Genomic DNA, 57,671 nt, shown 5'->3' on the forward strand with positions numbered 1-57,671 from the left:
ATCTGCGCGACGCGGAAGCTGCCGCTGCTGCCGCCTTCCAGCGCTTGTCGATCGCCAAGACGCAGATCGAGGAGGAAGCGGGCCGCATCCGCGCCCGCCAAGTGGAACTCGACCGCCGGCTCCAGCAGCTCGACGGCGACATCGACCGCGAGGAGCGGATGGTCCGCGACAATGCGGATATCCTCGAGCGCCTCGCCACCGAAGAAGCCGCCCTCAATACCGAAAACGCCGGTGCCGGTGAGCGCGAGGCCAGCACCCGCGCTGCATTCGAACAGGTGGCGTCGACGCTTGCCGCAAGTGAGGCCAAGCTCGCCGCATTGACCGCCGAACGGGCCGACGCCGCCGCCTCCCGCAACCAGATCGAACGAACGCTGCGCGACACTGCTGAGCGCCGCGACCGTTTCGCCCGCCAGCTCGCCGACGTCGACCGGGAATTGTCCGACATCGCCTCCAAGGTAGCCGGCCTCCCCGATCCCGGCGAAAAGCGGCTTCTGGTCGAGCAGGCCGTGGGGCTGCTCGATGAGGCCGAAGCCGCCGCGATTGCCACCGAACAGGCTGTCGCCGAGGCGCGCGCCGCGGAAAGCGCCGCCCGCCCGCCGGTTCAGGATGCAAAGGCCGAGCTGGCGCGGATCGAAACCGAGGCCCGCACGCTGGCCAAGATCCTGAATGCCGCTAGCGGCGACCTCTTCCCCTCCGTCCTTGAGCAGATCAGCGTCGAACGCGGCTACGAGACGGCGCTGGGAGCGGCGCTTGGCGAGGATCTCGACGTGCCTCTCGACCGCAGCGCGCCGGTGCATTGGGGCCAGAGCGAGGTTAAGCCCGGCGACGCCGCTCTGCCCGAAAGCATCAAGAGCCTTGCCAGTGTAGTGCGCGCGCCGGCGCAACTGGCCCGCCGATTGGCGCAGATCGGCATCGTCGAGGCCGGCGACGGAAAGCGGCTGCAGGCGCTGCTTGCTCCCGGGCAGCGGCTGGTCAGCCGCGAAGGGGCGCTCTGGCGTTGGGACGGGTTCACCGCCAGCGCCGACGCGCCGACCGCGGCCGCACAGCGGCTGGCGCAGAAAAACCGGCTGGCCGAGCTCGACGCCGAGGCGGTCCATGCGACCCGTATCCTGCGTCAGGCAGAAGAGGCTCTTGCCCATGCCGAGCAGGCGCTTGCCAAGGCCACCGAAGCCGAGCGCGACGCCCGTCAAGCAGGGCGCGACGCCCAGCATGGACTGGACGCTGCCCGCAATGCGCTGGCCGAGGCCGAGAAGGCCGGCGGCGAGCTGTCGAGCCGACGCGCAGCACTTGACGAGGCGCGTGCGCGTATCGTCGACAGCCATGAAGAGACGGCGGCGGCTTTCGTCGAGGCGGAGATGCTGCTGCAAAGCGCTCCCGATCTTGGTGATCTGCAGTTGCAGCTCGAACAGTCGGCCGCCAACGTCGCTCGCGACCGCGCCACCCTTGCCGATGCACGCGCCGTCCATGAAGGCTTGAGGCGGGAAGCCGAAGCGCGAATGCGCCGCCTCGATGCCATCGGCGCGGAACGCCGCAGCTGGGTAGCGCGCGCCGAAAACGCCTCGACGCAGATCGCCGCACTCGGCGAACGCAAGGCCGAGGCCGAGGCCGAGCGCGAGAGACTGGCTGATGCGCCCGACGAGATCGACGCCAAACGGCGCGCTCTGCTGTCGCAGCTTGCCGAGGCCGAAAGCCTGCGGCAGGCGGCGGGCGACCGCCTGCAGGAAGCGGAGAACCGGCAGTCCGAGCTGGACAAGGCCGCGACCGCTGCGATCCAGTCGCTGGCCGAAGCGCGCGAAACACGCGTCCGTGCCGAAGAGCGGCTGACCGCTGCCGACGAGCGGCGGCTGGAAGTCGAGGCGCGCATCCAGGAGACGCTGAACACGCCGCCGCATCTAGTCATTCGCCACACCGGCCTGGAGGCAGACAGCCCGATGCCGGAAATGGCCGAGATCGAGCGTCAGCTCGACCGGCTGAAGATCGAGCGCGAAAGGCTGGGCGCCGTCAATCTGCGCGCCGAGGAAGAACAGAAGGAACTGTCCGATCGGCTGGAGACCATCGTTTCCGAACGCGACGACATCATCGAGGCCATCCGCAAGCTGCGGCAGGCGATCCAGAGTCTGAACCGCGAAGGCCGCGAACGGCTGCTGGCTGCCTTCGAGGTGGTCAATGGCCATTTCCAGCGGTTGTTTTCGCATCTGTTCGGTGGCGGCACGGCGGAACTGCAACTGATCGAGTCCGACGATCCGCTCGAGGCCGGCCTCGAAATCCTTGCGCGCCCGCCCGGCAAGAAGCCGCAGACCATGACGCTGCTTTCCGGCGGCGAGCAGGCCTTGACGGCGATGTCGCTGATCTTCGCCGTGTTCCTGACCAATCCCGCGCCGATCTGCGTGCTCGACGAGGTCGACGCGCCGCTCGATGATCACAATGTCGAGCGTTTCTGTAATCTGATGGATGAAATGGCGGCTACCACCGAGACGCGCTTCGTCATCATCACGCACAACCCGATCACCATGGCCCGCATGAACCGGCTGTTCGGGGTGACCATGGCCGAGCAGGGCGTGAGCCAGCTCGTCTCGGTCGACTTGCAGGCTGCCGAGGCCCTGCGCGAGGCGAGCTGACGCGTCGAAGGCAACGCTTGTCGGTAGCGCCTATCGCGACTTTCGGCTATAGCACCGATAGGATCGGCTCCCTTCATTCGGATGTAGTATTTCGATGTTGTGCATGATCCTTTCCGAAATCGACCTCGATTTCGCGATCGTGTGTCTGCATGCGCGTGGAGAATCCTGTTGCCTATACTTGTCACCGGTGCCGCGGGATTCATCGGCAGCCATGTTTGCCACCACCTCTTGAACAGGGGGGAAGCAGTCGTCGGTGTCGATAACATGAACGACTACTACGACCTTGCGCTTAAAAAGGGGCGTCTCGCCCGCCTGCAGCCTCACAAGGATTTTTCATTTCGCCAGATCGACATTGCCGAACAGGGCGCTCTTGCCGGCGCTTTGGGTGGGCAAGGGATAGTAAGGATTGTCCACCTCGCCGCGCAGGCGGGCGTGCGTCATTCACTCGACAATCCGAGGGTCTATGTCCGTTCCAATGTCGTGGGCCACCTCGAAGTCCTCGAATTCTGTCGAGCACAGCCTGGATTCGAGCATTTGGTCTATGCTTCGTCAAGCTCGGTCTATGGCGGCAACCGCAAGGTTCCGTTCAGCGAGACCGATCAGGTCGACAGACCCGTCTCGCTTTACGCTGCTACCAAGAAAACTGATGAGTTGATGAGCCACACCTATGCCCATCTGTTTGGCGTTCCACAGACGGGCTTGCGATTTTTCACCGTCTACGGTCCTTGGGGCCGGCCCGACATGGCCTATTGGATATTCACCAAAGCGATGCTCGAGGGCAAGCCGATCCGGGTGTTCAACAATGGCGAGATGTGGCGGGATTTCACGTATGTAGATGATGTTGTGAGGGCGGTTGTTGCGGTGCTCGACAAGGCGCCCATGGACGAGGTTCCGCCCAGCAGGGTTTATAATGTCGGCAACAACCGGCCGGTGCGGCTCGGCGATTTCATCGACACTCTGGAAAAACTGCTCGGTGTAAAGGCGATCCGCCAAAGCGAGCCGATGCAGAGCAGCGACGTCGAGCGGACCTATGCCGACATGACGGCGCTGGAGCGCGATTTCGGCTTCAAGCCGAGCGTCTCGATCGAAGATGGGCTGAAGAAATTTGTCGACTGGTACCGGTCGGAATGGGCTGCGGAAGCAACGACAAGATGATTGCGGCCTGAGTACCGCTGCTTGTGGGATTCGAGGGCCCTGACTTAACGGCGTTCCTCTTAGTTCGCGGCATCTAAATTTTCCCGGTTTTCGGGAAAGTCGTTGCCTTTTTCAAAACAGGTTTCACTCCGTTCGGGCAAAAGTAAGCTCCAGTCTTGAACCTGGAGCTTACCGATGACGAATGCAGAGCCTATGACTTCCAAGCCTATGCTCGGCGCTTTCGCCGGTCCGCAGCGCGAGGCCGATTTGGACCCGTCCCTGCGAGGGCGGTGCGGTCGCATATGTTCGCTATGCCCGTTGCGGACGCCTCAATGTCCGAGCGACCTCACCGGGTTACTGTTTTCAGGGCAACCGGCGCTGTGATCGGATACAAGAAAGGGCGGCGCACCGAAGCGCGCCGCCCTGGTTCGCGGCTACCTTCTTCAATCAGGCAGCAAGCCAGGCCCGAGTGAAATCCTGCTCGTAGGCTTGATGCATCTGATAGCCCATTACGTGGGGTTTCATGTGGCAGAACAGTTTTCGCCAGTAGGGTTGGATGATAATGCCCGAGTCCTGCAGGATCATCTGCAATTCCTTCATCAGGGCACGACGCTGGTCTGCGTCGGCGATGGCATTGGCCTTCTGGACCTTGGCATCGAAGTCGGGATCGGCGAAGCCGGTCTCATTCCAGGCGGCGCCGCTCTGGTAGGCAATTGCATAGGTCTGGATGCCCAGCGGACGGGCGTTCCAGTTGGTCGTCGCGAACGGATATTTCGTCCAGTCGTTCCAGAACGCCGATTCAGGAATGACGGTGCGTTTAACTTTGAAGCCGGCATTTCGCATTTGCTGGGCAACGACGTCGGAGCTCTCCTTGCGATAATCGGCTTCGACCGAGATCAGATCGAACTCGAAGTCGATCTGGCCGGCCTCCTTGAGCAGTGCCTTGGCTCCGGCGGGGTCATGCTTGATCGGCGGCACGTCGGCATGTTCCGGGTGCATCGGCCCGACATGGTCGTTCTGCGCCACCATGCCCATGCCGTTCACGCCCAGCTGCAACACCGCTTCGTTGTCGACCGCGAGTTGGATGGCATTGCGCACACGCTTGTCGTCATGGGCTTGGCATTGACGTTGCAGCGCGTGACCAGTGTTGCTGCCGTGACGATCTCGGATTTCTTCAGGCCGAACCCGTCAAGTATGCTGACATCATAGGACTGCGTCTGGCCGTTCAGATCGATTTCGCCGGACTCGAAAGCGGAGATGGTGGAAGCCGAATCGGTGCCGTAGTCGATCCAGTCGATGCCATCGAGGAAGACCTCGCCGCCCCACCACGCGCCTTCAGGCCGCCTGCGAACGGAGGCGGCAACGCTGACATCGAGCTTCTTGAGTTCGAATGGACCGGTGCAGACGGGGTTGGCCGAGAGGGCGGCCTTGCCGGGGTCGAACGCGCGGTGAACGATCAGAGCCGGATAGTCGGTCATCGCCGGGATGATCGTGATGTCCGGCCGGGACAGTTTCAAGACCACGGTATGGTCATCGCGGATTTCGACGGCGCCCGCACGTGCCACCTTCGTCTCGGGATCGATCAGCGCGGTCATGCGGCCAGCCATCGAATTGCCGATGGCGTCCTTCTCGCACCAGCGCGAAATATTGAAGGCCACGTCCTCGGCTGTGAAATCGTCGCCGTTCGACCATTTTACATCAGGCCGCACCTTGAGCACGTATTCGCTCGCGTCCCCTCACTACAATCGAATTCGACCTCACTGCGCGCTATGTGGTCGGCATTGTAGAGGAGGGATATGATGTCGCCATACGCTTTGGCGGACAGGCGGACTCTGCTCTGATTGCGCGGCGGCTTGGCGAAGTGCGCAACTACGTCTGTGCCACACCAGACTACCGGGATAACCATGGCCGGCCGACACATCCAGGCGAGCTGGCAAGCCATTCGTGTGTGCTGAGCAATTTCGCCAAGCGTCTCGGCACATGGCCATTCGTCGGTCCGGAGGGCGCATTCGATGCGGCCGTCGGCGGACGCATCTCGACCAACAGCGTGGAGGCTGCCTACCAGATGACGATCGCCGGCTTCGGCGTCGGAAACCTGCCGAGCCTTCTGGTTGACCCTGCGATCAGGGACGGCCGGCTGGAGGTACAACTCGATGAGTTTCGTCCGGGCTCCAGTCCGATCTATGCTCTCTACCAGCACCGCACCTACATCGCCGCCAAGGTTCGCACCTTCGTGGATTTCCTGATCCGCGAATTGTCGGCCGACTTCACCGCGTAGGACGCCGGCGCCGCAATTGCCAACGCAAACGGGGACCCAGCGCGAAAGCCGGATCCCATCTGCTTTTTTCGCGTGACGCAGCAGCGTCATTTCCACCAGGTGGTAGTGTCGTACATCGGTCCCGGTTCCTCGAAGAGCTTTTCGTATTTGCAAAGCGTCGGCGTTTCGCCGAGCGGCACGGAAATGCCATCCCTGAACGCCCATTCGCCGCGCTGTGTCGAGTCGGCGCGAACATAGCTGGACAGCGCAAATGCTCGATCGTGCTGCGACTTGTTGGGTGACGAGCCGTGCACGGTCAGCAGCCCCCACATCGCGAGGTCGCCTGGCTCCAGCACAAGCGGAACGATGGTTGCTGGATCGATGCCTACCTTGCGCAGTTCTTCCTCAGCCGTCAGGCCCTTCATCAGTTCACCCGTCCCCTCGTCCGACAGTCCGAGATAGCCCAGTTTGTGGCTACCCGGCACGACCTGAAGGCAGCCATTGTCGAGCGTCGCCCGATCGACCGCGAGGCCCGTTGTCACAGTGGCATCGGCGACATTGTCGAACGCGCTCTGGTTGCGGAAACGCAGGTCTTGATGAAAGCGATAGCCAGTGACGTTGGCGCCGGGCGGCTTCCAGTGCAGCTGTTGTGCGATCTGCCGGATATCGCGGCCGATCAGGCCCTCCAGCAGCTTCAGATAGTCTGGATTGCGTCGAAATTTTTCAAAATAGCTGTTGATCCATGAAAACCAGTAGGCCTGCAGCACGTAACGCTGGCCAAAATCCGATTCAGGCAGGATTTGGAAACTGAGATTTCCATGCCGGAAAGTGGCGTGATGCTTCAGGCCTTCCGCGGAGACGGCGTCGGTTTCCTTTTTCAGCCGGATCATTTCGTCGCCGTCGACGAATTGTCGAACGACCGCATAGCCTTCTTCGCGATACTGCTCCACTGCTTCGCGGGCTTGTGCATCCGTCAGCATCTTTATGGCACCCTTGGCTGTTGATCGGATTTGATCGTAGCGGAAGGATTCCAGGCGATAAGCTGCGGATTCCGGCATCGACTTTCCCGAATATCGGAAAAATGCCGGGAGACATGGCTGGCCCAGAATGGACCCGACATGTGATGGCTGGGGCGCCAGGATTCGAACCTGGGATTGTCGGTACCAAAAACCGATGCCTTACCACTTGGCTACGCCCCAACAGGAACATGCCCGCTGCGCGCGGCCTTATAGGACGAGCCGGCGGAAAGCTCAATGCCGAGATAGCCAATGCGCGGAACTGATCCACCGGTTCCCGCAGATAGGCGTTCGCATATCATCCCTTGCTGTTGGGCGATGGCGTCTATTCGCCCCAAACCGCCATCTCATTGCCGGCCGGGTCGACGAAATGGAATCGCCTGCCACCAGGGAACGAAAAGATCGGCTTGACGACCGTGCCGCCGGCAGTTTCGACGGCGACCAGGGTTTCTTCCACATCCTCGGAATAGAGCACGGGAAGCGGCTTGGCGGTTGCTTCGCCGGCATCCGCCTGGAAGCCGCCGTCAAGACCTTCCGAAAAGGCCGAGTAGGTCGGCCCGTAATCGGTGAACGACCAGGAAAAGGCGGCGCTGTAGAAAGCCTTCACGCTGTCCAGCGTTCCACCGGTCGCCGCCATTTCCACATAATCAAGTTTTCCGGTCAATCTCATGGTCCTGCCTTTGTTCTCTGTTTGTTCTATTACAAAAGCGACCCAATTGCAAGTCTTTTCGGCGCCGCTTTCCCTTAATCGATTGTAGAAGCCGGCTGGCTTTGCCGACGCCTTGCCTTTCGCACTGCAGCATCATATCGCTCGGTTGGGACACGGCGAAACTTCGGCTTCGCCAATCTTTTCAATCTCCTGCAACCGGAGAGCAAGCATGACCAAATGGGTCTACACCTTTGGCGACGGCGCTGCGGAAGGCCGTGCCGGCGACAGGAACCTTCTGGGCGGCAAGGGTGCCAATCTGGCCGAAATGTGCAGCCTGGGCCTGCCGGTGCCGCCGGGCTTCACTATCACCACGGAGGTCTGCAACGCCTATTACGCCAACGGCCATACCTACCCCGCCTCGCTGGAGGCGGATGTCGCGGTCGCCCTCGATCATATCGGCCGGCTGACCGAGCGCCGTTTCGGCGATCCCTCGAAACTGCTTTTGGTGTCCGTGCGTTCCGGTGCTCGCGCTTCAATGCCCGGCATGATGGACACTGTGCTCAATCTCGGCCTCAACGACGAGACGGTCGAGGCGCTGGCCGCCGATTCAGGCGATGCGCGCTTTGCCTATGACAGCTACCGCCGTTTCATCCAAATGTATTCCGATGTCGTCATGGGCCTCGACCATGAGGTCTTCGAGGAGATCCTCGAAGACCAGAAAGGCGGGCTCGGCCATGAACTCGACACCGAACTGTCCGCCATCGAATGGCAGGGCGTAATCGCCCTCTACAAGGCCAAGGTCGAGGAAGAACTGGGCAAGCCGTTTCCGCAGGACCCGCATGAGCAGCTATGGGGGGCGATCGGCGCAGTATTTTCAAGCTGGATGAACAACCGCGCCATCACCTACCGGCGCCTGCATGACATTCCCGAAAGCTGGGGCACGGCGGTCAACGTCCAGGCCATGGTCTTTGGCAATATGGGCGAGACTTCGGCCACCGGCGTTGCCTTCACCCGCAATCCGTCGACCGGGGAAAAGATGCTCTACGGCGAGTTCCTGGTGAATGCGCAGGGTGAGGATGTCGTCGCCGGCATCCGCACGCCCCAAAACATCACCGAGGCGGCGCGCATTGCAGCGGGCTCCGACAAGCCGTCGCTGCAGAAGCTGATGCCGGAAGCCTTCCAGTCTTTCGTCACCATTTCAGACCGTCTGGAAAAGCACTACCGCGATATGCAGGATCTCGAATTCACCATCGAGCGCGGCAAATTGTGGATGCTGCAGACGAGGTCCGGTAAGCGTACCGCCAAGGCCGCGCTCAGGATCGCCGTCGAGATGGCAAAGGACAAGCTCATTTCGAAGGAGGAAGCGGTCGCCCGCATCGATCCGGCCTCGCTCGACCAGTTGCTGCATCCGACCATCGATCCGAAGGCCGCGCGCGACGTCATCGGCGTCGGCCTGCCGGCCTCTCCGGGGGCTGCCACCGGCGAGATCGTCTTTTCCTCCAACGACGCCGAGGAGCTCAAGACGCAAGGCCGCAAGGCGATCCTCGTGCGCATCGAGACCAGTCCCGAAGACATTCACGGCATGCATGCCGCCGAAGGCATCCTGACGACGCGTGGCGGTATGACCAGCCACGCTGCGGTGGTGGCCCGCGGCATGGGCAAGCCTTGTGTATCGGGCGCGGGCTCGCTGCGCGTCGACTACAGGGCCGGCACGCTGATTGCGATGGGGTCGACATTCCGCAAGGGTGACATCATCACCATCGACGGCGGCAACGGCCAGGTGCTGAAAGGCGCCGTGCCGATGCTGCAGCCGGAGCTCTCGGGTGATTTCGCCGCCATCATGGAATGGGCCGATTCCGTGCGCCGCATGAAGGTGCGCACCAACGCCGAAACGCCGCTCGACGCGCGCATGGCGCGTTCCTTCGGCGCCGAAGGCATCGGGCTTTGCCGCACCGAGCACATGTTCTTCGACGGCGACCGTATCGTCGCCATGCGCGAGATGATCCTGGCCGACACGGAAAAGGGCAGGCGAACGGCGCTCGCAAAACTCTTGCCCATGCAGCGCTCGGATTTCCTCGAACTGTTCGAGATCATGGCTGGCCTGCCGGTGACGATCCGTTTGCTCGATCCGCCGCTGCACGAATTCCTGCCCAAGACCGAGGAAGAGGTGGCCGAAGTCGCCGCCGCTATGAACGTGTCGCCCGACAAGCTCAGGCAGCGCACCGAGGCGCTGCACGAGTTCAACCCGATGCTCGGCCACCGCGGCTGCAGGCTTGCGGTTTCCTATCCCGAAATCGCCGAGATGCAGGCGCGCGCTATTTTCGAGGCGGCGGTCGAAGCCGGCAGGAAGGCCGGCGCGCTGGTGGTTCCTGAAATCATGGTGCCGCTGGTCGGTCTGGTCAAGGAACTCGACTACGTCAAGGCGCGCATCGACGACGTCGCCAGGAGCGTGATGGAGGAGACGGGCGTCAAGATCACCTATCTTACCGGCACGATGATCGAACTGCCGCGCGCCGCGATCCGCGCTCATGTCATCGCTGAGGCGGCCGAGTTCTTCTCTTTCGGCACCAACGATCTGACCCAGACCACCTTCGGCATCTCACGCGACGATGCGGCCTCGTTCTTGGAGACCTATCGTCAGAAAGGCATCATCGAGCAGGACCCGTTCGTGTCGCTCGATATCGAGGGTGTCGGCGAACTGGTGCGGATGGCGGCGGAAAAGGGCAGGGCGACGCGGCCGGAGATCAAGCTCGGTATTTGCGGCGAACATGGCGGCGATCCGGCGTCGATCCATTTCTGCGAGAAGGTCGGCCTCGACTATGTGTCGTGCTCGCCCTACCGCGTGCCGATCGCGAGGCTGGCAGCCGCCCAGGCAGCGGTGCAGGTTGCAAAGATTGCAACGCCGCGCGTCGTTTAGGAGCGCAGCACTTTAATCTTTGCGCATGCCCCCCAGAATCGAATCGAATCGAAGCGCAAGCCGATTCCGATATTTGCTGACGCGCACTTTGGGCAGGGCTTTCGAAGCGCATTTCTCGGCACCCACAGATGCCGCAGCGGTTCGCGCCAGAGCATCCACGCTCGCCAGTAGAGACAGGCTTCATTATCCACCTGTCTCCGTTGGCGACCGCTGCCCTGGCGCGATCTCGTTTCCGCTAGCGCCTTCAGGTCACAAAGAATGCACCTGCCGTAAGCGACAGACCTGGAGAGAGAGTGGCGAACTGTGTTTGAGCCGCGTCGCCGATACCGTCGCTGTCGAAAGAGAGCGCTCCGGTCGAGCTGTTGTAGATGATATGGTCGGAATTATCATGCGCGGCCTTACCGGCAAAGAAAGCGTCGGATGAAAGGCCTCCCAATTTAAGCCCGGCAAAAACGGCATCGTCGAGGTGGATCTTGTCCTGGAGCCTGTTGAAGTCAAGGACCTTGTCGATATTGCCGGCTCCAAGAGCAGTATTGAAAACGAAGGCATCGTTGCCGCCAAAGCCCCGCAACTCATCGGCACCACCGCCGCCCTTGATGACGTTGGCGCCGGCATTGCCGTGGATGGTTTGGGCCAACGCGTTGCCAGTCAGGTTGATTGCCGTTGTGCCGTCGTCGTTCGTGGTGCCAAGGACTTCAATCGACGAGCCGGCCGAGAGCGCATAGCTCACGGAGCTCCATATCCTGTCTTGACCTTGGCCAGAGGACTCGAACACCTTGTCGCCGGCGTTGTCGACGTAGTAGTCGTCATCGCCGCCAAAGCCCCTCAACTCATCGGCACCACCACCGCCCTTGATGACGTTGGCGCCGTCATTGCCGTGGATGGTTTGGGCCAACGCGTTGCCGGTCAGCTTGATTGCCGCGGTGCCGTCGTCGTTCGTGGTGCCAAGAACTTCAATCGACGAGCCGGCCGAGAGCGCGTAGCTCACGGAGGTCCATACCCTGTCTTGACCTTGGCCAGAGGACTCGACCATCTTGTCGCCGGCATTGTCGACATAGTAATCGTCGTCGCCGCCATGGCCGGTCATTGTCTGGGCACCGGCTGCCTTAAGTACATCGGCTCCGCTGGTGCCATAGAGAAGATCCCCGGCTGGGGGCGGCGTGGTCGGAGGTGGGGTGGTCGAAGGCGAGGTGGTCGGAGGAGGGGTGGTCGAAGGCGAGGTGGTCGGAGGAGGGGTGGCCTCAGCGGTGCTGGTGTTGTGCTCGCGGAAGACGGCTTGCAGTTCCGAGGAGCTTTCAAGCGCGGTGTCGCCGTTCTGCGTTCCCCACTTGTAGGTATAGTCGAAGGCGGGTGACGGAACCAGCTCGCCCCAGTGATCGATCATGGTTTCCAGCTGTTCGGCGGAGGGCATGACATGTCTTCCGCCGTCGGAAGTCTCCCAATTGCCGCCGCCAAAGGCCTGATAGACCGGAATGATGCTGCTGGTCGGGATGCCCGATTCGACCGCGGCAGCCACGGCTCTGTCGATCATGTCATAGTCGACCGTGTCCGTTCCCGTGCGCACCGGATAGGGGTCCAATCCGAAATAATCGATACCGGTGTTGGCTGGATTATAGGTATTGGAGAAGTCCGGATTGTCGGGAGATCCCATGTTCATCATGGTGATGAAGGTCTTGGCGCCTGGAAAATTGTCGTGGATCCAGTCGGATTCCGCCTTCAGGTCTTCAGCGGTCGCGTAGGTGCCCCATCTGCCGGTGGGATCCGGCTCGTCAGCAAGGTAGAACCCAAACACCTTCGGATTGCCAAGGAAGGGCGTGACCTTATCGATGAAGGATGAAGTCACCCCGTCGACCTCGCCAAGGTAGACCAGGGCCTTTGTGCCCTCCGGCAATTCGTCGAGCTGGCTGGCGTATTGAACGTCAGCCAGGTTGAATCCGGCGGTTGCGATTTCCGCAGCGGACCCACCCGATGTGTAGTGCAGAGTAGCCATTTATATTCCTTTTTCTTATTTTCTTAGCGCCCCGCGGTGCCCTGCCTACCCGACAGGTATATTAGCTCCAAATCACATACCCGCACCCCTTGATAGAAATTTTGATCGCTGATAGAGCGTCTAATAAGAAATAAATTATTACTTGTAATTCGCACTGTTCTTTAAGCAAAAAATGGATAAACGCGGACAAAATTCCTAGTTTACTATCGTAAAATACTTAGATTTCCGATCTGGAATTTTTAAATTCCCTATGATGGGCTTCGCCGTGTCTAAAAATATGCATTATATACAAAACATGTATTTCACAGAATGTAAATATGGTCGACGTTAAGCTAAGTTCTGGTCTAGTCTATGCTCCCTACTGTCGAACCAAAGTTTGTTGTGGATAGACAGTGGATAAGTGCTCGCTCACAACCCGTAGCCACTATTGGGCGTAGACGCGCCGCGAGTACGCCTCTTCGGATTCTGATGATCGGCCGGCCATGGGCGTCGAAGCCATACCCGCTGATCTCGACATCGAGAAAGGCGTGGATCTCGTCCTCGCCGACGCCGATCAATGCGCCAAGCCTCAGCAGATCGAAATTCGTCCCGGCGCCTAGCGGCGCCGTCGGCGGCTTCGCGGCCGGCGCCGCGCCAAGCAGTCTGACGGCGCGATCCGGATCCTTAGCCGATTATAGCCGGGGCAAGTACTTTTGCCTTTGCCGTGTTGCTGCGCCCGGCAACTTCGGCCAGTTGCCAGGCGACCGGGTCGCCCATCTTGCCAATGAAGTCGAACCGGCCCTGCCTGACCGCTTTAGATGTCGTCCGGGGTCGCTCTGCGCGATTCAGCGGCGCCGCCGACTGATCGACAAGACAGGCCTCAGGTCGTCCCTGCTCAGGCTGGCTCGGCCTCGATCGTCACCTTGTTGGGATAGAACGCTCCATGATTGCGGATTTCGGGCATCTCATCGAAAGGCTGCTCATACGCCCACATCGCGTCCTTGCCTGCTTCTGCCGCAGGCAGCACACTCCAATAGTTCGCATCGCCCTTGTAAGGGCAATGGGTCGACAGTTCCGTCTTGCGAAGCTGGTCGAAATCGATGTCTTCGAACGGGATGTAGAGGACTGAAGGATAGGGCGGTTCGCTCAACACCTTGGCCTTCGTCGATGAAGCAATGACCGCGTCGCCGGCGCGTACGGTCACAGTTCCGACATAGGGCTCGACAGTAATCACTTTATCCGGGTTACGTTGAAAGCCGGGTGACGGGTTGGCGATCTGGTCCATGGCTGTTCTCCTTGCATCGACCCTAAAGGTGTGTCGGGAGCGCGCATTGCGCAAGGCCGCTCGAATGCAGGGCACCCGCTCAGGCCCTGCCATGACCACCGTCGAATCCCTAGCCGTGAGTGGTCAGGCCGCAGTCTGAAACGCGTCCATCAGCCCCGCATAGGCGGCGGCAATACCGGCGACTGGATTGCTGCTTCTCGACGTGGCTTCGACCTTGAGCGCACCGCCGACGGTCGGCAAGGTAAGAAGCAAGAACTGACGATTGCCGCCATCGCCGACGCATGCCGCGGCAACGTGTTGAGCTTCGCCTTCGTTCTGAACGCACATCTTGAACAGCAGCGTACCGCCGACCGCCTCAAGGGCGCCGCCGACAACTTCAACGAATTCGTCTTCGGAAACCGTCTTAGTGTCCGGCACCAAATCGGCCAGGCTTTGGGCGAGCGCATTTTCAAGAGTCTTGTCGTCGAGCTGCGCGTCCATGCGAACCTCTTTCATTCGCCAATCGCACCCCTTGCCCATTAATCAACGTTAACGCCGACGATGGCCGGATTGTGGCGGTTTTCCCTGTCTTTTCGGTCAATGCACCACTTCGGCCCGGTCATGGCTGGACAATCCGTTGGTTCGTCCCACAATGGACCAAAAACAATGGGAGGAACAGAATGCGCGGATTGATGCAGGAATGGCCGCTGCTTTGCCACAAGCTCATCGACAACGCAGCCAGGCAGCACGGCGAACGCGAGATCGTGTCGCGCTCGATCGAGGGCCCGATCGTCCGGACGACTTACGCCGAAATTCATCGCCGCGCCTTGCAGGTCGCTGAACGGCTCGATCGTGACGGTTTCGGGCTTGGCGACCGCATCGCCACATTGGCCTGGAACACGGCGCGCCATATCGAAGCCTGGTACGGCATCATGGGTGTCGGCGCGATTTATCATACGCTCAATCCGCGCCTGTTTCCCGAGCAGATCGTCTGGATCATGAACAATGCCGAAGACAAAGCGATCTTCGTCGACCTGACATTTATGCCGCTGCTTGAGAAGATTGCCGGCGCGGTCAAATCGCTAAAAAAGGTGATCGTGCTGACCGATAAGGCGCACATGCCGCAAACGACGCTGCAGAACGTTGTTACCTACGAGCAATGGCTTGACGAAGGCACCGGCGCCTTCGCCTGGAAGACGTTCGATGAAAACACCGCCGCCGGCATGTGCTACACGTCAGGCACGACCGGCGATCCGAAGGGCGTCCTCTACAGCCATCGCTCGAACGTGTTGCACGCGATGATCGCCGCGATGCCCGATGCCATGGGGCTCTCCTCGCGCGATACCATACTGCCTGTTGTACCGATGTTCCACGCCAACGCCTGGGGTCTTGGCCAGAGCGGCCCGATGATCGGCGCCAAACTGGTCATGCCTGGCAGCAAGATGGATGGCGCCTCGATCTATGAATTGCTCGACACCGAAAAGGTGACGTTCAGTGCCGCCGTGCCGACAGTATGGATGATGCTGCTCCAGCATCTGGAGGAGACCGGCAAGAAACTTCCCTATCTGAAAAAGGTCGTCATCGGTGGCTCGTCCTGCCCGCGCGCGCTCACGGCGAAGTTCCAGGACAATTACGACGTTGAGGTCATCCATGCCTGGGGTATGACCGAGATGTCGCCGCTCGGGACCCTGTGCACCCTTAAGCCGGACTGTGCCGGGCTCGAGGGCGAAGCCCGGCTCAATGTCCAGAGCAAGCAGGGCTATCCGCCGTTCGGTGTCGAAATGAAGGTGACGGGCGACGACAACAAGGAGCAGCCATGGGACGGCAAGACATTTGGGCGCTTGAAGGTCCGCGGCCCGGCAGTCGCTCGCGCCTACTATGGCGGCGTCGGATCCGAACAGTTCGATGAAGAAGGCTGGTTCGATACCGGTGATGTCGCCCATATCGATCCAGGCGGCTATATGCAGATCACCGATCGCGCCAAGGACGTCATCAAATCGGGCGGCGAATGGATTTCGACGATCGAGCTCGAGAATCTCGCGGTTGGTCATCCTGACGTGGCTGAGGCGGCCGCCATCGGCATTCAACATTCGAAATGGGGCGAACGGCCCTTGCTGGTAGTCGTCCGCAAGCCGGGCCGGGAGCCAAGCAAGACGGATATACTCGCTTTCATGGACGGCAAGGTGGCGAAGTGGTGGATGCCGGACGACGTCGCCTTTGTCGGCGAAATTCCCCACACCGCTACCGGCAAGATCCAGAAGACCAGCCTGCGCCAGCAATTCAGGGATTATCGCCTGCCGACGGATTGATGCAGATGACGTCTTTCGCCTTCAAGCCGCCGCCAAGGGGCTCTAAAGACCCGTTCGGATCCGGGCGGTGCGGATAATGGAAATTCCAGTTCGAGAGACGTCGAGGGCGGCCGGCTGGTCGCGGCGGACAGGCGCTTTTTCGGCGGTCCTGCTTCTGACCGTTCTCGTCGGCCATCGATACGGCCTCGTTGAAACGCCGGCTTTTCTTTGGGTGCTCGGCATCGTCGCGCTGCTTTCCGCCTCTGCGCTGCTGTTCGCCGGGTTTGCCTTTTCGAGACTGTGGAATTTCGGCGACCGTGGCGGCCGCGACCTCACCGTCGGCACGTTGCTGGCACTTCTGGTGCTCGTTCCCTACGGCATTGCTGCCTACCGGGCGGCGACTTATCCGCCGCTCAGCGACCTCTCGACCGATCTCGACGATCCACCGATGCTCGACGCCAGCACCCGGACCGGGGGTATGAACGTGCTTTCACCATCAACGCCGGGCGAGCGGCGCCTGCAAACCGAGGCCTATCCGCTTGTAACCGGGCGCAGCTACAATCTGCCTTTCGATCGCGTCCTGGAAGCAGTTGAAACCGTGCTCGATCGGCGGGATTGGCAGCTGGCAGCGCCGTTCCCCGACGCGAACGGACAAGGTGAGCTAACGATCGAGGCTCTGGCCAAGAGCTTCATCATCGGCCTTCCCGCCGACGTCGCCATTCGTGTGATCGATAACGGCGATTCGGTCATTGTCGATATGCGTTCGGCATCGCGTTACGGCCGCTACGACCTTGGCGACAATGCAGATCGCATCGTGGGTTTTCTCGCCGAGCTGGATCAGCAAGTCGCCGGCCAGGTGGGTACGGCCCCGGCCGAATAGCGCCTACACGACGGGGAAAAAAATGCCGTCGATGGCCGGATCTCCGTCGGCGCTCACCAGGCCACGCGCAACCAGATCCTCCAGATGGGCAAGCACTGACAGTCCGGCCGCGCCATGGAGGCGCGGGTCCGTATCGCGATAAATCGCCATGACCATGTCCTTGATCGTCCGATCGCCATTTCTGATCCGTTCGAGGATCGCTTTTTCGCGCATCCTGCGATGCGTCTTCAACTCGCGCATGAAACTGTGCGGCGCAGTCACCGGACCGCCATGGCCAGGCAGCAGCAGGCGATCGTCGCGCTCGATCAGGCGATCCAGAGAGGCCATATAATCGGCCATGGCGCCGTCCGGCGGCGCGACGATGGAGGTCGACCACGCCATGACATGATCGGCCGAAAACAGGACACCGGTCCGTTCCAGCGCAAAGGCTGCATGATTGGCGCAGTGACCCGGTGTCAGCACGGTTCTGATCGCCCAGCCATCGCCGTCGATCACTGTGTTGTCGGCAAGCACGACATCCGGATGAAAGGCGGTGTCGGCGCTGGCATCGAGCGGATTGGCCTCGCCTATGCGCAGCGGCCGGGCCGGGCGATGCGGGCCTTCGGCCAGGACAATCGCGCCGGTGTGCTGCTTGAGCCGCGCCGCCAGCGGAGAATGGTCGCGATGCGTGTGGCTGACGAATATATGGCTGACCGGCTTGTTTGCGATCACTTCGATCAGTGTCTTGAGATGAGCGTCGTCATCCGGCCCCGGATCGATCACCGCCAGCGTGTTTCGCCCCACAATGTAGCTATTGGTGCCGTGAAAGGTGAACGGGCTGGGGTTGTTTGCGGTAATCCGAAGCACGTCGGGCGCAACTGCGATGCTCTGGCCGTGAGACGGGTCGAAGTCTGTGTCGAATTTCAGCGCCATTGCGAATGTCGTTCAGCTCTGTTGGAGGGCGGCAAAACCGATTGCCGCATAACACGGAAGCCAATATAGGAAAACGTGAAGCCGCAATCTGCGGCAATCCGGAAATGGGGAAGACCATGGCAATTGCAACGACGATGCGTCCGCTTGTTTCTCTCGCTTTGCCTGAAAAGGGCGCTGCCCGCCTGGCGACGCAGCTTTTGCTTGCGATCGTCGGAACGCTGCTGCTGACCTTGTCGGCCAAGACGAGGGTTTTGCTCGGACCGGTCGACATCTCGATGCAGACCTTAGCCGTCTTCCTGATCGCCGCGGCTTTCGGCATGCGCCTCGGCGTCGCCACGCTGCTTCTTTACATGGCGGAGGGCGCCATGGGCTTGCCGGTCTTCCAGGGCACGCCGGAAAAGGGCATCGGCATCGCTTACATGCTCGGCTCGACCGGCGGTTATCTTGCCGGCTTCGTGGTCATGGCGGCGATCGTCGGCTGGGCTGCCGATCGCGGTTGGGATCGCCATCCGGTCAAGCTCTTCAACGCGATTCTGGTTGCCGAAATCGTCATGATGGCGATGGGCTTTGCCTGGCTGGCGCTGCTCATCGGCCCGGAAAAGTCATGGCAGTTCGGTGTCGTGCCCTTCATCGTCGGCGACCTGATCAAGGTCGCCCTGGCGGCGAGCCTTGTGCCAGCCGTCTGGTCGCTGCTCAAACGCTCCTGAACGGCGGTCGGTGGATCGGACGCGACACTAATCGCGTCCGCGCAACCACCGGGATTGCGCGACGTGATCCTGTTTCGATCAGTTCTTGCGGAGACTTCTGTCAACGCAGGCCCCAGCGCCAAATTGGTCGGCATCTGCTGTGCAACGTTTTGCTAACGGTACCGTCACACAATGTTCAAATCGACGGCTTAAGGACCAGAACAGCCAGCGATTCATCGCGAGCCAGCGTAGCCAGGCAGCCACACATCGGTGCAATTGCCCGATACCGGCGCTTCGATAGCTAAAAAAGAAAGCGGCTCGATGTTTTTTAGGCACGGCTAAGTTGATGGACAATTAGCAGGAATTTTTTCGACGAACCGCCTCGATTCAGGCGAGATAGTTGCTTGCTGGTATCCACACGCTGTCGTAACCCTTGACCTCGAAAACGCCCAAAAACCGCCGAGAGTGAGTCGCGTGATCAGCCCGGAAAAAACGACTGTTAAGGCGACGGTATCATTGCAACAGCCCGCAACCGGCACCGCAGCGCGCTGGTACGCCGCCAGTGTATTTCCGGGAAAGGAAGACGTCGCCGAACGGCATCTGCGGATGCAGGGTTTTCGCCCGTTCGTGCCTCGCTGCGAGAAGACAACACGTCATGCCCGGCGCATCGAGACGCGCCCGGCGGCATATTTTCCCGGTTACATGTTCATCTCCCTCGATGTCGCGCTGCAGCGTTGGCGGTCGGTCAATGGAACATTCGGTGTGCGCTCGCTCATCATGCAGGGCGAGCGGCCATTGCCTGTCCCATCGGGGTTGGTGGAACGGTTCATAGCCCTGACCGGCAGGGACGGCCTGCTCGATTTCAGGGCAGGCCTCGCTGCGGGCGCGTCGGTTCGAATTCTCTCGGGTCCTTTCGCGGAGATGATCGGTCGCCTTGACCGGCTCGATCCGGCTGGGAGAGCCCGGGTCCTGGTTGCCATCATGAATGGCGAGATCCCTGTTGACTTGGATTCAAGGGAACTTGTCGCGATCGCATAATCGAAATTGCCCCTAGGTCATGCGATGTACACTGTTGCAAAGTCGGCTCTCGGGTTTCACCCGGGAGTGCGGTAGCCATTGTTGGAGCCGCTGCATGTTTGACCGAAACAGGCGAAACGATGGGCAACCGAGGGCTGCTGACCGGCCCGCTTCGGCCTGTCGATCGGACTCGCCGGTGAATTTTGATTGAGATCTTATACGAATTATCGAGCTGAATCTCGCAGAGAGTGCTTGGAATTGAATGCTCCGATCATAAAGCCGCAAACTCAACGGCACCTACTGCACCGGGTTAGATTTCAACTCCTTGGTGGACTAGCTTTTGCAATTCTGGCGCCAGCATTGATTCGCATGGCTGTGGATCCCAAAATAATTTATTATTCCAATCTGCAGATCACGGTTTTCGCAGGCATTGTTGCGCATACTGCTGGTTTCTTTTCGTTTCGCCGGATAGGAAATTTCCCGGGTGTTGCGGCCGCCGGCTATATTTTGCCAACTTTTTCCCTGTGCTACGGGCTCGTGTACCTCGCAATTTTCTTGTTTCGTATCGACTACAGTGCTTTCCAGGCGGCCAGCAGCTTGACACTGTCAATTCTCTGGTATTTCGGCCTGAGCATCTTGAGCAGGCGCTTGGATCCCTACAGCCTCGCCGTGGTTCCAGGGGGAGCTGTAGGTCGTCTTGAAGAGATCGGCGGCGTGCATTGGCATTGGCTTGCCTCGCCCGATACTATCATTGACCGGGTAAATGGTGTCGTTGCCGATCTTCGTTCTGATCTTTCGGATGAGTGGGAGCGGTATATTGCCGATCGCGCGCTTTCGGGAACGCCAGTCTACCATGTCAAGCAGATCAGCGAGTCGCTCACAGGTCGAGTAGAGATTGAGCATCTTTCTGAAAATACCCTAGGATCGTTGAACCCTAACCAGGCTTATTTAAAGATTAAGCAGACAGTTGATTGGATCGCAGCGCTGTTTGTTCTTATAATTTTTTTGCCATTGCTCTTATTTGTAGCGGCGGCGATAAGATTTGACTCGGCTGGACCGGCCTTATTCAGGCAACAAAGAATGGGGTACAGAGGAAAGATCTACGAGGTTTACAAATTTCGGACAATGAAACTCGGCGCCACGGTTGGCGACGAAAAGGACGAGGCCATCACAAAGGCCGGCGATGCGCGCATTACTCGCCTAGGGCAGTTCCTCAGAAAATCCAGGATCGATGAATTGCCGCAGGCCTTCAACATTCTGCGCGGCGAGATGAGCTGGATCGGGCCGCGTCCAGAAGCACTCGTACTCTCGAAATGGTATGAGGCTGAACTGCCATTCTATCGATACCGACATATTGTCCGGCCCGGCATTACCGGATGGGCGCAAGTCAATCAGGGCCATGTTGCAGCAGTGGACGACGTACTGGAAAAACTCCACTACGACTTCTACTACATCAAGAATTTCTCCCCTTGGCTGGACGTCCTGATTGTGTTTCGTACCATCCGAACCATGCTGACAGGCTTTGGCGCGCGTTGACCGGGCGAAGATCGTTTGCCGACATAACCAAGCCACTGCTCTCCGGCTCATAGGGTGGGGATGTCCACCAGGTCATTCATAATGTCTAAGGTTGCGCTGATCAGCGTTGAAAATAGCGTCGTATCGAGCTTGGAGAAAGCACAATGACCAGGAAAACCGCACTCATCACCGGTATCACCGGCCAGGATGGCGCCTATCTGGCGGAACTCCTTTTGGCAAAGGGTTACGATGTCCATGGCATCAAGCGGCGTTCCTCGTCGTTCAACACCGGTCGTATCGACAATCTCTACCAGGACCCGCACGAAAAGGACGTAAGGCTGTCGCTTCACTATGGTGATATGACTGACGCCACCAACCTCATCCGCATCGTCCAGGAAGTGCAGCCAGACGAGATCTACAATCTCGCCGCACAATCGCACGTTCAGGTGAGCTTCGAAACGGCGGAATATACTGCGAATGCCGACGCGATCGGTACATTGCGTCTCCTCGAAGCGATCAGGTTGCTTGGCCTGACAAAAAAGACGCGTTTCTACCAGGCATCGACTTCCGAGCTCTACGGCAAGGTGCAGGAGATTCCGCAGCGGGAGACGACGCCTTTCTATCCCAGGTCACCTTATGCGGCAGCAAAGATATACGCCTACTGGATCACCGTGAACTACCGCGAAGCTTACGATATCCACGCTTCCAACGGCATATTGTTCAATCACGAGAGCCCGATGCGCGGCGAGACGTTCGTTACCCGCAAGATTACGCGCGCGGCTGCCGCGATCCACCTCGGTCTTCAGGACAAGCTCTACCTCGGCAATCTGTCGGCTGAACGGGATTGGGGACATGCCCGCGACTATGTTGAAGGCATGTGGAGAATTCTTCAGCATGACGTGCCCGATGACTACGTTCTTGCGACCGGGGTGAAGAACTCGGTCCGCCGTTTTGTCGAGCTTGCATTCAGCGAGGTCGGGACCGACATTCAATGGGTTGGTTCCGGCATCGATGAAAAAGGCATCGATGCAAAATCCGGCGCTGTTCTGGTCGAGGTGGATCCGCGGTACTTCAGGCCCACCGAGGTAGAGCTTCTGATCGGCGACGCCTCGAAAGCGGAGCGCGTTCTCGGGTGGAAGGCGACAACGTCGCTCGCCATGATGGTCCAGGAAATGATCCAGTCCGATGTCGAAATGGTAAGGCGGGAGTCCGAACATCGGCGCCTTGATGAGGATCGCATTCGCGTGGCGGCACAGTAGGCGGCGGTTGGGCCGGGTCGATATGAAAATCTCGGTCTTGACCGTCTGTTGGAATTCCGCGGCGACAATCAGCCATACGATCGATAGCTTCCTGATCCAGGACCATGGCGACAAGGAATTGGTGATCATCGACGGCAATTCGTCGGACGATACACTGGCAATAGTCCGGTCTTACCCACAGGACCAGATCCGGCTGGTCAGCGAGCCCGACAGCGGAATGTATGATGCGCTCAATAAAGGGCTGCGCCTCTATGCTGGCGACGCGGTAGGCGTGCTGAATTCCGACGATTGTTTTCACGACCCTACGGTGCTGGGACGGATATCCGCAGGGCTCGAGACCGCCGACATCGTGCATGGCGACCTGGATTTTGTCGAAGACCATCTGACCAAGCGGGTCGTGCGCCGTTGGCGTGCTGTATCCCGACCCACCAAGGGCTTTCGGAGCGGATGGATGCCGGCCCATCCAACATTCTACGTCAAGCGAAAGGTGGCGGAGACCGTCGGCCCGTTCGACCTCAGTCTCAAAGTGGCGTCGGATTATGATTGGATGCTGAGAGCAGTTGAACTCCACGGGTTCCGGACCGCTGCGACCAGCCACGTGTTGGTAGACATGATGGTTGGCGGGGCCAGCACACGAAGCCTTGCCTCCCACATCGGGCACAATCTGGAAGCGCTGCGGGCACGTCGCCGCTGGCTTGGGGCAGGCCCTGTCGACTACGCACTTGTTGCGAAGCCAATGCGTAAAATCGGACAGTTCTTGTTAAAACAAGGCGATAATCCAAACATGAAGAAGCCTATCTGATGAACGACCCAAAAAGCATTTTGGAGCCGATCGGAGGTTATGTCCTCGATCTCGTTGCGAAACTGCGAAACCGACAATTTGTCCCGCATTCGCTAATGAAATTGCACAATATGAAAACCTGCAGGGACATGACGGGCGCCACGACGGCAGTGGAAATTGGTTCCTACAAAGGGGTCACGACAAAACGAATGTCTCACCTGTTTGAGAAGGTGATCTCAGTCGAAATTGACGAAGCGCTGTATCATCAGGCCAGCAAGCGCTGCGCAGGGCGGAAAAATGTAGAATTGCTGCTCGGTGACGGGTCCAAGCTGCTGCCCGAAATAGCGGCACGGGTAAGCAAGGCGCTTATCTTTCTGGATGGCCATTTCAGCGGAGGTATTACCGGTCAAGGTGACGAACCCGAACCAGTGTTGAAGGAGCTTGATCTTATCCAAGCGAACCTGGATCACTTCTGCGCGGTCATCGTAGACGACTTTCGCCTGTTTGGCGTCGAGCCGGGATGGCCGCGGAAGGCCGAAGTGATGGAGAAGTTGGAAGAGGTGTTGCCTGCGCCAGAATGGGTTCATGGCGTTCTCAACGATCAGTTCATCGCCGTTCGCAAAAGAACAGCAAAATGAACGGACACCGCGTACGCCACGCTCCTGTTTCAAGCAGGTTGCAGGCGAAAATTGCCCTTATTTTCTTATCTGGCGATTTGGAATGTTCCGAAGCATCCTGACCGTCCTGTCGGGGTCGGTGATTGCGCAGATAATTGCAGTTGCCGTTCTTCCAATCCTGACACGGCTCTATGATGCTGAAGCGTTCGGCCGCTATCAGATCTATGTTTCGATATTGAACATAGCGGTCATGTTCGTGGCATTTCGCTACGAGGTCGCGCTTCTGAGCGCGCGGCCGGGAAGGGTTTATGAAAATCTGCTAAAATTGACATTTCGGCTCTGTATCTGGACCAGCATGGTCGCTCTTCTTGTCGCCGGCGCTGTCGATTGGTTGATGCCGGGTGTCCTGTCATCCCTGCGGGGCATTGTCTTCTTTTTACCCGTTGCGATGGCCGTCGCGGGAATCTACCAGATGCTCACCTTCTTGCCGATCCGCGACCGCAATTATGGCCTGAGCGCACGGTCCAAAATCTTGCAATCGGTAGGGTTCTCCTTTGGAGCACTTGGGTTTGCCTTTCTTCCGGTCATCGGCGTCGGTCTCATTCTGGCTGATGTATTCGGCCGGGCCTTCGGGGCCATCAGCGTGCTCTTCGAGAGTGGCAAACTCTGGCGCACTTTGATCTCTCCTCTCTCTTTTTCGGAGATGAAGTTTACGGCAATTCGTTTCCAGAAATATGGACTTCTCACCTTCCCGGGAACCCTTCTTTCCTCTCTTAGCGCCGCGGTCGCACCATTCGCCTTTCTGGCACTGTTCAATCTGGAGACCGCAGGACAGTACGCCCTCCTCGAACGGTTTATCCTGATGCCGGTGGGCGTCATAGCGGTAGCTGTTTCACAGGTCTTCACCGGCGAATTGTCGACGCTCTACCGCACCGACAAGAAAGGGCTGAATAGAGTGTTTCGACGTTCGCTCTTTCAGCTTCTTGCCATCGGATTGCTGCCGACAATGCTCGGGATGGCGCTTTCGCCGATCCTCGTCCCACTCGTCTTTGGCGCCGATTGGGCTATGGCCGGCAAACTCTGCGTGATTGGATTTCCGATCGCGTATGTGCGCTTTGTCGCCACGGCGTTGACCATGGCCCTTGTCGTCATCGACCGCCAGTCGCTTCAATTCAGCTGGGAAGTGGGACGGTTCCTTTTTACCTTGTGCGTCTTCGGCGGGCTCGGCTGGGTGGGAGTCGATAATCCCAACACTGTCATGGTTTGGTATGCGCTGGCGACCGCCGTCACGTATGCTATTCATCTTCTGTTGGCCGATCGTGCAACGAGACTGGTCAGCTTGCAGGCAACAGAGAGCGGAAAAACGACGTTGTGAAGATCGCCTCGCGTTTATCGGCATTATTTGCAATCAGCATCATGGATCCATTGCCGAACATCGGCTGAGTTCTGGCGTTTTCAATAAGACAGGCGCTCATGGCACATCTCTATGCCTATCCCGATATCGGCCGTTTCGGTCTTGGTCACAGCATGCTCGCCTGGGCGCGCTGTGAGATATGGTGCCGAAAGAACAACGCGCAGATGCTTGGGCCGCGTTGGTTCCGCCCTCGTATCGGTCCCTATTTGCGCCGCGAACGGGACAAGCGCGAGTATTTCAGGCTCTTTAACAATAAGGGCTATGTCGGCGAACCGTGGCGCACCGTACTCCTCGCAACTGCACGAAAGGTTTCGGCGGAGGCCGCCCCATCCATTACACATGACAACGGGAACACGGTCATTGTCTTCAAGAACACCGTGGCATCAAATTTCGAAAAACATTTCCATGAAGTCCGCGGTAACGGTCCGGTGCTGTACGACGCGTTTCGTCGGATCACCCGCAAAAAGTACCTGCCGGAAGACCCGGCCTCTCCGTTCCTCGCTATCCACGTACGTCTTGGTGACTTCTCTCGTTTCGATGTGAACCAGGTGGAGGCGAAGACGCACAACCAGCGGCTTCCGATCGAATGGTATTGCGACAGCCTTGTCGCCCTTCGCGAGGCACTGGGTACCAGCATGCCGGCCCGCGTCTTTTCCGACGGAGATGATGCTGACCTTGTTCCGCTGCTTGGTCTTCCGAACATACGCCGGGCCAACGACGCGGAATCGGTCACGCACATGCTGGAAATGGCCCAGGCAAGCGTGATCATCGGAGCTGGCTCGAACTTCAACCTGTGGGCTGCCTTTTTTGGACAGGTGCCGCGCATCACCTATCCAAACCAGGCGATCGTCGCAGTAAACGACGATCCGGCCCGTGAAACGAGCTTCCGTGGCGAGGGGCCACTTCCTGACGTGTTCATAAAGCAGGTCAGGACACAATTCACAAATCGAGAAAAGCAAGGCGAGCTGACCTAGGCTGGCTGGTGCAACTATGACGAGGTCCGGAATTCGCCCGGCTGGCAGGAAGAGGAGTGCGGTGATTCTCAACAGGTTTATCGGCTGGAACAGGAACGCAGCAGCATGGCTCGAACACCACTTTCCCCAAATTTTCGGTGCGCCGTCATATAAGGCGGAGCTAGAGCGTCGTATCGCTGAAGACGTTGCGCGCCTGAAGCCGTCAGCGATCCTCGAGGTCGGCGGCATTGATCGGCCGCTTCTGGAGCGCGGTGCGGATTTCACCTATATCGGTCTGGACATCGAGGAGAAGCCGGACTGCTATCGCATCTACGATCAGTTTGTCGTCCAGTCGATCGAGCGGCCCGTTGATGTCGAGGCGGACATGCTCATTTCGATCACATTGATGGAGCATGTGCCCGACAACAAGGCGGCGGCGCGCTCCATGTTCCTGGCGCTGCGGCCAGGTGGCGTGATGCACCACTATATTCCGTCGAAATGGCATCCCTATTCGGTGGCACTGCGGATCGTCGGACCGGTCATGCAAAGATGGCTGATTCCATACCTCAGGCCTGCGGCGGTCGGCGTTACCGGCTATCCTGCCTTCTTCGACCACTGCTCCCCTTCGGATATGACAAAGCTCTTTCGCGGTCAGGGATTCGAGCAGGTAGACGCCAAGTCGTTTTACCGCGCCAGCGACTATTTTGCTTTCTTCCTGCCGGCCTATCTTTCCGTCGCGCTGTTCGAAAACCTCTGCGCGGCCCTGAACTGGCGCATCTTCTGTTCCGGGTTCGTCATCAGCGCTACAAAACCCACGCAATAGCAAGAACGGAACCATGCGACTTTTTCAGAATTCTGGGATTGCCCCAAGCTATCGACCCCGACTTGCCGGTCTCGTCGCGGGGATCAGTGGGTTCGAGCAGCAGAAGGAGGTATTTCTGAATGACCGTTACGGCGCGGCGCATATTCTCTCGCCGGTACTCGGTCGACATCCGGAAACCTTTTTTACGAACGGTGACGACGAATCGGTGCAGCGGGCGTGGGCGCGCGAAAACGGGCTTGGCGAGGAAACGCCGCTGGCCGATATCCTCCTTGCCCAGATCGAGCATCACAAGACGGATATCTTCTACAATCTCGACCCGTTTCGTTACGACGCTGCTTTTGTCCGCCGCTTGCCTGGACACGTGAAACGAAAGATTGCCTGGCGCGCCGCACCGGGCAAGATTGACTTTTCCGGTTACGACCTCGTGCTTTGTAATTTTCCGTCCATGAGACAACTTTGGGAAGAGCAGGGCGCCAAGACGGCTCATTTCTTCCCCGCTCACGATCCGGAACTCGATAGCCTGGCTGCGAATCGGAACAGGGACATCGATGTCCTTTTCTTCGGCGGTTACAGTCGCCATCATCAGCGTCGGCGAGAGATATTGGAAGCGGTCGCACGTCTTGCCGGCCGCCACCGCGTTGTTTTCCATTTGGATCTGTCACGCTACACGCCGCTCGCCGAGACGCCGCTTGGTTGGTTCGGTCCTCTGAGGGCGGTTCGCCGCCCGCCTGCGATCCGCAAGGTCAGCGCGCCTCCCGTGTTCGGTCGCGCCATGTACGCGCAGCTTGCAAGAGCCAAGATCGTCGTCAATGCCTCGATCGATATGGCCGGCCCGGATCGTGGAAATATGCGTTGTTTCGAAACCATGGGCTCCGGAGCCCTACTGGTTTCAGACTCGGGCATCTACCCTTCACCGATGCGCGACGGGCAGACCATGGCCGTCTATGAGCAGCCGCAGGACGCATCGGAAACAATCGAACGGCAATTGAATGATGGAAGTTGGGACACGATCGGTTGGGCCGGGCATCGCGCAATTCGCGAAGAGTACAGCAAAAAACGTCAATTTGAGCGGTTTCTTGAACTGGTGTAGTGTGGTGAATGGCCGACACCGCGGGGGATTGTGCTTTATCGTTGCTCGAATAATCGGCAACCCCTATACCACACCCCGTGGGCATATCAGCCTTGGGGCGGATAATTGAAGCAGCTAGAAACGGGAAATATTAGCTATCAGAGATTAATGGCTCTGTTCTGGATAGCGGTCTATGTTCTCTTTTTCATGCACGCCTACATCACTTGGGGTTCTGTAACATTCTACTATTTCGGCCTGTGGTATAACTACGATATCGACAAGGCGCTGCTCGCTTATGGTATCATAGCCCTGTTCGGATGCCTTCTGCCGATATCGATCAATAAATACTCCGAGTTTGCGTGTTGGATAATCTATCTGATCATTTTTATTCCAGCAGTACTTTGTGTTTCACTTCAGGGGTACACTTCATTTAGCGATGTAAAATTGATGCTAGCGTTGGCAGCATCATTTATGGCTATGGTTTACATACCAAAGGTTCTTACATTCAGGCAATATTATGTCATGCGACGCTTTCAGGCCGAGTGGTTCCTGTTTTTCTTTATCGGCATATATTTTGCTGCGATCGCATACTATTTCTATGAGTTCAAAGGAATGCTGACATTCTCCAGTTTTGGAGATGATATTTACACACAGCGCGCAATATTTGCTGCGGCGGCACCGAGCGCTCTTGCCGCGTATCTAACCGGATGGCTGACCAACGCAATGAACCCCTATCTGCTTGCGGTAGGGCTTTTCGATCGCTCCCGGCGATGGGTGTTCCCCATAGCCATAGCGGGTCAAGTCCTTGTTTTCATGGCATTCGCCGGCAAGGCGATGCTGGTAATGCTGTTTGTGGTGGTCGGGTTCTACCTTTTTGCGTTCAAGGACGGTCGGATAGTGGTTTCGCGTCTCGCCTTCGGTGCGGCTATTCTGGCCTTGACCGTTTCCGCAATACTTATCGTCACCGACTACCAACCGACCGGACTGGCTTTTCAAGCGGTAGCTGTCATCTTCCTGCGGACGCTTGCCTTGCAGGGTGCGATGGTGGGCGTTTACGCGGACGTATTTTCCGACAGCCCTCTCACCTATTGGTCGCACGCCAACATCATCAACCTGTTCATCGAATATCCCTACAAGGCGCCTTTGGGTGTTGTCGTCGGCATGCGGGTTGCCGGAGGCGGCGGATTCAACGCGAATTCGAGCTTCTGGGCGAGTGACGGAGTGGCGGCTTTCGGCATGGCGGGCGTCGTTATCGTCGGGGTTGTTTTCGGCGTCCTGCTTAGCTTGGCGAACAAACTTGTCACGCCCGAACGCCTTCCGTTCGCCGCAACGATGTCGATCCCGTTCCTGATGGCGGTTGCGAATGTCCCGCTCCTCACCGGCCTCGTTACCGGCGGCGGGCTCTTTTTGGTCGTGATGATTGCGTACGGCATGCCGAACCCCAAAATACGCAGAGTGCGGCCGTCCAGTCGATCGATTGGATCATTTTCCCCGCGACCAGCTGCTCAACTGAAAGGGCGTATCGCCAAGTAGCAGCTTGTTGCCGAATTTGCGTTGATAGTCGGCGAGCTAACGCAGGCCTTTTGGGTGCCGCGCCAGGATCGAGCTGTCACCGGCTCTCAACCCACTCCCCGTCCTGCCATCGCCACTCGCGGTGCCCGTTCCCTCCAGGAACAAGGTTCTGGATGCGAGCTCCGGGAAAGCCGGGAAATGTCGGCTTGGCCGTCCCTGCCGAAGCGGAGACGGCCCGCGTGGTGGAGTTCTCCGAATGGACATTTGTCAGAGATCCGACAAAATCCCGTGTGTCCATCGTGGTACCTACCCTTTGACCGGCGATCGTCAGACCGTCGACCACCATAGCGCCGGCGCCAAAACAGCGGAAGGCGCTGTGCCCTACGGTTCCGCCATCCGTCAGCACCAGTCGCATGCCCTGGATCGTCATCCGCCCCCCGAACTGGTAGGCTTGGAACGGCGTCCCGCGTGCGGTGCACGTGACATTGCTGAAGTTCCAGTTTCCAGCCGGCGTGGGCGAGGCTGAAATCTCTACTGCGGTAAGGTATCGTGTGGCGAAATCGCAGTCCGAAACGCGGACATCGTTGACATAGAGAACCTCGTTGTTATGCGAATACAACGCCCGAGCCCTCTCACCGGCTTTGACTCGCGCTCCAGTAATTGTCGCACCGCCGACGTTGGCGGCCGATCCCTGCAACCAGATGCCTGCCTTGGACGCGCCGGTGCATTCGACGCCCTCGGCGCGGACATTGGCGCCGGTGCCCCGGATGCCGAGGTAAAGATCGGTGACATTGTCGCTGAACGCCCCACCGGAAATCAAGACGTCTCGGACGCTGTTGATTGATATCCCGGCCTTGGGCAGTGTCGCGTCGGCGGTGCTAGTCTGCCCGCGCACCGTTGCGTTGGTGATAACCAAGCCGGACCCGTTGACCGCATAGATGCCATTGTCGCGTGGTGCGATCAGGACGGGATCCGTGATCCGTATGTTGTGGTTGTTGGCGCCATAGACCATCAGGGCGTAGCAGCCGGTGTCGTTTTGGCCGCCCCTCAGCCCCGCATTATGGACCACGGCGCCGCGGATCTCGCTGTCGCGGACATTGCTGTAGAAAATGACGCCTTGCTTGATGTGCGTCGCTTCGGCGTAGAAGCCGGTCACGATGGCGTCGCGGACGATCGCCCGGTCGGCGTCGGCCGGCTTCGATGACTTACTGTTGATGGCAATGACGGCGGCGTTTACGCTGAGCTTGGCGGGGTCCAGCGAGTTGCCCGGACGCGAGATGCCCCGCAGCCCATTGACGCGTATGTGCTGGATCTCGAGTCTCGAAAGACTTTCATTGTATACGAAGATCCACCATGGCGCCTTGAAGTTCTGGAGTTCGACGGTATCCAACATAAAGGTGTCGATGCCTCTCGTCGCAGTTGCGCTCAGGGCGAACTTCATGAATGCGCCGTTGTTGTAACCCGTCGACAAACCATTGCCGATGACCGTCAGATCGGCGAGGGCGATCTTGGAGACGTCGACAGCACTGAAGACATAGAATATCTGGTCCGATCCGGTTATGTTGATGACCGACCCGTTGCCGTCGATGGTGCAGTTGGCCGGGATCGAAATTCCATAGTGCCCCAAGGCCTTCAGGTCGGTCGAGGACCAATTGTAGACCCCGCGGCGGAACATCAGCGTTCCGCCTCCCATGGACCCGATCCGGGCCAGGGCGCGGACGCAAGCGGCGACATCCGTCCCATCGTCGCCCAGAACGACAAGGCCGCCAGGCGTCCTCGTATTCCTGGGGCGCCCGACGACGGGCGAAGCGGTCGATCCGGCAGCAAAGGTTGTCGCCGCCCCAAGTGCCAAGGTTCCTGCCAGCAGACGGCGGCGCGACAGGGGGAACTTTTCATTGGGAACCCTACGGCGCCAACGCCTCTCTTCAATCGTGCTTCGTTCGTCACCTGTAGTCGTCAAGAGAGTCTCCCATGGCGATCGCGTCGACCGCTCCATCCGACAGGACGACCAGACCGGCGCGCTCCCGGGTGGGCGAACCTTTCCCGGATGTACATCGGCATCGAGAACAGAGATTGCGGCGAGGTGCCGCCATTGCTCGGTATCCGGTTTCGCCAGCGAGTTTTGCGCGGTCGAAATTCACGCGGTTCGAATTCTCGTGATCTGAACTTGACGAGTCCGGAAACGGTAGCGTAGCTGAACGCTCAGAACAACCTCCTGACTGAAGCGCGATCGACGCATTGCTGCAAGGGTGACAGAGGCTGGAGCCGTGCTTCTCACCGACGCTGAAAATTATCCTGGAACGATAGACGGGCGAAGCATGCGGGCCTATGACCGAAGCGCTATCCCACTCGTCAAGCTAAGCCTTGGCGGCGGCCGTCGTGGGCGCATCCGATAAATCTGACGAGAGAGCGCGATCGTTGTGACCAGGAACGCACCGCCTCACGCAGTTGTTGCCGGAGACCACGGGGATGATCCAACATATGGTTTCTCTCGATGACTGATGCGGCCATGACTTGGGAAGACGCCGTCCGCTGGTGCATGAGCGAGCCTTCGATGAAGGAGCTCGCCCGCGCTGCCTATTTCGACGATCCGGCCGTGGCCGCACAACGCTATCACCAAAGCGCGGAGTTCGACGCTGTCCGCAGCATGATCCCGCGCAAGATGGGCCGTGCTCTCGATCTCGGCGCCGGTAACGGCATCCTCTCCTATGCCTTGGCGCGCGAGGGGTGGTCTGTGACCGCTGTCGAGCCCGATCCGAGCGCACTCGTCGGTGCCGCCGCGATCCGGGCACTTGCCGAAAGCACCGGCACCCCCATCGAAGTGGTGGAAGCGTTCGGTGAGGCGATCCCGCTATCGGCGGCAGGCTATGATTTGGTCGTCGCACGGCAGGTGCTTCATCATGCCCATGATCTTCCGGCTTTCTGCCGCGAAATGGCGCGTCTCTCTCGCGATGGAGCGACGATCCTGTCGTTGCGCGACCATGTGGTCTCCGGGCCGCAGCAACTCGAGCCTTTTCTGCGCGCTCACCCGCTTCATCATCTCTACGGTGGAGAGAACGCTTTTACGCTGGCAGCCTACCGCGCTGCGATCCAGGGGGCCGGGCTGACGATCGACCGCGAACTGATCTCGTTCCAGTCCGTCGTGAATTATGACCCAATGACGCCGTCTGAGATTCGCGAGAGGCTCGCCAAAATCTTTGGTCCGTTTTCCCCGATTGTTCGCTTGGCTCTCTCGCCTGTGCCATTTGGTGCCGTCGCCAGTGTCGCCGCATCACTTGACCGCCGGCCCGGGCGCCTGGTCTCTTTCCTTTGCCACAAGAACGGACCTTTGCCACAAACACGGGAAGGACTGACTTCTTGATGCAATCAACCGAGCCTAAGCCTGTCTGGGTGACTGGAGCCGGCGGGTTCATCGGCCTGCACCTCGCTCGTTTCCTCGCTCGAAACGGATGTCATGTCATCGGCTTCGGTCGAAAAGAGGCACCCGGTTTTGCTTTGGCGACCGGCGGCGCGTTTTTTCCCGGAGGAATAGCCGCGGAAACGATGGAGGCGGCTCTGGCGGCGCACGGCCGCCCTTCGGCCGTGTATCATCTGGCCGGTGGCGCAACGGTTGGCCAGTCGATTGCCGATCCCTTGAAGGACTTTGAACAAAGCGTTGTCTCTGCCGCCCGTATCCTCGATTTCCTGCGCCGCCACGCACCCGATGCACCTGTCGTTCTTGCGTCTTCCGCTGCGGTCTATGGCGGCGGGCATGTCCGTTCGATCAGGGTCGACGCCCCGCTCGACCCCTATTCCCCCTATGGCTATCACAAACGCATGGTTGAGGAGCTTGGCCGGTCACATTGCGCCGCGTACGGCCAGCCAATCTCGGTGGCCCGCCTTTTTTCGGTCTACGGCGAAGGGTTGCGCAAGCAACTGTTATGGGATCTCTGCGGCAGGCTCGCGGCGGGCGAAACCGACATTGTGCTTGGCGGCATGGGGACGGAAATGCGGGATTGGCACCATGTCTCGGACGTTGTGCGGTTGATCCATCGCATTTTGCCTGCCGGCGAACCGCGCTTTGCCATCTATAACGGCGGTGCGGGCGCTGCTGCATCCGTCAGCACGATTTCCAGCATGGTTCTGAAGGCCTGGGGAGGCAACCATCGCCTCTCGTTTTCTGGGCAGTCCCGGCGCGGCGATCCCGTTAATCTGATCTCGGATCCGTCCGGCGTTCCGGACGGGCTTCAGTTACAGGTGCCGCTCAGCAGGGGCATTGCCGGCTATGTCGATTGGTATCGCGCTGAAATTCTCGCCGAGCGGGTCGGCCGTCTGCGCCGCGCCGCCCCTTGATTACCGTCGGCTTCACCCTCATCGGCCGCGGATCCTGGTCAGGCGGCGAGTCCTATCTGCGCAACATGTTGAGCGTCATCGCCTCCGAGTTGCGTGGTAAGGTGCAGGCGAAACTGTTTCTCACACCTGAGCAGCATTCAAGCATTGGCGCGTCCTTCGATCACATGTTGGCTACGCCCGCTATCGTCGATGGGCGGGTGATAGGCGCCGGGCTCGGCAAGCGAGGGCTGATCGCCCTTGCTGGCGGAACTGATCGTGCTTTCGCAGACCTTGTCGCTGCGCAAAGTATTGATGTAGTCTTCGAAGTCGCTCAGTGGTTCGGGAGCCGGTTTCCTGTGCCGGTCGTTTCCTGGATTCCGGATTTCCAGCACCGTCGCCTGCCGCACCTTTTTCCGCGTAGTGCCTGGTGGCGCAGGGATCTCGGCTATCGCCTGCAGACATCAGGCAACCGCATCATAATGCTCTCCAGCGGGGACGCGCTCGCGGACTGCGAAACATTCTATCCGGCCTCGCGCAACAAGACTGCCGTCGTGCGCTTCGCTATCGATCTCGATCCAGGCGCCATCCTGGCGCGTGCCGACGAGGCACGCCAGGCGCATGGGCTGCCCGAGCGTTTTTTCTTTCTCCCCAATCAGTTCTGGGTCCACAAGAACCACAGGCTGGTCATAGAGGCATTGAGGCACATAAATCAGATCGGAGCGCTGGCTTCCTTGCCGCCGGTAATCCTCTCCGGTCGCACCACGGATCCGCGCGATCCGACATTTTTCAAGCGTCTGATGGACCTTGCTGAAACTGATGGACTTGGAAGCCATTTTCGACACCTCGGATTGATTCCCTACGAGGATGTCGTCGCCCTGATCGGTGCCGCGGACTATCTCCTGAACCCTTCCCACTTCGAGGGGTGGTCAACCACGGTCGAGGAGGCGAAGTCGCTGGGCACGCCGATGTTGCTCTCCGACATTCCGCTGCATCGCGAGCAGGCGCCGGAATCACTCTTCTTTGCACCCGATAGTGCGGAAGCGCTGGCGCAGCGTCTCCTTGAAGCCGGGCAGCGCCCCCGCCTTGCCCGCGACAGTGTCGCCGTGCTGCAAAGTCGCCAACAGATACGCCGCCGAGACTACGCGGCAGCGCTCCTTGCTTTGTTTGAAAATGTCAGAGGTGTCACCCAATGACCGAGCGGATCGTCAGTTTTGTCATGAGCGGCGGCGTTGGCTCCCGGCTGTGGCCGCTGTCGCGTGAGGACAATCCCAAGCAGTTCCATGATTTTTCGGGCGATGGCTCGATGCTGGCCAAGACGCTGCGCCGGATTACGGCGCGGCCGGATGGCGAAACGCCGGTTTTCCTGATCGCTTCGGAACGGCACGCCGACCGCGTCCACGCCGATCTCGCCGGCCTCGACCTTTCCGGCGGCGGCCCTTTATTCGAGCCGACCGGCCGCAACACCGCTGCCGCCGTTGCCTTGGCGACCCTGCGCACCCTGACCGAATATGGCGACAGCCTGGTGCTGGTGGTGCCGTCCGATCATGAGATCGCGACCGCGCAGCAGTTTTGGCAGAGCGTGGAAAGGGGTACTGCGGCGGCGCGTGCTGGCCGGTTGGTGGTGTTCGGCATCAAGCCTAGCCAGCCAGAGATCGGCTACGGCTATATTGAGGTCGCCGGCGAGAAGGATGGCATCTGCGATGTCTCGCGTTTCGTTGAAAAACCGGACCTCGCGACCGCGCAGAATTACCTGGCGGCGGGCAATTTCTACTGGAACACCGGCATCTTCCTGTTTCGCGCCGGCGCCATGCGCGACGCCTTCATGGCTTTCGAGCCCGAGATATGGAACGCCGTTGAAATTGCCTACCAGGCCGCGACATCGGATCTTTCCGGCCTCTATATGCCTCTCGAGCTTTACGCCGCCATTCCCTCGACGTCGATCGACTATGCGATCATGGAGCGCGCCAGCGGGATCGCCATGGTGCCGGCCGGGTTCCGCTGGAACGATCTCGGTTCCTGGCAGTCGCTGCTCGATGTCGGTCCCTCCGACAGTGACGGCAATGTCATCGTCGGCGATGTCGTCGCCATTGACTGCGAGAACTCCTATATCCGCAGCGACAGCCGCTTGCTCTCGGCCATCGGTCTGAAGGACGTTGCCATCGTCTCGACCGCCGACGCTACTTTCGTTGCCCCGGTCAGCCGCAGCCAGAATGTCAAGAAGATCGTCGAGCAGCTCGAAAAGAGCGGCCGTCTGGAGACCAGGTTTACGCCTGCCGACGATCGCGTGATCGAAAGCGGCGCCTGGCGGCGTCGCGTTCACCACTGGCTGTTTGAAGAGACGGTGCCGCTGTGGTCCACGGTCGGCGTCGATGAGCGCCATGGCGGTTTCCACGAGGCGCTCGGCTTTGACGCCACACCGCTGATGAAGCCCAAGCGCATGCGCACCATGGCCAGGCAAGTCTACGCTTTCGCTGTTGCCAAAGCGCGCGGCTGGGACGGGCCTGCCGACCGGTTGATCAGCCACGGTATCGGATTCATGAACAGGAACGGCCGCACCGACAAGGGCGGCTGGGTGCGCACGCTCAATGTCGATGGCACAGTCGCCGATGCCGCCGAGGATGCCTATGATCATTCCTGCGTGCTCCTGGCGCTGGCGCATGCTCACATGGTCGGCAATGCTGATGCATTGCGGCTTGGCCAGGAAACGTTTTCGTTTCTCGACGCGCATCTCGAGGATCACCGCATGACCGGTTTTCTCGAAACGACGAGCGGCGAGGGCGAACGCCGCTCCAATCCGCATATGCACCTGCTCGAAGCCTTCCTGGCTTGGCATCAGGCAACCGGCGAGCTTGCCTATCTTCGCCGCGCCGCGCGCATCGTCGATCTGTTTCGCAGCCATTTCTTCGATCGGGAAAGCTGGACGCTGGGCGAATATTTCGACGCCGAGTGGAGGCCGACGGAGGGCGAGAAAGGCGCATGGACGGAACCCGGCCACCATTTCGAATGGGCCTCGCTGCTGGTCGACTTTGCAGGACGGACAGGCCAGAGCGAACTGACCGGATTCGCCAGAAAGCTCTATGCCTCGGCCATCGCCAACGGCCTCAATCGCGCCACCGGCCTCGCCTATGGCGCCGTCTCGCGGCAAGGCCTGCCGCTCGACCTTGTCTCGCGCAGTTGGCCGCAGGCAGAAGCAATCAAGGCGGCGATTGCGCTGGACGGTTCAGGCGGCCCCGATCTCAAGCCCGAGATCGAAGCGCGTGTCGGTCGTCTGTTCCGTTGGCACATCAATCCGGCGCCGCTCGGCCTGTGGATAGACCGGATCGACGAGCGTGGCCGCTCGCTGGCGACCGATGTGCCTGCAAGCATCTTCTACCATCTGGTCTGTGCGCTGACGCAATATCTCGACAGCACCACAAGCGAATCTGGATAAAATGATCGACTGAGTAGAAAGTCTATTCGACTGAAATGGATTCGGTGTTTTTGACCCGCGGCCAGTCATCGAGCCGATTGGGCGATGGCGCGGTCGTTGCCGCCAGAAGTGATGGAGACGCAAGCTTGGCCGCGAGGGAGCGAGAAATTGTCTTTCAAGCAAATAAGCGTGCTGGCACTCATTGCCGTGGTGTTTGCGATTGGCTTCTTTGCCATCATCGTGAAGAAGGGGACGCCTGTTCGTCCGCAAACCCCAAAGCCACAGGCGGCGCTTGAGCCGTTCGATGGCAAGCTTTCCATCCAGGCAATCGATGATCTTCGCGTTGCCGGCCGCAAGATTGTGTTGTGCGGCGTGGCGTTTACCAAGCCGCGATCCATGCTTGCCATGGTAACGGAGGTGGCGCGCCGAGACTATCAAGGACTCGCTTTGACCTGCAAGCCGATCGGCAAGGGGACGCCTTGCGACGGCAATGTCGCCTCCAAGTTTGGTGACGCTATCGTCGTGCAATGCCTCACGTCCGATGGCACGGATCTGGCCGCGAAACTTGCCGAGACGGGCATCCTGTGCGGACAGCCTGTGCAAGCGGGTTCGACCTACAAATCTTGCCTGTCCGGCTCGTAACGCATGACATCGCCAACGGCGCTCACGTCGTCGTTCCACGACTTACGACTGTCATAAATCGTAAAGGCAGGGCGTGCGACAAGGACGTCGAACACAGTCGACCATAACGCCAAATCGGGTGTGTCCAATGAAACACAGCGGAAACCAAAAACTCATTTCGCATATGCGAAACAAGTTGGAATTAAAGCAAAAAGCTGTTACGCGCTGTCCGGTATCTTGGTGCTTGGACGGGGCTGAGATACGGCGGGACAAAAAGGATCGAAACGAATGAACCTTATAGTTAAAAGTGCATTGACCGGATTTATCGCCTCGATCGGTTTAAGCCCAGTTTCGTCCTTCGCTCAGGATACGTCGTGCACCTGCACGACCGCCTATCAGGGGGCGGCGAATTCGATTGGTTCCATCGGCCGCGCCAATGGCGATGTAATGGTTTCGCAGGCTGCTGGTTACGGCCCTGCAAAGGCGGGGAATGTTCTGGATTTCGGTAGCCGGATAGTGGTCGGTGCTAAAGGATCGGCTTCCGTCAATGTTGGTGGCTGCAACCTGGATGTGCCGGCGAATTCCAGCCTCGACATTTCTCGTGTCGAGAACAATATCTGCCTGAAAGTTGTGGGCTCCGAACAGACGGCTGCCGCCGTTAGCTCTGAACACACCGGCCAGATCGCCCCGGGCGGCGTCCAGTCGAATACTCCGCTATTCCTTTTTGGTGGTATGGCTATTGCTGGCGGTGTTCTGGCCGCAACGCAGGATGACAACAACGGCGTTAGCCGTTAGCCGTTAGGCAATATGGCAAAAACGTAGCAGAGGCATGTGACTGCCTCTGCTGTTATTGTATCGCTGGTGCCCTCATGCTTTGGTGCGCCGGCTGGAGCCGGGGTATTGATGAAACTCATCAAACATACCGCTCTATTGGCTGAGTTGGATCTGGGGGCGGTTCGTCTTGGGCGAACTCGCCTCGACCGACTGGGTGGTGACAGGTGGCGCCCCAATGCTGATCTCTAGCTTGCGCGATGACGACAACGCTGTCAGCGAATAGCTTGGATCTGGCGTCTATCGCATTGTATGAACTTGATGAATGCGTCATTCGCTATCGTGCGGGTGGCGCATTTGCCTGTTATCTGGAAGAAGTCGTCAAGTTGCTTCAGTGCGGCCATAAGCGCCAATGATCGACCTGCATTCCCACATCTTGCCCGGTCTTGATGACGGTTCGCCCAGTCTTGCTGAATCGCTGGAAATGGCGCGGCTGGCGGTGGCCGATGGAACGACCCATATGGCGTGTACGCCGCATGTCGTTCGAGGCATGTACGAAAACGGAACGGCAAATATTGCCCGAGCAGTTCAAGAGTTGGAGCGTGCGCTGCGCCGTGCCGCAATACCGCTCGCTCTTTATGTCGGTGCCGATGTTCACGTGGCACCCGACCTTCCGGAACGATTGGCGCTCGGAGATGTACCGACCTTAAACAGGTCCCGCTATTTTCTATTCGAGCCGCCGCATCAAGTTTTACCGCCAAGGCTGGAAGATCTTGCTCTACGTCTCGTAAGCGCCGGGCTCATTCCGATTCTTACCCATCCTGAGCGGCTGACATGGATCAAGGCAAATTACGACGTTATCGAGAGGTTGAATGCAGCGGGCTGCCTTATTCAGCTTACGGCAGACTCGATTGTTGGTGCTTTTGGCCGCACGGCGCTTTACTATTCGGAAAAGCTGATTGACGAAGGCAGGGTAGATATTATCGCATCGGACGCCCATGGTGCCACCCGCCGGCGCCCTGGGCTTTCGCAGGCAGTCGCCATTGCCGCGAAGCGATGTGGGGAAGATGAGGCCCGCAATATGGTGTTAAAACGTCCAGGCGAAGTATTGGCCAACCGGCATATCGAGCCGGTCGGAAAGGCGCATACGAGAAAACCGGCAGGTCCCGGCAATGTCGGTCGCTTTGCGGGATTGGGTCGCTTGCTGAAGGGTGGGACGGCGTGATGGGCGGGTTTCATTTCGCAAGAGGTTGTATGGGAACGATATGTGTCGTGCTCACTTCGCTCGCGATGTCTGCCTGTACGAGCACCTCGTCAACGACATCGTCTTCGCCGACGTCGGTCGATGCGCTGCAATTGACCTCAACGTCTGCGCCGCTTTCGGGCGGCGGCGCATTGCAGGTGGTGAAGGAGTTGCCTGCGCCGCATACCCAGAACGGCAACGAGCAGCCTTTGTCCGCGAACGATGTGCTTGAGGTGAATGTGTTCCAGGTCGACAATCTGAACAGAACCGTTCAAGTCGACGCCGGCGGACAAATTTCGCTTCCGCTTATCGGGACTGTCGTTGCGGCAGGAAAGACTGTCCGTCAGTTAGAGCAGGAAATCGAGACGGCCTACGGCGCCAACTATCTGCAGTCGCCCGACGTGTCGGTCTATGTCAAGGAATCGGTCGGACAGCGCATTACCGTCGATGGAGAAGTCACTAGGGCCGGTATTTTTCCGGTGTCGAGCAATTCTTCCCTCATCGACGCGATCGCCCTTGCTGGCGGGTTCAATGCCATTGGCGATGCGGGAAAAGTGTTCGTCTATCGCAATGTCGGTCAAAATACTTTGGTCGCGAATTACAACGTGGAGCAGATTCGTGCCGGCAAGAGCCGCAATCCACGCATCTATGGTGGCGACAAGATCGTCGTCTTCGCCTCGAAATCGAAAATTGCTATGAACAACCTCAAGGACGCCCTCGGCGTCGCCTCGAGTGCAGCCAGAATAGCGGTGGTCCCGGGACTATAATCATTGCCCGTCAGAATTCAGGATACAGCCAAACCTAGGATTGCTTCGCACCATGCTCGATCGTAACAGACAGCATCAAATTGCCGGACCAGGGCATGGCCAAGCCTTGTCCGCGGACCTGTATTATGACGGTGCGCAAAACTATGGCTCGTATGGTCGCGATTACTCGGAGCAGGACGAGGGTTTCAATCCACTCAAGCTGCTTTTTTACGTTATCCAGTATCGATGGCTGATCGTCATGATGGCGGCTGGCGGGCTTGTTGCTGGCGTCATTGTTACCATGATGCAGACGCCAAAATATCGGGCAACAACGCAATTGGAAGTGCTGGTTCCTTCAGCCAAGGTCTTCCAGGACATTGAAGTGGTCTCTGAAACCAGCGACATGCGGGCCTTTCAAACGGCCCGAGAAAAGCTGAAAAGCCGAGCTTTGGCGCAGCGCGTGGTGTTCCAACTAGGGCTCAGCGAAAAGCCGGATTTCCTGTTTCCGACGCCGAATTTCTCGCCCAGCAATATTTTCTATCGTGCGTTCGGAATTTCCAAATCGCCCTCCATAGAAGAGAAGACCCCAGAGGAGCGTGAGAAAATTGCAATCGGGCGCATTCTGGATGACCTCACGGTCACTTTGGTCACCAATACAAGCCTGCTGTCGATTACGTTTGCCGACCAGAACCCGAAATATGCAAGTGATATAGCCAATCAGGTCGCGCAGAGTTTTATCGATCAGCGTCTCGATCAGACCAGCGAAACCTCGGACCTGGCACGGCAATTCATCCAGGAACAGGTTCTGCAGGTAAAGCAAAAGCTTCAAAAGTCCGAGGAGGAGCTCGTCGCTTATGCAAAGGATGCAGGCATCACCGTAACCGGTGACGAAAAATCGCTGATCGGGTCGAATATCGAGACTCTGAACACCGCGCTCGCGACAGCAATCCAGGAGCGTCTCGATGCCGGACGGATGGTGGACCAGATAGACAAAGGTCGCGGGTCGAGCCTCAGCCCGGTCTTGGAGAGCGAAGGCCTGCAGAAGATCACCGACAAGCTGGCGGATTTGACCAGCCAGTATCAGCAGAAATTGGGCATATTGAAGCCGGGCTTTCCAGAGATGCAGCAGCTTCGGGCTCAGATCAACGAATTGCAACGACTTTATAACAATGGCGTTTTGACTATAACAGACTCGCTTCGACAGAAATACCAAGAGGCTCAGAACAAGGAGGCCGACCTCAAGTCAAAGCTTTCTGAGATGGAGCAGCAGCAGGTTATCTTCAACGATAAAAATATCAAATACACAATCTTGAAACGAGAAGTTGATTCGAATCGATCCCAATATGACAATCTTATCGCTAAGTTGAATGAAGTTGGCGTGAGCTCAGAGCTTAAGACGCAGAGCGCCGCGATCGTCGATTTTGCGACGCTGCCCAATCAACCTTATTCTCCACGCCTAAGCATAAACCTCGCCATTGCTCTGGCCTTTTTCATGGCTCTGAGCGCATCCATTATCTATATCATCGAGTTGTTGAACAACACCTTCACCAATCCTGAGCAGGTCGAAAAGGAATTGGGGCTGGCGATGCTCGGCATCCTGCCGCATGTCGATGACCGGGAACTGATAGCCAGCATCGCTGATCAGAAATCAGGACTGTCGGAAGCTTACCGTTCGCTTCGAACATCGTTGCAGTTCTCCGGCGCCGAAGGCGCGCCGAGATCGCTGCTGGTCACGAGTTCGGAGCCGTCGGAGGGCAAGTCGACCACCTCGTTCAAGCTCGGACAGGATTTTGCAGCGCTTGGTGCAAGAGTTCTCATTGTCGATGGCGATCTTCGAAAGCCGAATCTCCATCGGCTGTTTGGTCTCGACAACACAATCGGGCTAAGCAATCTCCTGACGAACACCGTCCGCAAGGAGGATCTGGCAAGCATTTTCAGGGCAACGAAATATCCTAATGTGACAGTCCTGACCTCTGGAACGATCCCGCCGAACCCTGCTGACCTGCTCTCTTCGCCGAAGATGGCGTTGATCATCACCAATCTCGGCAAGCGCTTCGATCTTGTCATAATCGATGCCCCGCCGATCGTCGGCCTTTCAGATGCGCCTATCCTTAGCCGGCTTGCCGAGGGCACATTGATGGTCATCTCTACCAATCAGGTGACACGCAAGTCGGCGAAGACAGCGTTGAAGCGCCTGCGAGCTGCCGGCGCGAACGTGGTCGGGGCCGCGATGTCGAAGTTTGCAGTGAACAAGTTCGATTACAACTACGCCTACAAATATATGAACTACCAGTATTACGACTACGGTACGAGTACCCCGAAAATTGAGGGCAAAGTCGATGACGGAGCAGACCAGCCCGCTTATGCAAAATCTCCGGCGTTCAGGCGTTTGGTTCGCCGCATCCGTTCTGGTGTTGGTGGCTTCATCGATCGGGCTAAGTCGATTTCTTGAAACCGAAACGCCAACCGCTTCCCTCGCGCTGGACCCGTTGAACGTCAATGCCTTGATAGGCGAACTTACCAACGAGCTGAACGATACAAGCAATGCTCCCGATCTCGACGCATTGCTTGCCAAGGCCGAACGCGCGCTTCGCTTTGATCTTGCGGATGCGCGTCTCTATAGCCTAATCGGCGAGATCAAATATCGGCAAGGCGAAAAAGACCAAGCCTATGAGCTTTTTGATCAGGCTCGAACACTGTCCAAAACCGAAATCCACGCGCTTCAGAGGTCCATTGGACGCTCTATTGAAACAGGCGATCTGCCGAAAGCTGTCGGCGGGATCGATATTTTGCTGCGGCGATGGCCAGATCAATTTCCGGCGATCGCCGAGGGTCTGCCGACAATCCTCTCGGACCCTGCTGGTTACCAGGCTGTGCTCGCAGCCATCAGGGCCGCGGCGCCTTGGAGAGCCAGTCTGCTCGTCGCCCTCAGCAACACGCCCGAAGGGGTCGATTCCGCGAATCGGCTACTGCTCGATTTGATCGGTTCAAGCGCGCCGCCGAAATCGGGCGAGTTGTCCACTGTGATCAACGGCTATATTCGTCAGAAGAAATATGAACAAGCGTATCGATTATTTCTTTTCAGCCTGTCCGATGAAGAACGGAAGTTGGGCGGCTACGTTTTCAACGGCACGTTCCAGCCGGTGTCCAGCAAAAAGCCCTTCGATTGGCAAATCCGTGATCAGTCGGGCATGGAAGTTACGTTTGCAAAGTCCCAGGATGCAGTCGAAGGCGAGGGCGGGGCGACGGTCCGCTTTCTGAATACGCCGGTCAAGAACTCTGCTCTCCAGCAATATATTGAGCTCCCTCCTGGCGCTTACAAGATTTCTTTAATTGCGTCCGCAAGAAACCTGAAGCTTCCAAAGGAGCTATTCTGGTCGCTCAGGTGTCCAGCCGGTGAAATTGCGCGGTTCAACATTCCGGAAGGCACGTTCAATCGTCAGAATCTGAACCAAGATTTTTCAATTGGTTCGGACACATGTCCTATGCAATTGTTGAGGCTGGAGACTGCCGCCATCGCTGAGAGCTGGCGATTTCGATATGTCGGTACGTTGGTAATGCACAAATTGATCATCGAGAGACTTCCATCTTGAGCGACCGGCCATCGGAATGGGATAAATATCTCCTCGGGTCGGTGTTGGTCATATCTCTGGTGGTCGGCGGAGGGACTGCAAGCGGCCTCTATACGGATACGCTGATTGAGATCGCCGCGATTGTCTCGGCGGCGGCTGTCTTTTCACAAAACTCCGGCCAGAGAATTCCGCATTCTGTTCTTTGGCTGCTTGTCTTCGCTGTGGCGTTGGTGATTTTGCAAATTGTCCCGCTGCCGGCGGCGCTGTTTAACGGATTGCGACCGGAACTGTTGCTGGCAGATTCCGGGCTGGTTGGGGAAACGCGATTTCGTTTTGTCAGCGTCGGGGTTGGACGGACGATCGAGTGTCTGTTGTATTTGATCGCATCCGCGGCGTTTTTCTTGGCGGTGCTGCGTTTGCGTACCGAGCAGGTCCGGGGGCTTCTGCCGTTCTTTTTTATGGGTGTCATATGCAACGGCTTGGCGGGAGCGATTCAATATTCGCTCTCTGACAATATCGCCATAGAGGGATTGTTGCCTTTTACGATCAACGCCGGGCTCTTTGCCAACCGGAATCATTTTGCGGCTTTGCTTTTTGTTTCTATTCCCTTCGTTGTCTACCACGGCCTGTTCCGCGGATATCTTTTGTCGGGATCGCTCGGACTGGTCACGCTCTTGCTGCTTCTTTTGGCCGCTGGTTCGCGCGCCGGTGTCCTGATTGGGTTGGCGATAACAGTACTGTCCATTGTCTTTCTTTCAGCGCGCTCCAAGGTTAGCAGATGGGGCATACTGCTTACTTTCATAGGACTTTCAGCCTATACGATAGGCGCATGGACGAAGATCGATGCTGACGCGATTGATCCAGCCTTCGGGCGAGGAGAGTTTGCTCGCACCACCATTGAGGGCATCAAGGAGAACTGGGCAACCGGCATTGGGTTTGGAAATTTTCAAAAGGCCTATCAGATATACGAAAAGGAAGAGATGATTTTTAGTCAATACGTAAATCATGCCCACAATGATTATCTTGAAATAGCTTTCGAGGGCGGGATTCCTGCTGTTTTGTTGATGGTGATTTATTTTATGATGATTTTTACAGCGTTTGTTAAAATTACGCGCGATCCTCTTCAAAAGGCGGCGTCTCTTTCAGTAGCTTTTCTTCTGATCCATTCACTGGTTGATTATCCGCTGCGGACCGAAGCGCTTGCAATGACGTTTGCCTTTATGAACGCCATTATCTTCCACAAAGGATTTGCAGACCGTTTGGCCAAGAAGAACGAATTGATCGAGATCGACCACAACGGCGATAAGCTGTTTGTTCCCATCGGGAGTTCGTCCTAGCTCTGGCCAAGATTGACAAGCCGCCGCACGAAACATAAGCACGAGAAAATTGCGCCGGCTGGGAGCGACGACATTTTTAGGAGAGCTTGTTGAAGGGCATTATCCTGGCTGGGGGCAGCGGAACCCGGCTCTATCCTCTGACACTGGCGGTCTCCAAGCAGATCCTGCCAATATATGACAAGCCGATGATCTATTATCCGCTGAGCGTCCTGATGCTGGCGGGAATTCGCGAGATTCTGGTCATCTCAACCCCGCGCGACCTGCCGGTTTTTCAGGATTTGCTCGGCGACGGCTCGGAATTCGGGCTCGACCTGTCTTATGCGGTGCAACCGCATCCCAACGGTCTCGCGGAGGCTTTCATCATCGGCCGCGACTTCATTGGCAATGACAGCGTGTCGATGATCCTGGGTGATAACATCTATTTCGGCGAAGGGCTGTCGCAGCTCTGTCGCACGGCAGCTTCGCGCAAAAGCGGTGCATCGGTGTTCGCCTACCATGTCGAGGACCCGCAGCGCTATGGCGTGGTATCCTTCGACAAGGTCAGTGGCACCGCTTTGACGATCGAGGAGAAGCCGCAAGTGCCGAAGTCGAATTGGGCCATCACCGGTCTCTATTTCTACGACAATGATGTCGTGAACATCGCCCCGACAATCCAACCCTCGGAGCGAGGCGAGCTCGAGATCACTGCGGTCAACAACGTCTATCTCGAACGCGGGCAGTTGCAGGTTCATCAGCTGGGCCGCGGCTACGCTTGGCTCGACACCGGCACCCACGATAGCCTGCATGAAGCCTCGTCCTTCGTGCGCACGATCGAGCATCGTCAAGGCATCAAGGTTGCCTGTCCGGAGGAAATAGCATTCGAGCAGGGCTGGCTGACGGCGGACAAGGTTCTGCAGCGCGCCACCCGCTTGGGAAAAAATGAATATGCCGCCTATTTGCGCAAGCGCGTCATCGAGTTGACGGAGAATTAGGTGTTGGAGATCAGGCCGCTCGGCCTCGACGGCGTGCTGGAAATCGTCCCGAAGCGATTCGGCGATGCGCGCGGCTTTTTTATAGAAACCTACAACGCCGAGCGGTTTTCAGACGCCGGTATCGACTTGCGTTTCGTGCAGGACAACCATTCGTATTCCGCTGCCGCGGGTGTGTTGAGGGGGCTTCACTATCAACTTTCCCCACGCGCGCAGGACAAGCTGCTGCGCGTGGTCCGAGGTAGGATTTTTGACGTGGCGGTTGATATTCGCCGCGGCTCGAAAACATTCGGAAACTACGTCGCCCTTGAGATCTCCGCCGAAAAGGGCAATCAAATTTTGGTACCGAAGGGCTTTGCACACGGTTTCGTCACGCTCGTGCCCGACACTGAGGTGCTGTATAAGGTCACCGACACTTATTCGCCAGAGCATGACCGATCGATCCGTTTCGACGATCCCGACATTGGCATCGAATGGCCATCTACGGCTGGCGGGTTCCAGCTTTCGGACAAAGACCTCAAGGCGACAACGCTCGCCGCCGCAGAAGTGTTTGCGTGAGGGGTATTATCATAAGGGGAGCAGCATGAATTTTCTGGTGACTGGAGGTGCCGGCTTCATTGGCTCGGCGGTGTGCCGGCACTTGTGCAGCAATCCGGCCTATCGGGTGACCAACCTCGACAAGCTCACCTATGCGGGGAACCTTGCCTCGTTGCGCCCCATCGAGAATGCCCACAATTACAGATTTGAGCACGCCGATATCTGTGACGATAGGGCGATTCTGGAGGTGTTGCATCGCGACGAAATCGACATTGTCATGCATCTTGCCGCCGAAAGCCACGTCGACCGGTCGATCGACGGGCCGGGGGCATTCATCGAGACCAACATAGTCGGAACCTACCGAATGCTCAATTCGGCGCTCGAATATTGGCGCAGACTTCCCGACGAGAAAAAAGGCCGGTTTCGTTTTCATCATGTTTCGACCGACGAGGTGTTCGGCGATCTGCCCTTCGACAGCGGTGTCTTCACCGAACAGACGCCCTATGCGCCGTCTTCGCCCTATTCGGCGTCGAAGGCGGCATCCGACCATTTGGTGCGCGCATGGCACGACACTTACGGACTGCCGGTCGTCCTGTCGAACTGTTCGAACAATTACGGTCCCTTCCATTTTCCCGAGAAGCTGATCCCGCTTGTCATTTTGAACGCGCTCGACGAAAAACCATTGCCGGTCTACGGCGCCGGCGCCAATGTGCGTGACTGGCTTTTCGTCGAGGATCATGCACGCGCGTTGGCCATGGTCGCGACCCAGGGCGCGGTCGGCGAGAGCTACAATGTCGGCGGCGGCTCGGAACGCACCAATCTGGCTGTGGTCGAGGCGATCTGCGACATCCTCGACAATAGGCGGCCACGTCCCGCCGGCCGGCGCTATCGCGATCTGATAACCTTCGTCGCCGACCGCCCGGGCCATGACCGGCGCTATGCAATCGACGCTTCGAAGATCGAGCGCGATCTCGGCTGGACACCGCGCGAGTCATTCGACAGCGGCATCGCAAGGACGGTCGACTGGTATCTTCAAAACGAGTGGTGGTGGGGTCCGATCCGTCGCGAGCGCTACGCCGGCGAGCGCCTGGGCGAAGCACGCAAGGGCGCCGCGTGAGGCTTGTCGTCACCGGACGCGAGGGCCAGGTCGTCAGCAGCCTCGTGGAGCGCGCGCAGACGGACCCAAACCTCGATGTCGTCGCGCTCGGCAGGCCTGATTTCGACCTGACGAGGCCGGAGTCGATCGCAACGGCGCTCACTGCGGCTCGGCCCGATCTGGTCGTTTCCGCCGCCGCTTACACCGCCGTCGATCAGGCCGAGGACGAGCCGGATGTTGCCTTCGCCGTCAACGGCACTGGCGCGGGTCATGTCGCCGCGGCCGCAGCACAGATCGGTGCACCGGTGATCCATCTGTCGACCGACTATGTCTTCGATGGGAGCGGCGAGGGGGCTTATGCGGAAGAGGACGAACCCGCTCCGCACAGCGTCTACGGTGCCTCGAAACTCGCTGGCGAGCGTGCGGTCGCCATGGCCAATCAGCGCCACCTCATCCTGCGTACCGCATGGGTCTACAGCCCGTTTGGCAAGAATTTCGTCAAGACCATGCTGAGGCTGGCGGCGGATCGCGACGAGATCGCGGTGGTGGCCGACCAGTGGGGAAATCCCACCTCTGCGCTTGATATCGCCGACGCGATCCTGCAGGTCGCGGCGGCACTGCATGGCGACAAGAACTTTGACGCTTTCGGTGTCTATCATTTGGCAGGAACCGGCGAGACCAGCTGGAGCGGCTTTGCCCGCCATGTCCTAAGCACGAGCCGAGCGCTTGGTGGCCCCTATGCTGTGGTGAAGGACCTAGCCAGCAGTGCTTATCCGACCAAGGCACGGCGCCCGGCCAACTCACGTCTGTCGACGGCAAAATTTGCGTCCGTATTTGGGTGGGCAGCGCCCGATTGGCAGCAATCCACAAAGCTGGTCGTGCGCCGCATTTTGGAAGGCGGCAACGGCCTTACATCCACTCCAATTTTTGCCGCTTAGACCGGCTTGGCCGGTTTGCGCATCGCCGAATAGGTGAGCAGCGTCGAGGCGAGATAGAGCAACAGGAAGACGACGTTGAGCGACAGCACCAGATTGGGCGTGTCTAGGATGGTCGTCAGCGCATAGGTCAGCAGGACCGCTTTCAGCCCGGCAAGCAGGGCGAGGTTGATCGCCCGCACCAGCGTCTGGCCGCGCGCGAACAGAAGCTCGGCCTGGTATTCAACCAGATTGCGCAGGCCCGGCACGCAGATTGCCAGCGCTACCAGAGGGGCGGCCTCGGCAACATTCTTGCCTAGTGCGTTAGGGAAGAAATGCAGCACGATGCCGAGCGCTGCCATCGCCAGCGTCGAGACCAGGAACACGCCGCCTTCGATACCGCTCTTGACCGAAAGGCGCGACAGCAGCTCCGGCGCGCGCATCATGCGCTGCACCAGCATCATCGAGAAGGTGCGGATCGGGATCGCAGTCAGGTCGACCAGCCGCATGATGATCGCATAAATGCCGGCGAGGTGCGGCCCGCCGATCGCCAGCACCAGCAGTTTGTCGAATTCCATCTGCAGGTAGAACAGCACCTCCGCGCCGGCCACGTAGATGGAATCGGCGAGCCGCCTGAGATAGAGTTCCAGCCGCAGCCGCAGCCTCTGGCGCGGATAGAAAAATCCAAAGGCGATGAGCAGCGAGGCGGCGTTGGCGCCGATATAATACCACGACCAGACCCCTACGGTCGGCTGCGCCGCGAACATGAACAGCACGGCGCCGAGCGCCCGCAAGGCCGTCGCCAGGATCGTCAGCAGGGCGGCGCGGCCGAATTTGCCGAGACCGTTGTTGACGATCAGTGCGACCTCGACCGGCCGCCACAACAGCGCCTCGGCAAAGACGACCGCCGCAAAGACCGATAGTGGCACGGTGCTGGCAAAGAAGGCCAGGTAGACGCCGTAGGAGGCGGCAACCAGCAACGGCAGCGATATCACGCCGAGCAGCAGGAAACCGGCAGTGAAGGTGCCGATCAGATTGGGGCGGATGGTGGCGGTTCGGTAAAGCGCCGAGATGAAGCCGAGGGCCAGGATGCGCGACAGCATCACGCCGGCTGCCGAGGCGGTGGCGAACATGCCGAACTCAGCGATGGACAGCGTATTGGCCAGCGCGATGAAATAAGCGAGTGAAAACACCAGCCGCCCGCCCGCGCCGCTGATCGCTGAGAGATAGTCGCGAACCAGGCCCCGTCGTTCGGCCACGAAAGCGCCGATCCGGGCGAGGGGCCGTCTTTGCGGGATGTTGCCAGCCTGGGTCATGTGTCGGAGACAGCATAGGTTGGAAAGTTTAACGCGCCGTTTGGAACGGCTTCATTGCGTTCAAGGAGGACGCAGCCGGAGAGGTAAACTTCGTCTTCAAAGCAGGGAAATTAACTTTTTGTTTCCTATGCTTGTTTAGCGTGGGTTAACGAACGGCTGACCGCGCGTCCAAGCCGCCAAGGGCAAGCTCCACGACAATGGTCGACAGGCAAAACCGTGAAGATTGGAAGCGCGAGCGGTCCTTGCTGGCGCTCGGCCAGGCGATGCGCGGCGAAGAAGAAGACGCTGAACCATCGCTGGGTTCGATCGGGGATCGGGCGAACCCGTCATGGCGCGAGGACGCCGCCACGCGCCATCGTCTCGCGCGCTCACGCCGTGAGGCGCGAGGTGATCCGGGAAGCTCGGCAGCTCCGGAACGCTCACCAGCCCCGGGGTTCTCCGCAAACGATGAAATAAACCGGCCTCGAGCCGATTATCCATCCGCTACGGCCGCCCGGACACCACCAGAGGTGGACGGGGCCGTTGAAGCGAACTATGCGGACGTCGGGTCGCAGGAGGAGCCGGTTGCCGCCGGCGTTTCCGAGGATCACCGGTTCGATGCCGATCCTCGATATCACGCCTCCGAGCCTCGACACGCTGGGTTGGATCCTCCATACGCCAGCGACGAGCCTCGATATTCCGAATTCGAACCTCGACATGCCGCATTCGAGCCTCGATATTCCACATTCGAGTCCCGATATGCCGCTGACGAGCAGCGGTCTTCCCGCGAGAATGGCAGTGGACAGGACTGGAAGCCGTTGATCGACCCTATGCAGGTCGTCCGCGGCATTGCCCGCTCGAAGCTGCTGATCGTCGCCATGACGATACTGGGCACCGGGCTTGGTGCCGCGATCGCACTTTCGATGCCGAAGAAATACGAAGCCACGGCAGAACTGATCGTAGACCCGCGCGATCTGAAGCTCACCGACCGCGATCTCACCCAATCGGTGGTCGCCTCGGATGCCACGCTGGCCATCGTCGAAAACCAGGTTCGCGTGCTCACCTCCGGCACGGTTCTCAACAAGGTCGTGGACAAGCTCAACCTCGTCAACGATCCGGAGTTCAACGGACAAGAGTCCGGTCTCGACGTCATGACGCTTATCCGATCGATCCTGTCGCGCAATGACGAGTTAGGCGCCGATGAGGGCCGTCGCCGTGCGCTGGCCGTCGGCAATCTGGCCGAAAGCCTTTCGGTCGAGCGCGGCGGCAAGACCTTCGTCATCTCCATCGGTGCCACCACGCAAAATGGCGAGAAGTCGGCTCTCATCGCCAACACGATGACGGACGTTTTCCTGCAGACCTTCGGGCAGATCCAGTCCAACACCGCCGGCCGCGCGAGCGACGAACTGACCGGCAGGCTAGACGAGCTGCGCAAGGGCGTAGAGGTCGCCGAGCGCAAGGTCGAGGATTTCAGGGCCACGCATGATCTCGTCGACGCGCAGGGCCATCTGATCAGCGACGACGAGATGCTCAAGCTCAATCAGCAGCTTGCCATCGCCCGCGCGCGCACGCTGGAACTCAACGCCCGCGCGGCATCGGCGCGCTCGATCGACGTGAATTCGGTTCTGAGCGGAACCTTGCCGGAGGAGATCAACTCCAACACTATGAGTGAATTGCGCTCGCAATACGCGACCCTCAAGCAGGAGGCCGACCGCGCCGCAATTCGGTTCGGGCCGCGCCATCCCGAGCTCCAGGCGCTCAATGCCCAGCTTGCCGGCTCGCGCGAGCGTATTGCCGGGGAACTGCGCCGCATCGCCTCGTCGCTGCAGGTCGACCTGAAACGCGCCGTGCAGCTCGAACAGGATCTGGCCTCCCGACTGGCGCAGTTGAAGGTCCGCAGCGGCGACGTCAACAGCGATCTGGTCACCTTGCGCGAGTTGGAGCGCGAGGCCACCGCCAAACGCTCCGTCTATGAACAATATCTTCTGCGCGCCAAGGAAACCGGCGAGCAGAAGGACATCAACACCGCCAACATCAATGTGATCTCCAAGGCCTTCGCCCCGCTTGAGCCGAACGGACCGTCGCGCGCCATGATAACGCTCGCCGGTCTGCTGGCGGGCCTGGCCTCCGGTGTCGGCCTCGGCGCCATGCGCGGCGCCTATGCGAGCCTGCATGAAACCGCCAATTCGCGGTCGCGCGGCAGGACGGACGAGCGCCGGACACCCATCGAAGACAAGCCATACCAGCCGTCGGCGCCGCCCGTGCCGCCAGCCGAAGTCACCAGGCGTACTGGCCCAATCAGTGCACTGCTGTCGGCGCTAAGCAAGATCGTGCCGCGCAAGACGCACCGGGAAGAACCTGCCAGTACGCGGTCCAATGGTTCACCGGCGGTGGCCAAAAACGCGAAGGGGGGACCGGTCCCTTCCGCCCACCCGCAGCCAGCGTCTCCCCTCGCGTCTTCTCGGCCGGCGCCTTCCGGCTACAAGCCGCAGGTCCAGCAAGGCGCCTATGGTCCGCAGGAGGCGACCTACCCGGCCCCACAAATGCACGCGTATCCCTATGCGCAAGCGCCGATGACCTATCCACAGGCGCAGCCCTGGCAGATGCAGCCGCCCGGCTATCCCTATCCGCCGGCCGCGACGCCTCACTCCGTACAGGGGCCTTCGCACAAACAGTCGATCTATCCTGAAGCCTCGTGGGACAAGGCAAATCAGGTGTCGGAAGCTGCTGGACAGCAACCCTCGATCGAGGAAATCTGCGCCAGCCTTCGCGAATTCCGCGAAGCGGTTCGCGAACTCACCGAAAGCCGATCGCGCCGCTATTTCTGAGCGCCGAACAGAATAAAAGCCGTTGGTTTCGAGTTAACGGCATAAGACGGCGCTTTGACGGGATTGCCAGGTCGAATTTTCGTGAAAATGCCGCGCTTGATGTCACCCAGAAGCCACCACTCGGGCCTGACCGGGGTGGCAGCGGTTGGGCCGACAACATGTCTAAAACGAAGGTCTAACGCGCGCCATATCAATCAGACGCGACGCGCTATAGACGGAACGGTGTTGAGGGTGATTATGGCCGAGTTGATTGACGGAAAAAGCGTCGCCGAAGACGTGGTGCGGCGGGTCAAGGCTTTGACCGTCGAGCTGATTGAAAAGGGCGCGCGGAAGCCCGGTCTCGCCGTGGTCATCGTCGGTGAGGATCCGGCGAGCCAGGTTTACGTCGCCTCCAAATCCCGCACCGCCAAGGAATGCGGCTTCCATTCGGTCCAACACACGCTGCCGGCCGAGACTTCCGAACAGGAACTGCTTGATATCATCGGCGAACTCAACGCCGATCCGGCCGTTAACGGCATCTTGGTGCAGCTTCCGCTGCCTGGCCATATCGATGCGGGCAAGATCATCCAGACGATCGCGCCGCAAAAGGATGTCGACGGCTTCCACTTCATCAATGTCGGCAAGCTCGGCACCGGCGAATTGGCGACAGCCTTCGTGCCTTGTACGCCGGCCGGCTCGATGCTGCTGATCGAGCGTGTGCGCGGCAGGGATCTTTCCGGCCTCAATGCGGTGGTCGTCGGCCGCTCCAACATCGTTGGCAAACCGATGGCCAATCTTCTGCTTGCCGCCAACTGCACCGTCACCATCGCGCATAGCCGCACCAAGGACTTGGCCGCACTGGCGCGCACCGCCGACATCCTCGTTGCCGCTGTCGGGAGACCTGAAATGGTCAGGGGTGACTGGGTCAAATCAGGCGCCACCGTCATCGACGTCGGCATCAACCGCATCGCGGCGCCCGAAAAGGGCGAAGGCAAGACCCGCCTCGTCGGTGACGTCGCCTATGCGGAAGCGGCGAAGATGGCCGGCGCCATCACACCGGTGCCAGGCGGCGTCGGACCGATGACCATTGCCATGCTGATGGCCAACACGCTAGCTTCCGCCTATCTCGCGGCCGGATTGAAACGGCCGTCCTTCTGAACCTGGAAAGCCTCAGCTTTGCCGAACCTCACTGTTCCCTCAGAGCGGCCGGTCACGAACGATCCCGTTCAAGGCGGCCGGCAGTTCGGGTTCTTGCTGGTCGACAAGTTCTCCATGTTCTCGCTGGCCGCCGCAATCGACACGTTCCGTTCGGCGAACCGGCTGCTCGGCCGCGACTTCTATGGTTGGACGACGGTGTCGGCCGACGGTGAGGCTGTCATGGCCTCCAACGGCCTGCCGCTCAAGGTCGACTACGCTGTCGCCGATCTGCCGCCGGTCGATATTCTTTTCGTTTCGGTTGGGCTGACAACCGAATTTCCGGGCAAGAGCAAGGTGCTGGCAGCGCTGCGCAACTGGGGCCGGCGCGGCAACGCGCTCGGCGCGCTGTCGGTCGGCTCTTATCTGCTCGCCGAGGCAGGTCAGCTCGAAGGCTATCGCTGCACCATCCATTGGGAGAACCGCGCCGGCTTCGTCGAGCGGTTTCCCGACATCAACTGCACCGGCAATGTTTTCGAGATCGACCGTAAGCGCTACACCTGTGCCGGCGGCACCACCTCGATCGACCTGATGCTTGAGATCGTGCGCAGCGATTTAGGCTCGAGCCTCGCCAACGGCGTCGCCAACCAGTTCCAGCACGAGCGCATCCGCTCTGCCGGAGATCGCCAGCGTGTCGGGCCGGAACGCGACCTGACCGGCAAGTCGGAGAAACTGCGGCGCACCGTCGAACTGATGGCCGACCATCTCGACGAGCCGCTGTCGGCGGTGCAACTCGCCAAGTCGGCCGGCCTGTCGGTGCGTCAGGTCGAGCGCCTGTTCCTGCGCCACCTCAGTGTGACGCCCGGCCGCTATTACATGCGGCTCAGGCTCGAACGCGCGCGCGAATTGCTGCGCCAGACCAACATGCCGATCCTCGACGTGGCGATCGCCACCGGCTTCACTTCACACTCCTATTTTGCCCAAAGCTACCGGCTGCAATTCGGCCGGCCGCCTTCCGAAGAGCGGCGCACGACCTATTGAGTTGGTCTAGTCGAGTTTGTTGGCCCAAGCTTGTGGCGACCCTCTGACGTCCGGCGTTCGGGGTTGTGTCCTGACCCGGCGTCGAATAGCTTTTCCGTACGAAGCAGGGTGCGCTGATGCTCAAGCAAACCTGAGGGGCTGGTTCAGGAGATTTTCATGGCGGGACTTGCACGGAGCGTCGCTGCGGCGGCCCTCCTGTTGTGGATGACGACGCTTGGCCTTGCCGCCGATCGAGTCATCCTCATTCTCGACGCTTCCGGTTCCATGTGGGCGCAGATCGACGGTAAGCCCAAGCTCGAAATCGCCCGCGAATCGCTCAGAACCGTGCTGCAATCGGTCCCCGCCGACAAGGAAATCGGCTTCATGGCCTATGGCCATCGCGAGAAGGGCAGTTGCGAGGATATCGAGCTCATCGTGCCGCCGCAGGCCGGCTCGGCAGGTGCTGTTTCCGCTGCCGCCGACAGCCTTAGATTCCTTGGCAAGACGCCGCTGACCGCGGCCGTCAAGCAGGCGGCTGAGGCGCTGAAATACACCGAGGACAAGGCCACCGTCATCCTGATCACCGACGGGCTTGAGACCTGCAATGGCGACCCGTGCGCGCTCGGCAAGGAACTGAAGGCTGCCGGCGTCGACTTCACCGTAGACGTCGTCGGCTTCGGCCTGACTGCGGACGAGGGCAAGCAGGTCGCTTGCCTCGCCGATAACACCGGCGGCAAATACATCCAGGTGTCCGACGAGCAAGCGCTACAGAATGCGCTGGTCGAAACCATCGCCGCCGCACCTGTACCGGCGCCCGAACCAGCGCCTGCGCCGCAGCCGGCTCCCGAGGAAAAGCCGGAGTTCAACTTCATGCCGACCGTGGTGCTGGCGGAGGGCGGCGATCCCGTCACCGACGGCAATTCCTGGGAGATCTACAAGGCAAACTCCGACGGCACGCGCGGCGACTACCTAACCACCGAGTACGGAGCCTACAAAGGCAATCTGGAGCCGGGCGACTACATCGTCGTCGCACGCCTCGGTGAGGCCAGGACCGAACAGAAGATCGTGGTCGAGGCGGGCCAGGTCTACAAATCCCTCTTCACGCTGAATGCCGGCACGCTCATCATTCATCCGCGGCCAAGTGAGGGAGCCGATGTGACCGATGGCGCGGCTGTGGTGATCGCCTATCCGGGCGTCGATACGCCCCCGACCTATTATGGCGACACGAAAGTCGTGTTGCCCGCCGGCGATCAGAAGGTGACGGTCAGGATCGGGCAGGGCGAGGTTACCGAAACCATCCCGCTCACCGCCGGCAGGGTCATCGACAAGGATATCATCGTCGGCGTCGGGCATGTCGTTGCCAACGCCTACTACATTGCCGGCGGCGACAAGGCCGACGGTTCGGGCATCGGCTTCAAGGTGTTCAAGGAAAAAAAGAAGATCGACGGAACGAGGGAAGAGGTGGCTTATGCCTATGGTCCTGACAGCAAGTTCGATCTGCCGCCCGACGACTATGTGTTGCTGGCGACGGTCGACCTTGCCGTTGCCGAGCAGCCTTTCAGTGTCAAGGCCGGTGAGAATCAGGATCTGAAAATCGCCATCAATGCCGGCGTGCTGGCGATCACCGCGCCGGGGGCCTCGAAGATCGAGATTTTCGAGGCGAAAAAGGACATCAACGGCAACCGCAAATCGCTTGGCTACGCCTATGACGAGAAATACCAGGCGGCGCTACCGGCCGGCGACTACGCTGTCGTCACGGAGAAGTTGGACAACGCTCCGAAGGAGACCACGGTGACCGTCAAGGCCGGCGAGCGAGCTGAGCTGACGGTTCAATAGGAGCGTAATTCGACGCCAGTGTCGATTGCTCGCGGCGGAAACCCGCCCGACCAGTCGCTTGTTTCCGAATGACGTGCATGGGGCTACGGCGCCACGACACCACGGCGCCTGGGACAATAGGATGAGCAGCGAAGCGATGGCAGCCCCTGACGACACAATCCCGCGCCAATTCTACCACGGCACCCGTACCGACCTGAAACCGGGAGACCTGATCGCGGCCGGTTACAGCTCCAATTACGGCGCGCGCAAGCAGGCGTCGTGGGTCTATCTCACCGGCACGCTGGATGCGGCCATCTGGGGCGCCGAGCTGGCCGCTGGCACCGGACGGGAAAGGATCTACATCGTGGAGCCGACCGGCCCGATCGTGGACGACCCCAACCTGACGGACAAGAAATTTCCCGGCAATCCGACGCAGTCCTATCGCTCCCGTGAGCCGCTCCGGGTCACGGGCGAGGTCACGGAGTGGGAAGGCCACTCCCCCAAACGGTTGAAGGAAATGAAGGA

45 protein-coding genes, 1 tRNA gene and 1 pseudogene (2 of these 47 cut by a window edge) are annotated in these 57,671 nt (G+C 59.2%); 37 read left to right on the forward strand and 10 right to left on the reverse strand.

The window, feature by feature from the left end:
• Both smc and AC0L26_RS04085 read left to right on the forward strand, forming a co-directional pair.
• On the forward strand, positions 1-2,618 hold the 3' portion of the coding sequence (smc, locus tag AC0L26_RS04080) for a chromosome segregation protein SMC (RefSeq protein ID WP_473631362.1). It extends 841 nt beyond the left edge of the window; the window shows 2,618 of its 3,459 coding nt (coding positions 842-3,459); its start codon lies off the left edge, out of view; it ends in the stop codon at positions 2,616-2,618.
• A 168-nt stretch (positions 2,619-2,786) separates the two neighbouring features.
• Positions 2,787-3,773, forward strand: a complete 987-nt coding sequence (locus tag AC0L26_RS04085; protein ID WP_473631363.1) for an NAD-dependent epimerase/dehydratase family protein — start codon at positions 2,787-2,789, stop codon at positions 3,771-3,773.
• Between the two features lie 426 nt (positions 3,774-4,199).
• Here the strand turns inward: AC0L26_RS04085 and AC0L26_RS04090 are convergent.
• Positions 4,200-5,470, reverse strand: a pseudogene (locus tag AC0L26_RS04090) (ABC transporter substrate-binding protein).
• Positions 5,471-5,523: 53 nt separating this feature from the next.
• Here AC0L26_RS04090 and AC0L26_RS04095 point away from each other — a divergent pair.
• Positions 5,524-6,030 (forward strand): substrate binding domain-containing protein, encoded by a 507-nt coding sequence (locus AC0L26_RS04095; protein ID WP_473631364.1) that lies wholly within the window; start codon positions 5,524-5,526, stop codon positions 6,028-6,030.
• A gap of 86 nt (positions 6,031-6,116) precedes the next feature.
• On the opposite strand, the gene AC0L26_RS04100 is transcribed toward AC0L26_RS04095, so the two are convergent.
• From AC0L26_RS04100 to AC0L26_RS04110, 3 genes are all read right to left on the reverse strand, one after another.
• On the reverse strand, positions 6,117-7,067 hold the full coding sequence (locus AC0L26_RS04100; protein ID WP_473631365.1) for a phytanoyl-CoA dioxygenase family protein: 951 nt from the start codon (positions 7,065-7,067) through the stop codon (positions 6,117-6,119).
• Between the two features lie 66 nt (positions 7,068-7,133).
• Positions 7,134-7,208: transfer RNA gene (locus tag AC0L26_RS04105), tRNA-Gln, on the reverse strand.
• A 142-nt stretch (positions 7,209-7,350) separates the two neighbouring features.
• Positions 7,351-7,695: a VOC family protein gene (locus AC0L26_RS04110; RefSeq protein WP_473631366.1), complete on the reverse strand. Its 345-nt coding sequence runs from the start codon at positions 7,693-7,695 to the stop codon at positions 7,351-7,353.
• Between the two features lie 208 nt (positions 7,696-7,903).
• Between AC0L26_RS04110 and ppdK the strand changes: the two genes are divergently transcribed.
• Complete coding sequence (gene ppdK, locus AC0L26_RS04115; RefSeq protein ID WP_473631367.1) at positions 7,904-10,591, forward strand: pyruvate, phosphate dikinase; 2,688 nt, start codon at positions 7,904-7,906, stop codon at positions 10,589-10,591.
• A 244-nt stretch (positions 10,592-10,835) separates the two neighbouring features.
• Here the strand turns inward: ppdK and AC0L26_RS04120 are convergent, their stop codons facing one another.
• The 3 genes from AC0L26_RS04120 to AC0L26_RS04130 form a co-directional block, all read right to left on the reverse strand.
• Positions 10,836-12,581: a calcium-binding protein gene (locus tag AC0L26_RS04120; protein ID WP_473631368.1), complete on the reverse strand. Its 1,746-nt coding sequence runs from the start codon at positions 12,579-12,581 to the stop codon at positions 10,836-10,838.
• An 874-nt stretch (positions 12,582-13,455) separates the two neighbouring features.
• The gene (locus AC0L26_RS04125; protein ID WP_473631369.1) at positions 13,456-13,845 is read right to left on the reverse strand and encodes a DUF427 domain-containing protein; all 390 of its coding nucleotides are present in this window, start codon (positions 13,843-13,845) and stop codon (positions 13,456-13,458) included.
• A 123-nt stretch (positions 13,846-13,968) separates the two neighbouring features.
• Positions 13,969-14,325 (reverse strand): hypothetical protein, encoded by a 357-nt coding sequence (locus tag AC0L26_RS04130; RefSeq protein ID WP_473631370.1) that lies wholly within the window; start codon positions 14,323-14,325, stop codon positions 13,969-13,971.
• Between the two features lie 179 nt (positions 14,326-14,504).
• On the opposite strand from AC0L26_RS04130, the gene AC0L26_RS04135 reads away from it, so the two are divergent.
• On the forward strand, positions 14,505-16,133 hold the full coding sequence (locus tag AC0L26_RS04135) for a fatty-acid--CoA ligase (protein WP_473631371.1): 1,629 nt from the start codon (positions 14,505-14,507) through the stop codon (positions 16,131-16,133).
• 76 nt (positions 16,134-16,209) lie between these two features.
• Complete coding sequence (locus AC0L26_RS04140; protein ID WP_473631372.1) at positions 16,210-16,992, forward strand: DUF1499 domain-containing protein; 783 nt, start codon at positions 16,210-16,212, stop codon at positions 16,990-16,992.
• 3 nt (positions 16,993-16,995) lie between these two features.
• Here the strand turns inward: AC0L26_RS04140 and AC0L26_RS04145 are convergent, their stop codons facing one another.
• Positions 16,996-17,904: an MBL fold metallo-hydrolase gene (locus AC0L26_RS04145; protein WP_473631373.1), complete on the reverse strand. Its 909-nt coding sequence runs from the start codon at positions 17,902-17,904 to the stop codon at positions 16,996-16,998.
• Between the two features lie 116 nt (positions 17,905-18,020).
• Between AC0L26_RS04145 and AC0L26_RS04150 the strand changes: the two genes are divergently transcribed.
• The 11 genes from AC0L26_RS04150 to AC0L26_RS04200 all read left to right on the forward strand — a co-directional run bounded on the left by AC0L26_RS04150 (position 18,021) and on the right by AC0L26_RS04200 (position 29,571).
• Positions 18,021-18,611, forward strand: a complete 591-nt coding sequence (locus tag AC0L26_RS04150; RefSeq protein WP_473631374.1) for a biotin transporter BioY — start codon at positions 18,021-18,023, stop codon at positions 18,609-18,611.
• 453 nt (positions 18,612-19,064) lie between these two features.
• Positions 19,065-19,628, forward strand: a complete 564-nt coding sequence (gene nusG, locus AC0L26_RS04155) for a transcription termination/antitermination protein NusG (RefSeq protein WP_473631375.1) — start codon at positions 19,065-19,067, stop codon at positions 19,626-19,628.
• 231 nt (positions 19,629-19,859) lie between these two features.
• Positions 19,860-21,143, forward strand: a complete 1,284-nt coding sequence (locus tag AC0L26_RS04160; RefSeq protein ID WP_473631376.1) for a sugar transferase — start codon at positions 19,860-19,862, stop codon at positions 21,141-21,143.
• Between the two features lie 143 nt (positions 21,144-21,286).
• A complete protein-coding gene (gene gmd / locus AC0L26_RS04165; protein ID WP_473631377.1) occupies positions 21,287-22,381 on the forward strand; it encodes a GDP-mannose 4,6-dehydratase in 1,095 nt (364 codons plus the stop codon).
• A 22-nt stretch (positions 22,382-22,403) separates the two neighbouring features.
• Positions 22,404-23,183 carry a glycosyltransferase family 2 protein gene (locus AC0L26_RS04170; RefSeq protein WP_473631378.1) on the forward strand — a complete coding sequence of 260 codons (780 nt, stop codon included), beginning with the start codon at positions 22,404-22,406 and terminating at the stop codon, positions 23,181-23,183.
• Positions 23,183-23,800 (forward strand): class I SAM-dependent methyltransferase, encoded by a 618-nt coding sequence (locus tag AC0L26_RS04175; RefSeq protein ID WP_473631379.1) that lies wholly within the window; start codon positions 23,183-23,185, stop codon positions 23,798-23,800. Before AC0L26_RS04170 ends, AC0L26_RS04175 begins: the two co-directional genes overlap by 1 nt.
• Positions 23,748-25,154, forward strand: a complete 1,407-nt coding sequence (locus AC0L26_RS04180) for a lipopolysaccharide biosynthesis protein (protein ID WP_473631380.1) — start codon at positions 23,748-23,750, stop codon at positions 25,152-25,154. The genes AC0L26_RS04175 and AC0L26_RS04180 overlap by 53 nt, the downstream gene beginning before the upstream one ends.
• Positions 25,155-25,252: 98 nt before the next feature.
• Complete coding sequence (locus AC0L26_RS04185) at positions 25,253-26,167, forward strand: hypothetical protein (RefSeq protein WP_473631381.1); 915 nt, start codon at positions 25,253-25,255, stop codon at positions 26,165-26,167.
• A gap of 61 nt (positions 26,168-26,228) precedes the next feature.
• Entirely contained in the window at positions 26,229-26,969 is a 741-nt protein-coding gene (locus tag AC0L26_RS04190; RefSeq protein WP_352937079.1) for a methyltransferase domain-containing protein, read from the forward strand.
• A 13-nt stretch (positions 26,970-26,982) separates the two neighbouring features.
• A complete protein-coding gene (locus tag AC0L26_RS04195) occupies positions 26,983-28,059 on the forward strand; it encodes a glycosyltransferase family protein (protein WP_473631382.1) in 1,077 nt (358 codons plus the stop codon).
• 105 nt (positions 28,060-28,164) lie between these two features.
• Entirely contained in the window at positions 28,165-29,571 is a 1,407-nt protein-coding gene (locus AC0L26_RS04200; RefSeq protein ID WP_473631383.1) for a hypothetical protein, read from the forward strand.
• Between the two features lie 76 nt (positions 29,572-29,647).
• Here AC0L26_RS04200 and AC0L26_RS04205 read toward each other — a convergent pair whose 3' ends face one another.
• Positions 29,648-31,243, reverse strand: a complete 1,596-nt coding sequence (locus AC0L26_RS04205; protein WP_473631384.1) for a right-handed parallel beta-helix repeat-containing protein — start codon at positions 31,241-31,243, stop codon at positions 29,648-29,650.
• 861 nt (positions 31,244-32,104) lie between these two features.
• On the opposite strand from AC0L26_RS04205, the gene AC0L26_RS04210 reads away from it, so the two are divergent.
• The 15 genes from AC0L26_RS04210 (at position 32,105) to rfbD (ending at position 49,099) form a co-directional block, all read left to right on the forward strand.
• A complete protein-coding gene (locus tag AC0L26_RS04210) occupies positions 32,105-32,911 on the forward strand; it encodes a class I SAM-dependent methyltransferase (protein WP_473631385.1) in 807 nt (268 codons plus the stop codon).
• Positions 32,911-33,882, forward strand: a complete 972-nt coding sequence (locus AC0L26_RS04215; RefSeq protein ID WP_473631537.1) for an NAD-dependent epimerase/dehydratase family protein — start codon at positions 32,911-32,913, stop codon at positions 33,880-33,882. Before AC0L26_RS04210 ends, AC0L26_RS04215 begins: the two co-directional genes overlap by 1 nt.
• Positions 33,879-35,054, forward strand: a complete 1,176-nt coding sequence (locus tag AC0L26_RS04220) for a glycosyltransferase family 4 protein (RefSeq protein ID WP_473631386.1) — start codon at positions 33,879-33,881, stop codon at positions 35,052-35,054. The genes AC0L26_RS04215 and AC0L26_RS04220 overlap by 4 nt, the downstream gene beginning before the upstream one ends.
• Positions 35,051-37,291, forward strand: coding sequence for an AGE family epimerase/isomerase (locus tag AC0L26_RS04225; protein WP_473631387.1), 2,241 nt, complete (start codon positions 35,051-35,053; stop codon positions 37,289-37,291). Before AC0L26_RS04220 ends, AC0L26_RS04225 begins: the two co-directional genes overlap by 4 nt.
• 84 nt (positions 37,292-37,375) lie before the next feature.
• The gene (locus AC0L26_RS04230) at positions 37,376-37,912 is read left to right on the forward strand and encodes a hypothetical protein (protein ID WP_473631388.1); all 537 of its coding nucleotides are present in this window, start codon (positions 37,376-37,378) and stop codon (positions 37,910-37,912) included.
• A gap of 267 nt (positions 37,913-38,179) precedes the next feature.
• A complete protein-coding gene (locus AC0L26_RS04235; protein WP_352937090.1) occupies positions 38,180-38,686 on the forward strand; it encodes a hypothetical protein in 507 nt (168 codons plus the stop codon).
• Between the two features lie 388 nt (positions 38,687-39,074).
• Positions 39,075-39,887: a tyrosine-protein phosphatase gene (locus AC0L26_RS04240; RefSeq protein WP_473631389.1), complete on the forward strand. Its 813-nt coding sequence runs from the start codon at positions 39,075-39,077 to the stop codon at positions 39,885-39,887.
• Between the two features lie 47 nt (positions 39,888-39,934).
• On the forward strand, positions 39,935-40,672 hold the full coding sequence (locus tag AC0L26_RS04245) for a polysaccharide biosynthesis/export family protein (protein ID WP_352937092.1): 738 nt from the start codon (positions 39,935-39,937) through the stop codon (positions 40,670-40,672).
• 52 nt (positions 40,673-40,724) lie between these two features.
• Complete coding sequence (locus AC0L26_RS04250) at positions 40,725-43,103, forward strand: GumC family protein (RefSeq protein WP_473631390.1); 2,379 nt, start codon at positions 40,725-40,727, stop codon at positions 43,101-43,103.
• Complete coding sequence (locus AC0L26_RS04255) at positions 42,991-44,244, forward strand: tetratricopeptide repeat protein (protein ID WP_473631391.1); 1,254 nt, start codon at positions 42,991-42,993, stop codon at positions 44,242-44,244. The genes AC0L26_RS04250 and AC0L26_RS04255 overlap by 113 nt, the downstream gene beginning before the upstream one ends.
• A complete protein-coding gene (locus tag AC0L26_RS04260) occupies positions 44,241-45,560 on the forward strand; it encodes an O-antigen ligase family protein (protein WP_473631392.1) in 1,320 nt (439 codons plus the stop codon). The genes AC0L26_RS04255 and AC0L26_RS04260 overlap by 4 nt, the downstream gene beginning before the upstream one ends.
• A gap of 89 nt (positions 45,561-45,649) precedes the next feature.
• Positions 45,650-46,531, forward strand: a complete 882-nt coding sequence (rfbA, locus tag AC0L26_RS04265; protein WP_473631394.1) for a glucose-1-phosphate thymidylyltransferase RfbA — start codon at positions 45,650-45,652, stop codon at positions 46,529-46,531.
• The gene (gene rfbC, locus AC0L26_RS04270) at positions 46,532-47,086 is read left to right on the forward strand and encodes a dTDP-4-dehydrorhamnose 3,5-epimerase (protein ID WP_473631395.1); all 555 of its coding nucleotides are present in this window, start codon (positions 46,532-46,534) and stop codon (positions 47,084-47,086) included.
• Positions 47,087-47,111: 25 nt separating this feature from the next.
• Positions 47,112-48,182 (forward strand): dTDP-glucose 4,6-dehydratase, encoded by a 1,071-nt coding sequence (gene rfbB / locus AC0L26_RS04275; RefSeq protein ID WP_473631396.1) that lies wholly within the window; start codon positions 47,112-47,114, stop codon positions 48,180-48,182.
• Positions 48,179-49,099 carry a dTDP-4-dehydrorhamnose reductase gene (gene rfbD / locus AC0L26_RS04280; protein ID WP_473631397.1) on the forward strand — a complete coding sequence of 307 codons (921 nt, stop codon included), beginning with the start codon at positions 48,179-48,181 and terminating at the stop codon, positions 49,097-49,099. The genes rfbB and rfbD overlap by 4 nt, the downstream gene beginning before the upstream one ends.
• Here rfbD and AC0L26_RS04285 read toward each other — a convergent pair.
• Positions 49,096-50,391: a lipopolysaccharide biosynthesis protein gene (locus tag AC0L26_RS04285; RefSeq protein WP_473631398.1), complete on the reverse strand. Its 1,296-nt coding sequence runs from the start codon at positions 50,389-50,391 to the stop codon at positions 49,096-49,098. The genes rfbD and AC0L26_RS04285 overlap by 4 nt on opposite strands.
• 197 nt (positions 50,392-50,588) lie before the next feature.
• Between AC0L26_RS04285 and AC0L26_RS04290 the strand changes: the two genes are divergently transcribed.
• The 5 genes from AC0L26_RS04290 to arr form a co-directional block, all read left to right on the forward strand.
• Positions 50,589-53,198 carry a GumC family protein gene (locus tag AC0L26_RS04290; protein ID WP_473631399.1) on the forward strand — a complete coding sequence of 870 codons (2,610 nt, stop codon included), beginning with the start codon at positions 50,589-50,591 and terminating at the stop codon, positions 53,196-53,198.
• Between the two features lie 237 nt (positions 53,199-53,435).
• A complete protein-coding gene (gene folD, locus AC0L26_RS04295; protein WP_473631401.1) occupies positions 53,436-54,335 on the forward strand; it encodes a bifunctional methylenetetrahydrofolate dehydrogenase/methenyltetrahydrofolate cyclohydrolase FolD in 900 nt (299 codons plus the stop codon).
• A gap of 18 nt (positions 54,336-54,353) precedes the next feature.
• Complete coding sequence (locus AC0L26_RS04300; protein WP_352937102.1) at positions 54,354-55,352, forward strand: GlxA family transcriptional regulator; 999 nt, start codon at positions 54,354-54,356, stop codon at positions 55,350-55,352.
• 156 nt (positions 55,353-55,508) lie between these two features.
• A complete protein-coding gene (locus tag AC0L26_RS04305) occupies positions 55,509-57,167 on the forward strand; it encodes a vWA domain-containing protein (protein ID WP_473631402.1) in 1,659 nt (552 codons plus the stop codon).
• A 136-nt stretch (positions 57,168-57,303) separates the two neighbouring features.
• A protein-coding gene (gene arr, locus AC0L26_RS04310) for an NAD(+)--rifampin ADP-ribosyltransferase (protein WP_473631538.1) crosses the window boundary here: on the forward strand, positions 57,304-57,671 show its 5' portion. The gene runs 46 nt beyond the window's last position; 368 of the gene's 414 nt are visible here — the first part of the coding sequence; the start codon lies at positions 57,304-57,306; the stop codon falls past the right edge of the window.

Source organism: Mesorhizobium sp. WSM4823 (assembly GCF_055811195.1).

Bases quoted from the DNA above. Each gene is read 5' to 3' on its own strand.
- AC0L26_RS04100 (WP_473631365.1), bottom strand. From the start codon at position 7,067: ATGCCGGAATCCGCAGCTTATCGCCTGGAATCCTTCCGCTACGATCAA.
- AC0L26_RS04110 (WP_473631366.1), bottom strand. From the start codon at position 7,695: ATGAGATTGACCGGAAAACTTGATTATGTGGAAATGGCGGCGACCGGT.
- ppdK (WP_473631367.1), top strand. From the start codon at position 7,904: ATGACCAAATGGGTCTACACCTTTGGCGACGGCGCTGCGGAAGGCCGT.
- AC0L26_RS04120 (WP_473631368.1), bottom strand. From the start codon at position 12,581: ATGGCTACTCTGCACTACACATCGGGTGGGTCCGCTGCGGAAATCGCA.
- AC0L26_RS04125 (WP_473631369.1), bottom strand. From the start codon at position 13,845: ATGGACCAGATCGCCAACCCGTCACCCGGCTTTCAACGTAACCCGGAT.
- AC0L26_RS04130 (WP_473631370.1), bottom strand. From the start codon at position 14,325: ATGGACGCGCAGCTCGACGACAAGACTCTTGAAAATGCGCTCGCCCAA.
- AC0L26_RS04135 (WP_473631371.1), top strand. From the start codon at position 14,505: ATGCGCGGATTGATGCAGGAATGGCCGCTGCTTTGCCACAAGCTCATC.
- AC0L26_RS04140 (WP_473631372.1), top strand. From the start codon at position 16,210: ATGGAAATTCCAGTTCGAGAGACGTCGAGGGCGGCCGGCTGGTCGCGG.
- AC0L26_RS04145 (WP_473631373.1), bottom strand. From the start codon at position 17,904: ATGGCGCTGAAATTCGACACAGACTTCGACCCGTCTCACGGCCAGAGC.
- AC0L26_RS04150 (WP_473631374.1), top strand. From the start codon at position 18,021: ATGGCAATTGCAACGACGATGCGTCCGCTTGTTTCTCTCGCTTTGCCT.
- gmd (WP_473631377.1), top strand. From the start codon at position 21,287: ATGACCAGGAAAACCGCACTCATCACCGGTATCACCGGCCAGGATGGC.
- AC0L26_RS04170 (WP_473631378.1), top strand. From the start codon at position 22,404: ATGAAAATCTCGGTCTTGACCGTCTGTTGGAATTCCGCGGCGACAATC.
- AC0L26_RS04175 (WP_473631379.1), top strand. From the start codon at position 23,183: ATGAACGACCCAAAAAGCATTTTGGAGCCGATCGGAGGTTATGTCCTC.
- AC0L26_RS04180 (WP_473631380.1), top strand. From the start codon at position 23,748: ATGGCGTTCTCAACGATCAGTTCATCGCCGTTCGCAAAAGAACAGCAA.
- AC0L26_RS04185 (WP_473631381.1), top strand. From the start codon at position 25,253: ATGGCACATCTCTATGCCTATCCCGATATCGGCCGTTTCGGTCTTGGT.
- AC0L26_RS04195 (WP_473631382.1), top strand. From the start codon at position 26,983: ATGCGACTTTTTCAGAATTCTGGGATTGCCCCAAGCTATCGACCCCGA.
- AC0L26_RS04205 (WP_473631384.1), bottom strand. From the start codon at position 31,243: ATGGGAGGCGGAACGCTGATGTTCCGCCGCGGGGTCTACAATTGGTCC.
- AC0L26_RS04210 (WP_473631385.1), top strand. From the start codon at position 32,105: ATGAAGGAGCTCGCCCGCGCTGCCTATTTCGACGATCCGGCCGTGGCC.
- AC0L26_RS04215 (WP_473631537.1), top strand. From the start codon at position 32,911: ATGCAATCAACCGAGCCTAAGCCTGTCTGGGTGACTGGAGCCGGCGGG.
- AC0L26_RS04225 (WP_473631387.1), top strand. From the start codon at position 35,051: ATGACCGAGCGGATCGTCAGTTTTGTCATGAGCGGCGGCGTTGGCTCC.
- AC0L26_RS04230 (WP_473631388.1), top strand. From the start codon at position 37,376: ATGGCGCGGTCGTTGCCGCCAGAAGTGATGGAGACGCAAGCTTGGCCG.
- AC0L26_RS04235 (WP_352937090.1), top strand. From the start codon at position 38,180: ATGAACCTTATAGTTAAAAGTGCATTGACCGGATTTATCGCCTCGATC.
- AC0L26_RS04240 (WP_473631389.1), top strand. From the start codon at position 39,075: ATGATCGACCTGCATTCCCACATCTTGCCCGGTCTTGATGACGGTTCG.
- AC0L26_RS04250 (WP_473631390.1), top strand. From the start codon at position 40,725: ATGCTCGATCGTAACAGACAGCATCAAATTGCCGGACCAGGGCATGGC.
- AC0L26_RS04255 (WP_473631391.1), top strand. From the start codon at position 42,991: ATGACGGAGCAGACCAGCCCGCTTATGCAAAATCTCCGGCGTTCAGGC.
- rfbB (WP_473631396.1), top strand. From the start codon at position 47,112: ATGAATTTTCTGGTGACTGGAGGTGCCGGCTTCATTGGCTCGGCGGTG.
- AC0L26_RS04285 (WP_473631398.1), bottom strand. From the start codon at position 50,391: ATGACCCAGGCTGGCAACATCCCGCAAAGACGGCCCCTCGCCCGGATC.
- AC0L26_RS04290 (WP_473631399.1), top strand. From the start codon at position 50,589: ATGGTCGACAGGCAAAACCGTGAAGATTGGAAGCGCGAGCGGTCCTTG.
- folD (WP_473631401.1), top strand. From the start codon at position 53,436: ATGGCCGAGTTGATTGACGGAAAAAGCGTCGCCGAAGACGTGGTGCGG.
- AC0L26_RS04305 (WP_473631402.1), top strand. From the start codon at position 55,509: ATGGCGGGACTTGCACGGAGCGTCGCTGCGGCGGCCCTCCTGTTGTGG.